This window comes from Vibrio penaeicida (assembly GCF_002933855.1).
Lineage (GTDB): Bacteria > Pseudomonadota > Gammaproteobacteria > Enterobacterales > Vibrionaceae > Vibrio > Vibrio penaeicida_A.
Genome location: NZ_BFAQ01000013.1, coordinates 1 through 57073, shown reverse-complemented (window position 1 = coordinate 57073; position 57073 = coordinate 1). Strand labels below are relative to the sequence as shown.

Below are 57073 nucleotides of genomic sequence, written 5' to 3'. Positions count from 1 at the left end.
CAAGTCCATTGGGAGAAATTGGCTCACTTTGACTTTTTAACGGGTGCGTTAAACCGTAGAGCGTTAGATTGCTACATGATAGGCAATGAAAACACCAATGCGCATGCCCCTGCAATTATTTGCTTCGATATCGATAATTTCAAACACATTAATGATAATTTCGGGCATGATGGCGGTGATAAAGTATTGATTGATATCACTAAGCGCCTACAACGGTTTTGTGGCTCTGACTCGGTATACCGTATAGGCGGTGAAGAATTTGTAATCACGCTTTCGAAAGAATTGGTCGAATACTCTGGCTCAGTTAAAACGGCGGTAGAATCCATAATGCGCTGCATTTCAGTCAACCCGATTCTACATAACCACGAGCACATATACACAACAGTAAGTGGTGGTGTTATTACATCACAAACTTATGACGCCCAAATGTGGGCGGAGCTGGATGAAAACCTTTATCTAGCAAAAAATGAAGGAAAGAGTCGTATTTATAAAGATAAATCTCTTTTTTGCCATTTTAAGTGAGGACAAAAAAAGCTGCCTATTTAGGCAGCTTTGGCGTAGTGCAATGTGACTATTGCTTTTGCTCTCTTAATCATTGAGAGCCTATATTAATAGTTAGAGCTATGCGTTTTGAAGCACACCTCGTCTGATTTGGTCTTCCTCTATCGATTCGAACAACGCTTTAAAGTTACCCTCACCAAACCCTTCATTACCTTTACGTTGAATGATTTCGAAGAACACTGGACCAATAACGGTTTGTGTGAATATTTGAAGGAGGATACCATCTTTCAACGGAGCACCATCGATAAGAACTTGTAAATCTTTAAGACGGCTCACGTCTTCCCCGTGCCCTTCTACGCGTTGATCAATTTTTTCATAATACGTATCAGGGGTAGGCATGAAATCCATGCCACGATCACGTAGAGTTTTCACAGTTTCGTAAATATCATCTGTCGTCAGAGCGATATGCTGAATACCTTCTCCGTTGTACTCTTTTAAAAACTCTTCGATTTGAGATTTATCATCTGAAGATTCATTAATAGGAATGCGAATTTTGCCACAAGGCGCTGTCATAGCACGGCTAACAAGCCCCGTTAACTTGCCTTCAATGTCAAAATAACGGATCTCTCGGAAATTTCCGATGCGCTCATAAAAACCAGACCAAACATCCATATTGCCTTGGTGGACATTGTGAGTTAGATGGTCGATAACGTTGAGCCCGACGTCTTTTACTTTTAAGCGCTCACTTGCATCTTCATAGAAGGTAAAATCAACATCATAAATTTCGTTTGTGCCATAGCGGTCTACAAAATATAAAATGCTTTCGCCAATACCATAAATACCAGGAATGCTCAGTTCCATTGGACCGATTTCAGTTACGTATTTTTCACCGCCATTTTCTAAAGCGTGAGCAAGCGCCTTTGCCGCTTCCTGAACTCTAAACGCCATACCGCAGACCGATGGTCCATGCTCGGCTGCAAACTTTTCTGCCTGGCTGTTAGGTTGGCCATTCACAATAAAGTTGATGTCACCTTGGCGATATAGCCATGCTTCTTTGGAGCGATGTTTAGCAATTTCTGCAAAACCAAGTGAAGAAAACAAAGATTTTAAATCATTAATGCCTTTTTCATTTGCTGCTGTGTATTCAACAAATTCAAATCCGTCGGTGCCAAGTGGGTTGTATGAAGTATTCACTGCCCTTTTCCTCCATGAGCTGAGTATTCGCTGAATCGCGAAGTTATTAACAACATGGATGAAAAAGTGCTAGTTGAAAATAGATGTTAATGAAATGATAAATTCAATAAATAAAACCGCAGGTGTACAACAATATTTACACTTAAAGTGGGCGGGCTAGATTTGGCTTAAAAACAAACAAATAGAACACATTTCAGGTCGTAAATTTAAGTGGTCACAACCCAACAACTTCGTTACATCTAGTTAACATTCAATAATTCACCATTTTCTGCATCTAGATAAATTTTGTGTTCTCTTTCTATTCCACCGCAATAGGTGTAATACACATCACGAGGGCGATAATCTACCGACTTTAACCATCCACCAATTTCTTTGAAATCGGTATTCGTGCATATTCCATCGTTTATAAGAAGTTGCGATACCGAAAGAAATAAATCACGGTGATTCAAGAAATTGTCGGACCCTTTAATCGCTATTTCCAAGCGACCAGAGCGAACTTCCGCTAGATTTTCTGGGACAGAAGAAGAGAGAAATTGTTCAGAAACCCATTGAGCGAATTCACCATCACCATACTTATGATATTCAGAGATGCGGGCCCAACCTTGATTCGACTCTAAAACATCGACTTTATCGCCAATATCCAGCACACGAGAAATCGACGCGTTTGTGCCCGGTTCTCGTCTAACATTAAGGCTACTCGACGAAACGTAATATTCACCAAGTTCGATTGTGGCAAGGTTCTCTTTGTTTTCTAGCTCCATAATAGCGCCATCAGGATCGGTTTCTTGCTCAACCATTTTTGTTTCTGTGTCTGTTGCCATCATGGCTTGTGGCATCATGACGAAATAGTAGTAAGCTCCACCACCACCTAGACCTAGTAAAACCAGCAACAACAACAGTTTTTTCATTTTTTTATCCTTTCACTACTTCTCTAAAGAATAGCAGCGTTTGTTTGATATTTGCTATCGAGACCAACTTTGATCTAAGGCATCCTTATAATAAAGAGATTTAATGTAATGTTCTGATTTAAACGTGACTTTGGAAGGCAATCTGTTCTTTTGCGAAAAGTAACCCGGAAGAATACACGCTCGTAATACCAAATCACTCATCCAGTTCCACTCTTATCCATTTACAGAGGTCTCATGCCACAAGTAAACCAACAAAGACTTGTCGAACATTTCATGTCATTAGTCAGAATCGACAGCGAATCTAGAAACGAAAAACAAATGGCTGAAACAATTTCGGAACAACTCGGTCAACTAGGGTTTGAAGTTAAAAGGCAGCCTGTTACCGAAGATATCTCTAACGGGTTCAATGTTTATGGAAAACTAAAGGGATCACTCGATGGCAGTGTTCTTGTGAGTTCACATTTAGATACCGTTACTCCTGGTAATGGAATTGTTCCTATTGAAGAGAATGGCGTCATACGAAGCGCTGGAGACACGATCTTAGGTGGAGATGATAAATCTGGAATCGCTGCATTATTTGAAGCGGTTCGAACACTTCAAGAAAATGCACTCCCTCATCAAACTATCGAAGTCGCTTTTACCGTTCACGAAGAAGGTGGGCTTCAAGGTTCAAGGCAGTTCGAACTTGATTGTGTCGAGTCTGAGTACGCCATCGTTTTAGATTCTGGTGGTCCCATTGGCACTATCATTACTACGGCACCTGGGCAGCAAAATTTAAAGGTAACCATTACAGGTAGACCTGCGCATGCTGGGCTAGCACCGGAGGAAGGAATTAATGCAATGGTCGTTGCTTCAGAAGCCATAGCCAGCATGACGCTGTCTCGTATTGATTTTGAAACAACTGCAAACATTGGTGTCGTGTCTGGTGGCCAAGCAACCAACATTGTGATGCCTGAAATCTATATCGAAGCAGAAGCAAGATCGCTAGATGATGTAAAGCTCGCCAAGCAAGTTAAGCACATGGAAGATACCTTTAAGCAAGCGGCAGAAAAACACGGTGCTTCAGTGAACATTGAGTCTACCCGAGCTTATAATGCATACAACATAAGCGACGATGATGAACATGTCTCTTCTATTAAATCGAGCTTCGAATCACTTGGTATTGCGGCAGCAACAAAGTCTACTGGCGGCGGCAGTGACGCTAATATTTTTAACAGTAGAGGTTTAAAAACCGTGAACCTATCGACTGGTATGGCAAAAGTTCACACTACAGAAGAATTTATTAAGGTCGTAGACATGGTTGATATCACGCGCTTTCTGGTAAAACACCTATCGTCGTAATATTCTGATTCTTATGTAATACATTCCGCGTCAAGCGATGGATATTCTACAACAGCACCTTTACAGTGCTGTTGTCTTTTAAAGGAGTGTGATTTTTTGAGATGTGTGGATAATCTGAGTGATTACCGTTAGTCCTGCCATTTGAATTTCATTTTTTTAATGGTGCTTTTGGGCACATCATGTATCGAGGTGAAGTTTCCGCCACAGACAACCACCTCAACATCCACATTGAATTGCGTAGCCATTTCCAAATAGGGGTCCATTTCCCAGAGCTCAATAAACGTATTAGAAACTACAACGTCCCGACCTTTTTTTAGCAAATGTTCCGTTTGACCTTGGCACCATCTGTGGGCGTGCCGGAGTTTTTTGGGGTTGAATTGATACGTACCGTGTTGATTTACAAAATACATATCCGCTTCCACATGGTGGATAGATAAAGATTTGGCGTAGGTTGATTTCCCAGAACCAGGTAAACCACGAACTAAAACTAATCGAGGCACAGAGATCCTAAAATAAGTTAAAAGTTGATGATGGTGCCTCTGCAAGATGGGAGACAGAGACCAATTTTGTTTCGGAGATCTTACTGCTCAAAATGTGAATTCTCAATAGATATTTCGGTCTGTTGACCCTTCCCTGTTCAATTTTATTCGAGTTCAATACGTTTTAAACACGGCGCAGATATGTTATTGAGAGTACACGCGATCACGACCCGACATCTTTCCTTTATAGAGTAAGTCATCGGCACGTAGCATGAGCGTATCTATTGAATCTTTGCTTTCAAGGGCTTCAACTAAGCCAATGGTAATCGTAATGGAAGTTTCATCCCCTTCATGGTGAATAACGGTCGAGCTTACTTTTTGCCGAATAGCCTCTGCCAATTGAACAGCACCAGCGATATTCGTTTCTGGCAAGATAACACTGAATTCTTCCCCTCCAATACGGGCTAGCACATCATTGTGACGAAGTCGGCTCTTGATAATAGATACGATCTGCCTTAGTACTTCATCCCCAAACAAATGACCAAAATTGTCGTTCACTTCTTTGAATTCATCAAAATCGATCATCATCAGGCAAAATGAGCGCCCACTCCGACAAAATCGCTCAAACTCCGCATCTAACCTCTCAATGTAGAATCGACGATTATAGGCTCCGGTTAACGGGTCAGTTATGGCTTGCTCGCGAAGCTGAAGCTCTAGGATCTTCTGATCAGTAATATCACGAATTGTCCCAATTAACGTATTGGTTCCTATCTGAAAATCGGCCATTTCATGAACCCAAATGAAGGTTCCATTGGAATGTTTAATCATGTGCTGAACGTCATACTTGCCGCTTATCTGAGCGGCTTTCTCACTTTCATTCACACGACGTTGATGTTCTTTTGCGACTAAGCTTTTAAAGAAAGTAAGGCTTGGCTGAACTTGACCCCGCTCATAACCGAGAATGGTATAAACCATGTCCGACCAATAAACGTCGCCCGTATCTAGGTTGCACTCCCAATGCCCTAACCTACCGATTTGATGCGCCGTTTTAAGCCTGTGCTGACTACTCTGTAATTTGATCTCTAGTTCTTTTTGAGAAGTGATATCAGAAATTGATCCAATATAGCCATTTGTCTTAAAAACCGGGCTTTTGAATTTTCTAATGGAGTCTAATAGCCAGATGTCATGCCCATCTTTATGCCGGAATCGATATTGCCGTTTCAGAACGTCTTCTTGGCTGAAGCTTTGCCATTTTACAAACTGCTCATTCTCTGTTTTACAAACACTCAAAGGAAGCCGTTTTCCCCAAAACCCGTCGGAATTTACGATTTCAGACTTTTTGTATCCCGTCATTTCTTCAACGTCTTTGGATATAAATTGAATTTTCATTAGTGGGTCGCCTTGGCATCGATAAATGACATTGGGGCTAACATCTATCATGGCATCAAGCTCAGTGTTCATCGATGCAAGGTTTTGAGTTATCGTTTTACTTGTAGTGATATCGATATGCGTCCCAACTACCCATTCTGGGTCTCCGTTTGCATTGCGTGTCATTAACTTTCCAAAATCCCTCACCCAAACCTCTTGACCGTTTTTGTGGGTCATACGAACTTCGCATTCATAATAAGGAAGCTCACCGGAAAAATGGCGCATAAGGACTTTCTCGGATTGAACTAAATCATCTTCATTGCAATGCGCTATCCATGTATCAATACTAATGGGCTTTAATTCTTCTAATTCATATCCAATGATCTGCGCCCATCTTTCGTTAAAAACGACCTCTCCAGTTTGTACGTTCCACTCCCATGTTCCGGCTCGAGAACCCTCAAGCATGGTTCGAAACTTGAAAACGTCAGACGACTCCTGATACAAGGATTGATCGCCTATTTGAGCAAACCTCACTTGCCACAAAGCGTCTTTCCCTACTTGAATAACTTCAATTCTACCTTCGCTTGTCCCTTCTGAACTTTCCACCATCACTCGTCCATCATGAGTGGAGCTGTCTATTGAAAGGTGAGTTGGGTGGAGTTCTTGACCAGATAGAAGCCATGTGATTTTAAGCTCAGAACCGGCAATTGACCCGAAGGTTGAGCTTAACAACCTACTTCGCTCCAATTGCTCATTTTTCCCTAAAATGTTCAGCTCGCTGTCGAAAATAACGGCGTATTCACTGTACGACATGCCCTACCTCGCAAAGGTATTTTGTTTTACATCTAGCAATATAGTTATACCAAACATTTAACATAAGATTTGTTGGAATTGGTTTATATCCGCACAATTTGCCCTTGGGAAGCTGATCTTCTATCCCATTTCATCGCTATAAAGTTTGAACAGATGGAAGGTTCTATTGCATTCCCATCCTTGGACTGAAACAGAATATAGCGCTCTACTTTTTGCATTTTGAACCATTTGAATATGGATAACCTAAATGTAGACCGTCTTTGAGGTATTCCCATTAAACTCATGGACCTAACTCAGATTTATTCAAAAACAGAGATACTAGACACAATTTATAGGGTCTGTTGACCTAATTATCGATGGAAATATATTTACAAATTTCATGAATAAAATCGGATGTGTCATATTGTTTATGCAGTTCATTGCTGTTATTTCTATGTTGTCTTGAATTAACCAAGGAATGGATACCAGTGAACGCAAACAAAAAATGGCTAGCAACTGGGTTAAGTGTATTATTTTGTTCGACTGCACAAGCAGGGAATGTGAGTGTGACTGCTGGCGGTTTTTATTCTAGCGCAGATACTTCGATGGGCGCTTACTCCCCCAATCTGAGTAAAAGTTTTGATCTCGACTTTGAGTCCGACTTACGCCTAAAAGAGCGTGAAATACTTCCTTATCTTCAAATGGAATATGCATTTAACTCTAAACACAGCGTTTATTTGGATTGGAGAAGCCTTCATCGAAATTCATCCGTTTCTGCCGCTCGCTCTTTTGCCGTTTCGATTGACGACAAGTTGTATGAAGCCGACGTCGGCGCGACGGTCCAATCTACTCTGAATATCGATTTAGCTCGGCTGGGTTATTCATATTCATTCTATGAAAGCGATAAATGGGATCTAGACGTAACAGCGGGTATCCATATTATGCAGCTGCAAATTGGTATTGGCGGAGAGCTGCACCTACAAGGCGGAGATACCAATAATGTGCTTGGTCTCGGCAATTATGCTTTTACCGATGTAACGGCACCTTTGCCGGATATTGGGCTTGAGGCCGAGTATTCATTTAATGACGATTGGAAAGCAATTTCACACGCTCAGTTTTTCTACATCGAATTTGATGGCATAAAAGGCCTTTTAGTCGATACCAGTTTAGGCCTTCAATACAGTTTCAGTGAAAACTGGAACGCCGCCGCTACTTATAGTTACTATGAAGTGAATGTCGATTATGGTGCGGATTTGGCTGATTTGAATGTCAATTTTCAATTTTACGGACCGATGTTCACATTAGAATATCAATTTTAACGGATACAATTAAAAACCCAGGCGCTAATGCCTGGGTTGTTCGCTTGACTCATGCTAACCTGCTCTAACTGGGCTAACTGTACTAACTGGCGACCGCTATACGACCCACCAACATGTCATGAATGTATTGTTCTATAAAATCATCCAACGCTTCTAGCTTTGAACCAACAACCCAAAAGCTTTCGTACTCCGCAACGAGATACTCATTCCCTTTGGCTGTTAACTGATAATCCGAGATAGAGGTACTATCAGATGCTTCCTTCTTCTCTATGATCCCTGCTTCAATCAAGTCTTCAAAGCGAATGCCAAAATCTAGGCAAAAATCAAAAAGTGGCTTACTTCCCCGTTTTAGTTGTTTGTTTTTCCACAAATCACGTTTTTCAAAAAAGCACGCTGAAATGTTCACCTGTTCGATGTCGATTGTTTCTACGTTAGATACAGACATAATATGCGTTCAAACCTGATAATGAGTTATGTCATACCCGAAGTAGAATGTGGTTACTTGATCGCAACACCTACATCGAGCTTATCCAGCCACATGAGGAAACGTTTTACGTCGTCTCCCTTGAATATGCCGCCATGCTGAGGGCAAAGCATATCAATCTCCAGCTTACTGACCTTCTCTATCCATGCTGTCTTAGCTCTATTTGAGGGCATCCACCTTTGGTGAAAATACTCCATTTTCGGTATATGAGCATCAAAATCTTGTACAAACATGGGGGCGTTTACAGCATCGAGTGCGGCACCGATGTCTCCTGACATTAATATTTTAGCTTGTGGATCGTAAACTGAGAAATTTCCAGACGAATGCATGTAATGGGCGGGTATAAATTGGATCTCCATTCCAGATATATTGAGATTGCGTCCTTCATCAGGAATTGGTGCATATTCCACTTTTTCCATACCAAAATGACGAATAAAGCCCTCCCAAAGCCATGGAGAGTGTAACTTGGCTTTAGTTAGTGCCTGATCCCATAGGCCTAAGGAGGAAATAATATCTGGGTCTTGGTGTGATGCGAATAGATGAGTAATGTTTTCTATCGGTACTTCTTTAACAACGCAGCCCAACATGGCTGAAAAGAGTTCAATCCCACCTGGGTCAAGTAGTATGGCTTCATCTCGATTAGTAATCATGTACTGATTGGTGTCCACAATGCCATCTGGTTTTTCTGGATCGCGACCGAAAACTACCCAACGATGAGAACCTTGATTAAAGAGAACTTTTGCTTGCATAAACTACCCTAGTTAGTTCAGAAAATAGATTTAAGGATTGAAGGACATGGCTTTGAATGGAATCGGCAGACTGCGACACGCTAGTCGCAATGCTGTTCAGTTGATCTTGATAAACTTCGCCAGCTTGCGATGCTTCTACACTGAGCATGGTAGAAATAATTTGCGCTGTTCTTAGCTCACTGTGCAACACTCTCAACATGTCATTCAACCCTTTGGCTTCGCGTTTAAATTCTGCCATGAGCTCATTGTGATGTGTGTGCGTTACAGAAATAGCAGGCTCCAAGCTGCAGATATATTGCGCATTCGATGCTGTTTCATAAACGTCTTCAAACTTGATTAACGCCGATGCCGCGCGCGTTTCTGCCGTTGCGATCCGGCTTAGCTTTTGCGCTTTTTTGTTGATGATTTTTGAAGATTGAAGCGTGGTTCGAACTAACTCATCGATGGAATCTGTAATAGGTCTAAACCCAGCGGCACTTACTCCAGCCCTTAGTGCTAACGCCCTAGCATTACTTGCTATCAGCAGAAGCCGTTTGGCAATAACCATGCCTTTATTGAGTTCTGCTGCTACTTCAGCGGCAATAACAAAAACGCGTTTTTCGGACATATTTTTTCTTATATAAGCCAACCTTAATATTAATATAGTTCAATATGGCTCATTACATGCAACGTTAGTGTGGTTATTAAATCTACAGCGGTCTTTTTCTTGATTTGAAACAGAATATGAGGCTCTGAATCCTGCATCCTGAGGTCACTTGGGTATACAATAGTTGAACTTTCATGAACTTCTCGATAGCAGATATGATTTCAACCAGTAAACTCGCTGAAAAATTGAACGTTAAAGCAGGTGCTTTGTTTCAAGCGCTAGAGAAATACGAGTTCGTCTTCAAAGAAGAAGAGCATTGGACGTTAACAGGAATAGGCTTGGCTCAAGGTGGGCGTTATAAAGAGTCAAAGCAATACGGGCGTTACATCGTTTGGCCTGAGGATTTATATGTTCCTTTATACGACTCAAAGGAAGACAAACTGACTGCAGCCCAGGTGGGTGAGCGACTTAAGTTAACTTCCCAACAATCCAATCAACTACTTGGTGAATTGGGGTGGATTCTGAAGTCGGATGGAGGCTGGGTAGCAAGTACATTGGGTAAAAGAATGGGGGCGGAGCAGAGGCATAACAAAGCTTCTAATATTGATTACGTTGTTTGGGATAAAAGTATCATCGTAAATACTCGGTTGCTCTCTTCTGCTGAAGAGTTACTGGGGTGCCACGTTAGCCAACGATCCACTGATAAATCTTACTCTAATTTCCGACAAAAATTTGAAGCCAAATTTCACTGCGCAGATGGTCATTACGTGCGAACAACCGAAGAAATGCATTTAGACAATTGGTTGTATCTCACTGGCATTGCACATGCTTACGCAAGAACGTTACCGATAGATATCGATATTCAGTCCTCATTCTACTTACCTAGAGTTAACCTCTATCTAGAAATACATCCGAATAAAACGGAAACAGAGTTGGAATCTGAATTTGAGCTGAAAATCCAAACCTATAAACGCTATGGTCTTGCAGTCGTCATCATCTCTGATGAAGATTTAGAGAATCTAGATAAATCCATGCCAGCACTCTTTGCCAGTCATGGGGTGACAATGTCACAAGTTAAAGGTAAAAAATAACCCGAGTTCTATTTCTATAACTCGGGTTACGTTTTTTAGCACGCTATTGCTCAGGACCAGTTAATTTCTTCAATAAAATCTTCTGTATGGCGACAATTCGGATAACGGCTACAGGCGTAGTACCGCTTTCCTTTGTGCGGACCTTGTACCCCTACTTTTACCACCATAGGAGATTGGCATTCCTTACAAAATCTAACCTCGGGTTCGATATCGATAGTGTCCACGTATTCAGCTAGTACCTTTCTTAATCTTCCAACTTGGTAAGCGTACTTTTCGTTAGCGCCGATCAAAGGAATGCCCGACGTTTTGCAAACGTGCATCAGCAACTTTTCTCTTTCCGCCTTGGTTTTGTTCAGTTCTTTACCGTTGTCAAACTCAATAATGCATAACACTTCGAGTGTACCAGGACGGCAGATCACAAAATCGAGGTGTTTTCTCGCAATGCGATTAAATGCCGCCAACCACTTTTTCTTATCTTTGTTTGGTGCCGGCATCAATACGTCTGCCATGTGCACTTTTGCAAACACTAAAGCGCGATTATCAACAGCAGTGATCAGTGCATTATAAAATGCCACCTCAGGACCGCTCATTAAGTTTCCAACCTTCTTATAAGGATAGGTGATCGGTGCATAGCGTTTCGCAAAGTATTTTTGATATACAAGAAATACGGTTACCAAGACAAAGAGCAAAATCGCAACGCTCTGCATATTCAATCCTTCTAGCTAGTCTAATTTGCCGTTATACCCAGTTGGTTTTAAATATTCTTAGTTACGCAAAAAGTCTCGTGCTTTTTAACCTGACTTTGCATTCCAACCAACACGATCTGATTATACCCGAGTCCGCACAAGTCGCTAGGATGGATTGGTTTTTTACGGTTGTTTTTGCTGTACTTTGTTGGCTAGGTGTTTATATACTCCACCGCATGAACATAGATACCATTATTCAAATAGTGCTCTTTTTAGGGCTTATAGCAACCGGCTTAGCCACGTGCATTTCGGACGCTCGTCATAGAATTATCCCTAACAAATACACCCTCATCATTGGTGCAATTTCCATTGCTTTGGCATTAATTAATGGGTTTGCCCTCGAGTCGTTACCCTATGCGGCTTTGGTTTTCATTGTAGGCTTTGTTGCCACACTTATAGGCATTTGGGGTGGTGGCGACACCAAGCTTTTAACGGCTTATGCGCTCGGTATCATGCCAGAATTTCTCACCCTCGCTGTTATTTTGATGTGCATGCTTGGAGGGATCCAAATTATCGTTATGTTAATCAGGTATAGGGGTTTTCAGGCAATTCGAGAGAAAGGCATAGCCTATGGTATTCCGATAGTATTGAGTTGTACTTTATTTTCGTTCGTAAGCTTATAGACGCTTAGAGCAAAACGTAGGATCTGTGGCTTTATCTTCTGATAGAGTTCAAACCAAAAAAGAGAAGGAAAGGATCAAAGCGCCCTTTCCTTTGATTAAATAACGGGATAACAGTCTGTGACTAGCGATTCGGTTGCTTGCTCACCCTAAAAAACACGATCAATCGGTTTCGAAATGCAACGTCATGTATGTCGCCATTATCTTGTCGACATCGATTTTCCTAAGACCGCGGTTAAAGATGTCCAACCATTTTTCACCTTGCTCACCTCGATTAAACGCAATGTACAAATGTTTGTTCACCAAGGGCTTTTTATTCATTTGCACTTTGTCTTTCACTTTCGATACATTTTCATCATGCAGCTTTAGGAACTTCAAAACATTTTCATCAATGACAGCAACATCTAATCGCGCATCAGCCACCTTGAGTACATTCTGTTTATCGGTTAGAACAGATACCGCCGATAATTGACCACTTTGTACCATGTCATCAAATTCAATGGTGTTTCGGTACCCATTTACAACGCCTATCTTATAAGGAATCAAATCGGTTAAAGCTCGCCATGTAATCGGGCTGTTTTTCTGCTCTACAAACCCAAGCATACCGCTCCCCATCGTGTCGGAGAACAGCAACTTATTGGTTCTAAAATAGTAAGCTGGGAAATAGCCTGCGTATCGGTCGTTGGTTTTTGCAAGAGATACAGCCCGATTCCAAGGGTAAAACTCAACTTCAAGCTGGTGTCCCATGGCTGCAAAAGCAGCTTTAGCAACAGCAACGCTGGCACCTTGTTCGGCTAGATTTTCTCCCGTATAGGGAGGCCAATACAACGACGTTAGCCGCACTGTATCCGCGGCTGTATAGCATGACAAAGCAGAGGCAGCACTAAATATGCAGCCCAGCCAAAGTCTTTTAAATTTTAGGTTCATTTTTCTAGCAACTAACTTTTATGGTGAGGTCAAATCAATAATCGTCCGACCTTCGGGTTTTATAGTTTTTAAGGTGTTTTTCCAATGCTTATCTATAAGCCTCTGCATTAAACCACTCTCTTTTGCGTGGTTCAATGCTCTTTCAATAAGCAATTTATGTTCTAAAGACAATTCACTCATATAGAACATCATATTACGATCATACTTTAGTATCAGGCTCTTTTCGATATCTATTTGAGGCTGAGCTTCTGCTTCAGAAACAACCTCGTGCATGCCTCTAGGAAAGTAGTTCACTCCCCCATCTATACTCAGCATTCCATACAATTGCCTCCACTCACCATCTTTTACATGGTAAGGAAGCTTATTGGCTTTCCAGACATCAATATCGTACCAATTTGCCCCCAAGCCCGCGACATAACCCAGTTTACGAAACTCTTCCAGAGTCGTTATATTGTCGTATTGATCTTGGGCTCCCTTAGGAATAAGCAATACTCGCTGCCCAATCATGCCTTCAGTTAATGGAACATCGACTAAGTGGTATTTAGCATTGCGTTCTGGGGTTTTAACCAACCAGTACATAGAGAGCTGGTTTTTATTCAACATATGTACGGCACGCTTTTGAGGTGTGTGCCTAGATGGCGTCACAATATTAAGCTGTACTCCTTGAGCTTTTAATGATTCAACTAAAAGCTCGTGAAAGTAGGATTGACCATTATCACTAAACGCAGGCAACGTCAGGGTAACTTTGTTTACAGCCATAGTATTAGTTGCAACACTGCATAAAAACAAGATGCTTACGACCCAGCGAAAACGGTTCATTCTACCTTCCTTATTCAATCCCCTATTATTTACTATATACCTTAAAAAGCTCGATGCTTACCCCACTTGAAACTTTTAGACCCTAATATTATTAAGGTTGAGTGTTTTACAGTTTTTTTGCAGGATCTTGTGGTAGAAGTGGCTCTGGCTTTCCAAGATAGAAACCTTGAAACATATCAATGTCGAGATGAGCCAGTTTGTCTAGCTGCTCTCTCGTTTCTAACCCTTCTAAAATGACTTGAGCACCGATGCTTTTTGCCAATTCAATTGAATCAACTAGGTCTAGATCATCGCGATTAATAAAGTTATCGAGCAAAGATTTATCCAGCTTGATGATGGAAGGAAGCAAAATTTTTGCCCGTGATGCATTTGAAGCACACTGCCCAAAATCATCCATCGCAACGGTAATACCGTACTCACTTAACAAGTTAGCACCATTAAGAATTTCTTGTATGTTTCCCTCATCAAATTCCATAATTTCATAAACTAGCTGAGATGGGTGTAGAGAGAACATTTCCAAAAAACTCAGTAGGATTTGAATGGACTTCGCATCATGTGATAACACCTGAAAAACAAGTGGTGACGCATTGATAAAGATTTTTTTATCGTTATTCCCAGATTGAGCAAAATTTCTAAGATGGATACTGGCACACAGAAGCGAGGCATTAATAATATCGATGAAGCTTAATGCGGGGTCCCGGAAAAAAAGGTCGGGTCTTATTGTATTCGAAGATTTATCTTTAATTCGCACCAAACCCTCATAACCAAACACATCACCTTCTGTTGTTTTAATGGGCTGAAATACACTAGAAAACGTATAATCTTGGTATTCGGCGCATAGAAATCCTTCTTCATTCCTAAACAAATGTTTCTGAAAGTCTTCGGGATTTGAGAGGTACATGCAATCAGTCCAATAGATAGGGTTTAGTATCAAAACATTATGCGTCTGCGTTTTTGCAAAATCAAATGCCCAAATCCCAATTTTGCATACGGTAACTCTTTGTTTTCCTTATTTTGAAATTAAATTAGCATTTCATCATTAATAGTAGAAGCTTGATCAAAAACAACCATGACCTCAACAGAGGAATTACTGTCAAAGTTGCGTAAACACCTTCATCCCATTTAACAACACGCTCTATTATTGTATTTATAAATAGCCAGAGTTTCTCATTACAAAAGATAAACCTTTAGGTGAACAAACCTTATTAATGAGCCTTTAAATAAATATTGTGATTCCCTCGAAGTAATAGAAACATCTTGCAATACTTTATTGCACAATTTTTGTTAACTTACTTCCATTTATTATTTACAGAAAATGTCGTTATCCCTATCCTTTCGGATTAGTTTCCCCATTTAATTTTCAATATTGAGCTTTGTCTTTATGAAAAATTCTAAGACTTCTTTTTTAGCTGTAAAAGTACTACTCGTGCTAGCCAGTTTAGTTTCAATGCCTGTATTCTCTTCAGAAAATGAAGGTAAAGAATTGATAAGTAAACCTTTTATCATTGGTGCTGTATCAGAAAAAGTTAAGTCTCGGATTAAATGGAGCCTTCCTTTAGCTGAATATCTTGCAAGTTCTTTAAAAGAATTTGGCTACACGCATGGGGAAGTTGTCGTTGTTCCAACACTAGAAGAAATGTCTCAACAGCTTAAGAGTGGGCATGTTCACCTCGTACCTGCAACGGTTTATAGCGCTCTAATTTATGAAAATAGAATTGATGCAAATATACTTGTAAGACGCTGGAAAAAAGGCAGTGCGACCTATCACTCTATAATATTTGGTCGAAATGACGGGAAAAATCTAAATTTCGATGAGCTGCATGGTAAAACTATACTTTTTGAAAAACCGAGCTCAAATAGTTCGTTTTTTATACCTGCCGTAGCACTTATTGGGCAAGGATATGAATTGCAATACCTTGAGAGCCATGCAGACATGCCTGACCCAGAAAAAATTGGGTACATGTTTATGAATCAACAACTTAAACAATCCAACGAAATAAACATATCATCTTGGGTTTATCAGCAACGTGCAGATCTTGGTGCCTTTAGTGACAGAAACTGGAAATCGACTGAGGATATTCCAAATAGAATTAAACAATCCGTCGGAATTGTATACGAATCATCCCTTTACCCTCGAGACCTCATGATATCGTCACCTTCTTTGTCCCAAGAAGTGAATTTAGCGATTAAAAATACATTAAAAACAATGCATTTAGAGCCCGATGCTAAATCGACGCTTGTACGGTTTCAAAAAACGTCACAATTCGATGAGTTGAACCAAGACATGTTGAACGTCATTGATGAAGCTCGCCAACACCTTCCTAAAATTGAAGCCTTGCAAAAATGAGTCGGCTTTCTTCGATAAGGCTTAGTACAAGATACATCATCGCGACTGCGAGTATTATCGCTGCGCTCTCTCTTAGCCACTTTGTACTTCAACAAAAATTATATACACAGCACACAGAAAGTATTATCGAAGAACTCAACAACCATACTCGCACTAGCCTAAGTCAGCAGCTTGAACTTAGGGGTAAGTCCATCGCGCACTACCTTGCTGAGCATCTGTTTGATCCACTGTATAATTTCAATTTAGAGGCTACGTACTTAGCCATTCAACCAGCAATGTCGCAGCAAGAAGTCAAGAGAGTTCATGTCATTGATCAAGATGGCAAGATCTTCCACGATGGAACGGAATCGATGCTCCTTTTTGGAGCAACACCGCCTAATGAAGGAGCAATCAAACTGTCGATGGAAAAGAATACCGCTTTCATCAAACAGACTGATTCCGAATTGATCTATATTCAGCCAATTTCGCAATCAGGTGTGTCTATGGGCGCCGTCTATTTAGAGTTGAGTTTGGACAAATTGCTCACCGACATTTCCGCGAACCAAATCGTCATTGGTGATGTATATAAGAAAAATATACACAGTTTATATCAAAGCCATTTTTGGGTTACAACGGTCAGTTTCGTTGTGAGCCTTTTCCTTGCTACTTTAATGGCTCGCTCGTTAACGCAGCCTATTAGGAAGCTCACCGCTCATATACAAGAAACAGGTCAAGGTAACTTCCGTTCGATGCCTGCGCTACGTCGTTCTGATGAGATAGGAAAACTTGTCACCGCCTATAATGACATGGGTATGCGGATCGAAAAGCATACAGAAGATATTCGCTTCATGGCCTATCACGATGCCTTAACGGGGTTACCTAATCGCTCTTGCTTTATTCAGCATGTGAACCAGCTTATTGCATCTGAATCTCATGACAATATCGACCTTTTCTTTATCGATTTGGATGAATTTAAGCAGGTCAACGATCATTTTGGTCATGCGTCTGGCGACCACTTACTCGAAATCGTTTCATCTCGATTAGCCCGAGAAGTGGGGTTCAGCTTCGTAGAAACCACATCAAATATGGTTGCCCGCCTTGGTGGCGACGAGTTCCTAATTTGTTGTACAGGCTTAGTTGGTGATCAGCGTGAGCATATGGCCAATAATATTCTGGATACTTTACAAAAAGGAATATTGATTGAAAGCGATTCTATCGTTGCTGGAGGAAGTATTGGACTCGCTTCTTTCCCTCAGCACGGGCTCGATGCAGACACATTGATAAAAAATGCCGACATTGCAATGTATCACGCTAAAGATCGGGGAAAAAATACCTACAGCTTGTTCACTCACGCAATGAACAAAAAAATTGAACAACGGATAGACATAGAACAAGAGCTAAGAAAAGCGCTGGCTGATCCAAGTCAATTTGAGCTGTGGTATCAACCCAAAATCGATATGAGTTCTGGAAAAATTATTGGTGCTGAAGCGCTGGTGCGCTGGCGCCACCCAACTCGCGGTATCATAATGCCCGATCAGTTCATCCCAATTGCAGAAAATACGGATATGATTTTGCCTCTGGGTTCACATTTAATAGACCTTGCCTGTAATCAACTGGTGCAGTGGGAAGGCAACCAAGTTACCCCCGACTTTTATCTAACAATTAACCTGTCTGCGAAACAACTTTACAGGCAAGACATTGGTGCGATTTTGGCAAAAAGCATGATGAAAGCAGGATGCAAGCCAAACCAGCTTCAGCTCGAAGTAACAGAGAGCCAGCTATTACATGATATTGACGCTGCAAGAGATATCATTCGAGGCCTAAGAGAACATGGCATTCAAGTTCTCCTCGATGACTTTGGTACGGGTTACGCTTCGCTGAGTTATTTGCAGAAACTTCAATTTGATGGCGTGAAAATCGACCGCTCATTTGTGTCAAACATGCACACTAATGCAAATAACCGATCATTAGTTAGAGCCATTGTCTCGATGGCGCGCAGCTTAGGAATGAAAACCGTAGCCGAAGGCATAGAAACTCAAGAGCAAGCAGAGTACATAAGAAAAATCAATTGCGATATTGGACAAGGGTTTTATTACTCAAAAGCCCTTCCACCATCAGAATTTACCCAAGAATGGTTACTTCCATCTGCATACTCTAATACCAATCGTAGTAAGTAATAATTCAAGTTCTATTACCTGCAAGCGGTTAAACCACCGCTTCCACTGCGAAGATTTGGCAGAATTGTAGTAATAATTTTGCCATATTGTCTTTTGATATTTTTCACAATGAGTTTTGAACGTTAACGTATTCACCTCACTTTCGTTAATCAACGCGTCTCTATGTTCAAAAGACTTTTGGTGATCTGTCTGGTTCCCTATTCAAACGTGATACTCAGCGATACAATCTCCCTTTCTGAAAATCCAAACAAACTTGCACCACCAGTGTCTGGAAAGATCTTTCTAAAAGGTAAACCGTTATCAGGAATTACGGTAATAAGGGAAGTTCAAACATTAGGAAAAATTGTCGACGTTGTAAAAACCGATGAAACGGGTGCCTTTTATTTTCGTGCTTTTCACTACGATTTTCTGATACCGACTAAAGATGAAAATACGCTTAAAGCCATTATCACAATTACAGCAGAAAAAGGTGATAGCAAAAAAGCGCTATGGTCTTCAGAACACACCGGTATCAATTATCTTCCCTTTATGAAACCAGCCATGTCCACGATGACGTGTGACTTTAGCAGCGGCGTAAGCCAGATAGAGTTTCAATCGCACTCCGAATTTGAAAATCGCACGCAAGTTAAGAGTATTTGCCAGTTCAAAAACAATCAAAGCCCTACAATGTAGGGCTTTGATCTGGATATCAGAAAGTGTCTATAGTCTACGGAATTGCTTAACCAATTGCCCTTGAGAGCTTAGATTACTCACAAGGCCTTCACATTCATCGCGTGTATCACTCGCTAATATGTTTGTCGCAGAGCACACTTCACTGATTGACTGAACACTTGAATTCATGTCTTCAGTTACTCTCGCCATTTCCTCTACTGCAGTAGCAATCTGGCTATTTCTATCCGAAATATCTGAAACCTGCCCCATTAGCGTATCAAGTTTGTTTCCAGACACTTCTGCGCTTTCAACACACTGTTTGGATAGTCCATTCCCCTCTTGCATTGCATTAACGGCACTTTGAGTACTGGTTTGAATTTGGGTAATGACAGACTGGATTTCTTCTGTTGATTCATGGCTTCGCTGAGCCAAGGTTCGTACTTCATCGGCAACGACTGCAAATCCTCGACCTTGCTCCCCCGCACGCGCCGCCTCAATCGCAGCGTTTAACGCAAGTAGGTTGGTTTGCTCTGCGATACCTTGAATAACTGTAAGCACATCTCCGATGGTTTTTCCGTGCGCTTCAAGCTCGCTAAATAACCCTGACGCTTCATCTAACTGAGCGGATAACTGATGAATTGCCCCTTTAGTTTGGCTAACAGCCTCTAGCCCTTCAGAAGCAGCAGTACTGGCATTCGTTGTTGCTTCGCTGGCACTTTGTGCGTTTTCGGCAATTTCATTTGCTGTAGCATGCATCTGGTTAACAGCGGCGGCGACTTGCTCTGTCTCAGCAGTTTGTCCTTCCAGGTTAGACGCGGTTGTATCACAGTTATTCGATGACGATTGTGCCGCTTCCCCGATTTGTTCGTTCGAATCTTGAATTCGTCCCACCATGGCATTGAGTTCTGATTGCCTCATTTTGAGGGCCAGCTGAATTTCAGAAATGTCGTCGATATGATCGTTATACACCAATTCCATTAAAGGGTTATCGAACACTTTTCTCGATTCTTCACTAAGAGTTTCTAATCGTCTTGATACTCGGTATACCGAAATAATGGCTAACAGCAGTAATGCCCATATCCCAACACCAGGCATAAATGTGTCGGCAACAGCCGAGACAACTGCAGCAGGTACGAATAACATTGCCGCTCGCTGCCACAGCCTTGTACGTGGCAACTTCAACTTAAGTGGCGTTTTTCCATTACGAATTTGTGCGTAGACTTTTTCTGCGTTGTCCACATGTTTTCTATCGGGACAAAGGCGCACTGATTGGTATTCAACAACTTGACCGTTTTCTTGGATTGGAGAAGCAAAGGCATCCACCCAGTAGTGATCGCCATTACTGCATCGATTTTTAACTATGCCCATCCACGACTTGCCGACTTTTAAATGCTCCCACATGTCTTTGAACGCTTCCGATGGCATGTCCGGATGCCTTACCATGTTATGCGGTTCACCAACCATTTCATCTAACGAATACCCTGCCACATCACAAAATTCTTTACTGGCGTACTTGATATGACTGCTTGTTGACGTCACCGATAATAAATTGTAGCTCTTGGGGTATGTTACTTCTTTCTGTGTCACGGGTTGATTTACGCGCATATAAACCTCAGTTTTAAGTCATAATTTCCAATGGGAACTTCCAATAACACTTTGTTTAGCAAAATCTAATTTCATTTATATTAATAGCTCTAGTATTTCTATAGACGCAAAATTAGGTAAACTCAAATTACCGCACGGCTATTTCTTAAAAATCCGTTCAATTTAGCTAAATTCGCCTAAATAAAAACCAATTACGCCCAATTGGTAAATGAGACAAAACTTGTTAAGGTTATATTTGTTAAGGAAAAACTAATGGATGTGCTCATTTTTTCATTCAAAGCTCAGAAGTTCTCTTTAATAAAAAGCTCTGTCGGGTTACTCAAAACACAGTGGCTAAACACAGAAAATTTCACCACTTATAAACTTTCTCTCACACTCTTACACTCACTTACAATTCAGACATGCTAACGATCAGCATAGTCAAACAAACTAAAAAGAATTATATTTTTATGATCTCAACTTAATCGACATTAATGTCCGCCAATTATATTTTATAAAAATATCAATCTAGTAAACGCCACGTTCACCGCCTAATAGAAAAACCTTTCATATTTATGACACTCATTTTATATGGATCATTTATTCGAATGCGTACAATATTACAAAAACGTTTCTAATACGTTTCGTGATAATGGCAAAAGGCGTCTAGTATGCGAGCATATGAAGCTTTCGAATTACTTCATAACCCAATTTGGATTTTTGACCTCGACAATAAACAAGTTGTTTGGGCTAACAAACCGGCTCTACTTCTTTGGGAAAGCGGATCTTTACAAGAACTCGTTAATCGAGATTTACGCGCTTCAATGTCGATGGCAGTCGAAGCAACACTAGAGCAATACCGGAAGAAATTTCAAAACAACGAAAAGATACGCACATGGTGGAGCTTCACTCCTAAGCGCAAGCTTAAGTGTGCGTTGTGCGTATTTTCCGGCATTGAAATCGAGCCTAACCGCACTGCAATGCTGGTAGAAGTTGTTGCAGAGCAAAACAGTTTAAAACGCGATATCGCCTTTTCTGGTGGCGGACGTCTATCCTTGCTTTTTGATGACAAAGGCGAACTGATCAGTGCAAATGAAGCTTTCCGGCTTACTTTTAATTCTAATTTTCACAGCTTAGGTGATTTCCTTTCTAGTCAATCTAGAGCAAAGCAATGGATTCAAACTGCACCTTCCAAGCAAGAATTAAAAGATGAAATTACGTTTAATTTGGATGGAAAACCTCATCACTTCGAAATTTCAGCGCAATGGTTATTCGATAACAATCAACTTTTACTTAATCTGACTGATATCACAGAAAAAAAACAACGTTTGGAAGAAGCCCGATTCAATGCTCATCACGACTATCTCACTGGTCTTTTTAACCGTAGAGGTATGTTGGATGTTATCTCCGAATATGTGATTCAAAAAGTCCCATTCGTTCTCGCCTTCCTTGATCTAGATGGTTTTAAGTTAGTCAACGATACCTATGGTCACGGCGTTGGTGATGAACTCTTAAAATCAGTAACGAAAAGGCTTAACGAGATTGTCGACCCGTCTTGCTCATTAGGTCGATTTGGGGGAGACGAGTTTGTTGTTCTTTTTCCAGAACAAAGCAAACACCAAGCGGATAATAAACTTCACCAGATTATACAAATGGCAAGCATCGACTACCCTATTCCCAACATAGGCGAATTCTCAATCACCGCGAGTATTGGAGCAAGTCATTTCCCCACAGACTGTCAAAATGTCGAAGAGCTGATCAAGCAAGCTGGTATGGCTATGCATTATGCTAAAAGTGAAGGTCGGAATAGATTTGAACTGTTTTCATCTGAACTTTCCTACTCTTTAAATCGAAAAGTACTCATCAGAAATCGCTTAACGAAAGCATTCGATAAACGTGCACTTAGTTTGGTCTTTCAACCAATAGTACAAACTGAAAATGCAAATATTAAAGGGGTTGAAGCACTACTCCGCTGGGACGACAATAAATTAGGTTCCGTACCTCCGGAAGAGTTCATTCCTATTGCGGAAGAAACAGGGCAAATCGTTGAAATTGCTGATTGGATATTCGACGAGGTAGGAAGAACACTCTCAGAATGGAAACCCACCCTTCCTGAAGGGTTCATTGTAAGTATCAATGTGTCGCAAATTCAGCTTAATTCTTCTTTGCATACTAGGCTCAAAGCATTGCTTCATCAATATGGGTTGTCAGGAAAGAATTTGGCGCTGGAGATAGCCGAACCCTCAATGGCGCTCAAACATGCCGATTGCGTAAAGTGGCTCGATAATATCAAAGAGTTAGGCATTAATATTTTCCTCGACAATTTTGGGACAGGTTACTCTTCTCTTGCGTCATTGGACTCACTTCCTATCAATGCGATCAAGCTCGATAAACGCTTTGTTAGCCAGATGAGTACCTTAGATCAAGATGAAGTTGCCAATAAAACCATCGTCAAAGCCACTGCTGCTTTATGCGATGCGTTAAAGTTGGATCTTATTGCTGTGGGAGTCGAAACAGATGTACAAAAACAACTTATTTCGGAATTAGGCTGTCGTTACTTCCAAGGTTACTTAGTTAGTGAACCGCTAAACAAAACCGCTATAAAGCAACAATTTTTAAATGTTATCGATGCCGACGCGTAATTGTCTTTTGCAGGTATTTGTCTTTTGCGGATATTAGCCCTTAGTCTAAGAGCAAGGGCTGCCTTTTCCGCGATAGCTCTTAAATTTAAAGAAAACCCCCTATTTCCTTAGACTTATGTCTAATAATTCGCTCAACAAGACATTGATTTAGATCATGATTCCTCACCAGCCAATTGGGATAAGGTAACTACCTGTCCCACACGATGTGTGTAGGTTTCCTAAAGCACCAGTAGGTGTTTATTTTTCAAGCTCAGGTCTATGCGGGCTCCTGAGCTTTCTTTTTTCTTCTATCTTCTATCTTCTATCTTCTATCTTCTATCTTCTATCTTCTATCTTCTATCAAGCCTAAATTTCGCGAGATAAGAAGTAAACGTCAAAGACCAGCTACTCCAGATACTTATACCCAAGTAACTTTTCTGCACCATCTGTGTTAACTTGCTTATTCTTTTCGAAATCACTTCAAACTGAAAGGACAGTAATGTTTGAACAGGTCGTCAGTATAATATTTCCGGTATTTGCACTTGTTTTAGTAGGGTTTATCGTTGCTAAATGGCAGAAGCCCGATTTCAAACCTATTAACCGTATAAACATGGATGTGTTTACACCCGCACTCGTTTTTTCATCGCTTTCTGTGATGCCTTTGGATGAGCAACAATTCCCATTAACTGGTGCGGCACTGATTGCGATCTTGGTCCCCGGTATACTCATGGTTCCAATATGCAAAATGTCGGGGTTGAATTTCAAAGCTTGGGCACCACCGCATATGTTTAGAAATAGCGGTAATCTTGCCATTCCTTTATTCACTTACACTTTTGGTGATACGGCGTTAGCACCCGCGGTTCTGCTATTTGTTATGTCGGCGTGCACGCACATCAGCGTCGGATTGGCGCTATTAAGCAATGGAAACCCGTTCAAACAAGTCATAAAGATGCCTGTCTTTCTTGCTGCGGCTATCGCAATGTTCGTGAATCTTGCCGGTATTCAGGTTTGGCAACCTTTTCACAACGCCACTACCTTACTTGGGCAGGCAGCCATTCCAGTCATGCTACTATCGCTAGGCTCTCAAATGTGCTTTATGCGTTTCTCAGGCTTAAGAGCCGGGGTAATTTGTACGATTCAATCGTTGGCAACCGGTGCCATTGCTCTTCTATTGATTTATTGGCTTGTGCCATTACCCACAATGCAACTTCAAATGATGGTGCTTTTTAGCATGCTTCCACCTGCCGTCATGAACTACCTGTTTGCAGAGCGGTTTGATGTGGAACCTAGAAACGTTGCGTCGATGGTATTGTTCGCAAACTTTTTCAGTTTGATTACTCTACCTTTGCTTCTGATGTTTGCACTGTCTATTGGTTCACCCTAAGGTGAACCATTGAGCTTGTTGTTGTTCGGTATGGTACGTCCAAGCAACAAAACGAGTAATCTTTTGCCCGTGAGTCATTTCTATAATTCTCACTTCACAAGCGCCGAGTTTCTCTAACGTTTTTCTTAACGGTCTTACGTTTTCTTTTTTGGAAACTAGCGTCGTAAACCACAGGCATTGGCGAGCGAATTTTTTACTTTCGTAAGCCATATTTTTAATAAATAGTACTTCTCCACCCGGGCACCATAGCTCAGCTTTTTGACCGCCAAAATTAAGCTTAGCGTTAACCTCTTTCTTTATAGCGCCTCGCTTTTTGCGATTCTCTGCTAAGTTTTTCAACTTCCTCTCACTGCCTTTATTCGCTTCTTCTAGCGATTTATGGAATGGAGGGTTACACATGGTAAAATCGACTCGCTCTTTGGCATCAATGATATTTTCAAAATATTTCTTAGGATCTTTCTGTAGTTGAACCGAAAGCTTTCCTTCCAAAATGGCATTATTTTTAGCGATTTTTTGAACGTTGGAAATGGAAATCGGGTCTATGTCACTGGCACGCATTGTCCAGTTATAGTCGCTTATGGCCACAATGGGGTAGACAGCATTTGCTCCAGTCCCAATATCTAACCCGTTAATTTGGTAGCCTTTCGTTTTATGAGTAAATAAATCGGCAATGTGATGCAGATAATCCGCTCTTCCAGGAAGCGGCGGACAAAGAAATCCGTCAGGTATACTCCAATTCGTGACACTGTAATGATGAGCAAGCAACGCCCTATTTAGCATAATAACGGCTTTATCATCTGAAAAATCGACGGATAAATCGTCTTTTATGTTTTTAATAACGTACGGCTGCAATTCTGGAAGGGTTTTAATAAGCGCAGAGAAGTTATATCTACCTTTGTGCGCGTTACGTTTATGCAAAGCACCAAAGCGCTTCTTTACAACCTTTGTTTCTAAGGTGCCATTTGTGTTTGATTTTTTATTTGATTTTGAAGACACAAATTAACCTTTTTGATTTGTTTGAAGTTTTTGGTGAGGCTGTTCTTGAGCAATGGGCTCTTGATGATTGAGCTTTTGATGATTGAGCTTTTGATGAGTTAGCTCTTGGTAGATGAGGTACAAACGCGCATCTAATTCTAGCTGATGATATTCCGGCTCCATATGGCAACATAACTGATAAAAAGCTTTATTGTGTTCTTTTTCTTTAATATGAGCCAACTCGTGCACCACCAGCATTCTTAAAAACGGCTCCGGTGCTTGCCGAAACATACTGGCAATTCGAATTTCATTTTTTGATTTAATTTTGCCACCGTGCACTTTAGATACATAGGTATGAAGACCGAGCGCATTGTTGACCATATGGATTTTTTTGTCATAAACCACTTTGCTCAAAGGCGAAGACTTTTTGAGATACCTATTTTTAAATTCCATTGTGTATTCAAAAAGCGCTTTGTCAGACGTAATGGAATGATTACTTGGGTAGCGCTGCTTCAACCAGACACCAAGTTTTCCTTGCTGAATGAGTTGCTCTACCTGATCGAGAATAGGCTCTGGATAACCTTGGATGTATCGAAGGTGCGTACTCATAATCTCCTTTACCATGCATAAAATTTTCGGGGAATTGTCGATGTAAATTTGAGTGCGCGACATTTTATACTTTTAGCAACGCTTACCCAAGCAAGAAGTTAACAGATGCAATGCAAATAAAAACCTCAGCAAAATGCTGAGGTTTTTATTTATATCGATATCGCACCGAATTAGATCGGATTGGGTTTAAGCCTGAAATGAAGGGCGAGAAGATATCTTATCAAACCATGACTTAATAGATGGATATTCATCAAAAACATCCAGCTCCAAACCATTCGCTGCAAAACTAATAAAGATATGTCCTGTAATGTCTACAACTGTAAAGCGGTCAGCCGCTATGTAAGCTGATTCACTGAGGCGTTTCTCAAGTTTTGGTAGGAAACTGGCGACACGGCTTTTCGACTCTGCTCCCCATGCTTCTATACACGTTTCACGATCACTATAAATCCCAGTTAGGTTTCTGAATGCTTGAAAGCCTGCGTATAGCCCTTCGAATTCAACCACTCTGTGCCACATCTCAATTTGAGCTTCTTCTAAGGCATCTTTTCCGAAAAGTGCAAACTCGTTGTCGTTAACACCATCTAAATAGCGACATATAGCAACACTTTCACTAATTAAATCGCCAGAATCCAGTTCCAATAATGGCACCTTTCCGTTTAAAGACTTGGCCAAATATTCAGGTGTGAGGTTATCACCGGCTTTAACATTAAGTTGTTGCTTTTCGACTTCAACTCCCAATTCTTTCATAAAGATAGAAACACGTCGGCTACTCGGTGTCATGGCAGTTTCATAAAGTTTCATTTTCATTCCTTTCACATGCTGAACGTTCGTTTAGTTATAAACTACAAAATAACTGAACGATCGGTCAAGTATTAATTTTTTATTTCAATGATGTTATACTCACAGAACGCAAAGTGAGAGTACCCATGCCTAGAAAGAGTAATTTTGATAAACAAGAGAAACTGATTGATGCTATGAACCTTTTTTGGCAAAAAGGTTATGCAAATACCTCAATTGCTGATTTAGTTGAAACACTTGGTATTAATCGCTTCAGCCTTTACAACACCTATGGTGATAAACAAGCACTGTACTACTCAGCTCTTGATTTTTACCTTGAAAACATTTCTTTCCCTTCAATGAAAAACCTCATTAAAGACAATGCAGACCTTGTAACTATAGAAGAGTTTTTGACGCGTTTTGCGCGAATTCAAAAAGATCAGAAAAGTGGATGCTTTATGCAAAACGCTCTGATTGAGCATGGTGGCAATGACAATACGGTGAAAAACCGAGGTGAAGGCGTTTTTGATTTACTTCTTAGTAATTTCAAACGTGCATTAGATAACGCCAAGTTGAAGCATCAAATCGCTGAGAGCTGCAACACAGAAGCCCTTGCTTCTCTTTTGCTCACACAAGTTCAGGGAGTAAGGGTGCTTGGCAAAGCAAAGGCATATGCAGAGTTAGAACAAGCTGTTGATGCATTATTTATTCTCATAAAATCGTACACACCAAAGTAAAACAGCGTACAGTGCATTTTTAAGTTCCGTTTTGTTTTTCTGGATTGGCTGCTAATTCATCGGAGAACTGTGACGCTATGTCGGCAAAACGGTCTTCTACTTGCTTAAATGCTTCTACTACCTCAGGGTCAAAATGACTGCCCGCAGACGACTCTATAATTTCAACTGCTTTACTGTGTGGAAAAGGTGGCTTATAGACTCTCGATGAAATAAGCGCATCATAAACATCTGCCACTGCCATCAGTCTTGCACTTAATGGTATTTGCTCTCCCACAAGGTGTTCTGGGTAGCCCGAACCGTCCCATTTTTCTTGATGGTAGTAAGCGATATCTTTGGCATGTTCTAAGAATGCGCAAGTAACGCCCAGCGTTTTTTCAACGGTGTCTATGGTGTCCCCTCCTAACCTTGCATGACCTTTCATGATCTCAAATTCTTCATCAGTCAATTTGCCTGGTTTCAGTAAAATATTGTCTGGAATACCCACTTTGCCGATATCGTGTAAAGGTGCAGACTTGTAAAAGGCTTCGATAGTTTCTGGCGTCAATTCTTCATTGTACTTAGGATTTTGGGCCATGGTTTCGGCAAGAATTTTTACATACTTCTGAGTTCGGCGGATGTGATTACCCGTGTCGTTATCCCGTGTTTCTGCTAATGAAGCCATAGCAAGAATAGTGGCATCCTGGAGCATTTCTAATTCTTCTGTTCTCTCTTTAACCCGCCTTTCCAACTGATCGTTGTGGTCCTTTAGGCTATCTAAAACAAATTGAAGCTTTAGATGCGTTTGAACGCGTGCCAGCAATATGGGCGGGCTGATGGGTTTTAATATGTAATCTACCGCTCCAACATCAAACCCTTTTTGTTCGTCTTCAATTTGTGACTTTGCAGTTAGGAAAATGACAGGGATAGAATTCGTCTTCGGATTTTTCTTAAGTTGGTAACAAACTTCGTATCCATCCATAACAGGCATCATAATGTCTAGCAAAACCATGTCTGGTTTAAAACGCTCACACAGTTCTAGCGCTTGCATACCACTTACAGCGGCTAACACTCGATACTCATCTTTAAGTAAGCCTGTAATCAACGTTCGGTTTTCTGCCGTATCGTCAACGATTAAGATGGTCTTTTTAACACCTTGCTGAGACACTATTAAGCTCCTTGCACTTTTCCCATATCCAGTGGATATAAGTTCACTAAGCTTCTTAAGATGGAGGCAGCTTGATCAAAATCGCAATCGTGAATAAGCTGACAACAACGAGCGAATTCTTCACCGCCCAATGCGGCTTCAAAGTCTCGATGATGCTCTTCAAGGAAATCGATAGCGCTGGCATCAAAATTCTGTAAAAGCTCATCTAAACGGTGTGCTCTTCCTAGAATATCCCCATCCACCTCTTGTTTTTGTGTCGGGAGCGCGTGACCAATCACTCCAGAAATGTCTGCAAATAAGACATGTATGTATTCTTCTATTTCATCAAGAAGAATCGACGTCTCATCATGCTTCTCACCATCTATCAGGATTTCGAGCCGGGATGCCATATCGGAAAGCCGCATCAACCCCATATTGGCTCCCGAGCCTTTTAAGGTATGTGCCGCCATTGATGCCCCTGCTTTATCCTGTTTGTCGGCCATAATGTCGATGCGCTTGCGAAAATCGAGCTCTTTATTAATCAACTGCCCAAGGAGTTTTTTATATAACGTTTCATTTCCACCGACCCTAAGCAGTGCATTTTTATAATCGATCGCATCCAAGTCGTAGAGTGTTCGATTTTCTCGTTTAACTAATGTCTCCTTTTCCGCCCTCTCTACGTTTTTTGCATTAGGCGATTCTTCTTGATTTAATGGCGTTTGATCTACCTTTTCTTGCTCTGGTTCAGGTGTAGATGACGCTACTTGTAGCGCCTTCAGTTTTTCACCTGCCCATTTGCGGATCAATTGGTACAAAGTTTCAGGATCAATCGGTTTAGATATGTGATCATTCATACCTAAGTTTAAGCATCGTTCTCGTTCCTCAACCATGGCGTGAGCGGTCATGGCTATTAAAGGTGTGTTTTCGTATCGGCTGTTTGATCGAATACGCTTGCTTGCTTCATACCCATCCATCACCGGCATTTGTAAATCCATAAAAATAATATCGAAAGGCACTTCGCCATCGCCATTAACGGATAAGTTATCAAGCGCTTCTTTACCGTTATTCGCAATAGTGACTTCCATACCTTTTCCCGACATAAGCTCAAACGCTATTTGCTGATTGATCTCGTTGTCTTCAGTTAACAGTACTCGCAACCCTTTAAATTCGTCGTTATCTTCTGCGCGAGCCGCTTCCGACAACTCCGAGAACCGATCTTCATTGGAAAATAGGTCAATCAAACAGTCATACAATGACGACTGGCTAACAGGCTTGGTGAGGTAATGAGCAATGTCTATGCTGTTTGAGGCCTTTTTAACATCATCTTTGTCGTAGGCGGTAACCATCACTACTTTGGGTTGCTTTTCACTTTCCAATTTTTCTCGCATGAGCGTCACGGCTTCTATGCCGTTCAACTGAGGCATATTCCAGTCCATCAGTACCAACGAATACGGATTATCTTGGTCGATATGCTTCTCAATCATTTCAAATGCTTCCTGACCACTGCTCGCTGTTTCCGGCTGAATAGGAAGGGTTTCAAGCATCTCAGACATAATTTCAAGTGCATGATGATTGTCATCAACAATAAGCACTCTTAACTCATCCAACATGTCTGGACGTAGAGAGGTCCATTTGTCTTTTGCGCCGCCGAGTTGCTCTGCTAGATCAAACCAGACATTAAATACGAAAGAACTCCCGACATCTGGTTCGCTGTCTACCCGGATGTTCCCCCCCATCAACTCGACAAGCCTTCGACATATCGATAACCCCAGCCCTGTACCGCCGTATTTCCTCGTGGTACTGCCATCAGCTTGCGTAAATGCGGTAAATAACCTGCCAGATTGCTCTGGCGTCATTCCGATACCAGTATCTGCAACCGTAAATTCAAGCTCTATGCGACCGCCAATTTGTTCAAGGAGATCAACTGATACCGTAATTTCACCTGAGTCGGTAAATTTGACGGAGTTGTTGACCAAGTTAATGATCACTTGACCAATTCGAAGAGGGTCACCGACAAGCTGCTGTGGAATAATTCGGGGGATGTGGAAAAGAAGCTCAAGGTTTTTCTCAAAGGCTTTCTGACCAGTTACTGTAGAAACATTTCTGAAAACATCATCAAGTGTAAACTCAATGTTTTCCATTTCCAGCTTGCCTGCTTCAATTTTAGAAAAATCAAGAATGTCATTGATAATACCAAGCAATAATGTACCGGAGCTGTGTATTTTCGACACATAGTCACGTTGTTTTGGTGACATATCCGTTTTTAACGCTAAGTGCGCCATGCCAATTATGGCATTCATTGGCGTGCGTATTTCATGGCTCATATTGGCAAGGAACATCGATTTTACTTCTACGGCTTCTTCCGCTTTTGCCATCGCCACATTGAGCTCTTGCTCTGCCAGTTTTCTTTCCGAAATATCTCGAATAAACAACGTCGCCTGACACAAGTCGCCCAGTTGGAAGATCGTCATACCTATTTCTGCAGGTATCGAGCGTTCAAATTTGTCTTTCGTGTTCACCTCAAAAAACTGCCCTGCCAAGCTTTGTTGAACTTGTAAATCCAGTTTGTGGCCCAAAACACCTTCTAAGCGCGTTTCACCTTCCATTTGTAGTAATTCTTTAATTGGATGGGTGACGGCTTCTTCTGAGGAATAGCCATAAAGCTCTTCAGCGTTTTTATTCCAACTGATGATCTTGCAATCTTTGTCCAACAGAATCACCCCAATAGGCGCGCTATCAACGATAGTTCGAGACAACTCTTCAGACTTTTGCAAGTCGACGGTTTGGCTTTCAATTTCCTTTTCTAGCCCTTCTTGATGGCGTGCTAAAGCCGAATTTTTGGCTTGCAAGTCAATCATTAACTCTTCAACCGTCTTAACGGCTAACTCGCGCTCTAAAAGGTCTAGCTCAAATAAATCAAATGGGATTTTAGCCTTAATATCCACTTCAAGCGTTTTATTGGAATAATTAAATGAAACACGAGAGTGGTTGAGGAGTCCGGTATCGATCTCTTGTTCGACTGGGACACTAGCAAATCGGATAAGGTCCGTGTCAGCGAGGATTGTGAAACTAATGGGTGAATAGTTTTTGTTAAGGACAGTTAAAAACTGGGCAAACTTAAACCCCCAATTATCAGTTTCTACACTCGTATACCCGCTACTACGTAAAACACTGATTACCTTCTTACGCGCCAGCAATAAGCTCGACTCGCTGCCATCTATGGTCAGTATTCCAATTTCATTCATTATCACACCTAACTACAATTACCGTGGCATCATCATGTCTTTTACTAAATCTCTCCATGATAATGTCCGTGGCGGTTTCGGCGGTTTCGTATTTTAATGTTGGACAATCGCTTAAGCTGAAATGCTCTTTGATCCCATCGGTTGTCAGGACAAACATATCTCCAACTTCGTAGTTATCGGAGATGGGTATTAGTGAAGGTATTCTTTCACCAACAATACCGGGCTGTGCGTTCAAACTGGTTGATGTTCGAGAAATCACCCTTACACAGTTATTACCAACACTTAAGCATTCGAATATTTTCTTCCTTCGATCAAGCGTAAATAGTGTCACGGCCGCACCAATACTTCCTTTGAACTCTTCATCTAACTTCTTAAGCAACCATTGCAAATCAAATGAGCTTTCATTGTTGATGGAGCGTTCCATTTCTCGGGATAGTTTTGCAGCGCTCTGCCCGTGACCAAGCGAATCGATAATGGCGATGAATAGCCCTTTGTCGCTTTCCAAAATGACTGAGCCATCTCCACAGACGACTTCACCGAAATATGGGCGGCTTCTCACGCCGTATGTGAACGAATTCATAGTACCCATTTTCTCGCCACTACCTGAGTACCTGCTGAAGAAGATTCAATATAAAACTCATCCATCATTCGCTTCACCCCGGGTAAACCTAAACCAAGAGTGCCAGATGTGCTTTCACTGTCCCGCAGAGCTTTCTCGATATCGTCTATCCCCTTTCCTTGATCTTCTGCACGTATCTCAAGCCCTTTTTTGGTGCTTGTTACCATCTCATGCAAAAAAACATTCCCCGACTTGGCATACTTAACAATATTCATCGCCAATTCGGATACGCTGGTTGAAATTTCGTTCACTTCAACTGCGCTAAAACCAATACCTTTAGCTAAAACAAATGCCGCCATAACAACCGTCATAACTTCGGATTCAGATGACACGTAGAACATTTCTTCTCTATGACGACTTTGATCAAGAAACCCTTCCATTAGCACGCCCCTGAGCGAGTTTTGGCTATAAGTTCAACGCCTTGCTCTAAACTCGCGACCGTTTTAAGCCCATCAATTTCCACCCCTAATTCCACAAGTGCGCAAACAATACCGGGTCGAAGCCCGACTAATACACACTGGGTTCCCATCATCCCCGCGGAATCAATGATTCTTCTTAATTGCTCAAAGTTGTCTGTATCCAATGTCCCGACACCGGAAAGGTCAAGAAGCACACCATCAACTGCCCTGCTGTGGATTTCGTCCAGCAACTGTTTCTGAAAGCCTTGCAAAATTGAGCTGGTTAAATTTACTTGAATAGACGCAATTAAGGTTGAATCTAAACTGTTGATGGTAATTGCAGATTCCATAAATCCCCTTAGCTAGCGTTTGGCATTAACGTCTAAACCCACTATGTTGAATGCCTCTTCCAGCGCGTCTCTTAGCGTGGCATTGGTTTTAACTTCGCCAACGTTAATGCCCAGCTGAACCATGGTTTGCGCGATAGCAGGAGAAACACCAGACACCAAACATTCACAGCCCATTAGCCGTGTTGCCTTAGTAATTTTGATGAAGTGATTGGCGACGGCGGTATCAACAACGGCCACACCTGAAATATCCATAATGAAGATTTTTGCCCGAGCATCTGCGATTTTTCCGAGCACTGCACTCATAATGTCTTGAGCGCGCTTGGAGTCTATGATTCCCACAATGGGCAACATTAGAATATCTTGCCAAATCATGGTGACAGGCGTCGACATCGCAAGCAGAGCTTCACTCTGTTCAGAAATGCGTCGGTTGATTAAATTGGAATAGGTCTCCACCACGATGGTTGTGTCCATATGTAAAAGCTTCGTAAACGCGGTGACTAAAGCGCTATATTCATCGCTGTACAAGCTTCCGTCGTACATCCGCTTTGTAAAGATCACCATCGACATATTCATTCCAGCGAAGTACGTTGGTAACGATAAACCGACACGTGCATGAACTTCACCAATCGCTACTCTTTCTGCTACATACTTTCCATCAATTTTCGCTTCGAAGAAGGTCTCCCAATAACGTACTTGAGAATCCTGTACTCTTCCAAGGCGATTGCTGTCTACAAAAAACTGTTTGTATTCTGGAAGAGATTCTAGCCACACGTAAAAATGGCGAACATACTCATCGAGTTTAGGAACCATCAACTTCCCAAATTTTCGAATAAGGGCCAGATCAGTTTCCGTTAGATCGTGTAATGCCATCAGCGAAGTCGGATCGCTTCCAGTACCATTGCTTGAATTCATATGCTCCTCCAGAAACACAAGTTCATAATAACCCCGTCAATATTGTTGTTTTATTTTGGTGATAGGATTCACACTACTTTTTTTTAATAGTAGTCAATGATCTTATAGATGAGAGATTTTTGTAGACATTTGATCAATTCAATCTGAGCTGAATACGTATGATGAATGGCTTTTTCAAACAAACCTTTTCCGTTAGAATACTTCCTTTTCTAAGCTCAGAGGCTGTTATGAAACGCGTTGTCCTGTACGTGAAAGACAAATGCCCACACTGCAAGTCTGCGCAGCAGTATCTTGATTCAAAAGGAATTAAATACAGATTGTGTAATGCAAAAATGCAACGTGGCAGAAAAGAACTGGATGCCATTGGTGCACGTTCTGTTCCTGTGTTAAAGGTAGGAGATCAACTTTTAATTGGTTGGAACCCAAGCAATTTCGAAAAAGTCTATAAGTCATAAGTTCGTGGGTCGAAGTGCAGCATTGTGCTCGCCGATTCGGGACTAAAAGAACGTCAGCCTATTGATGCTGACGTTTGACATAATCGATAAACGTTCGGTTTGCGAGTGAGAGGTATCCCCCTTTACGCCATGCAATAGCCAGATCAAGATGAACAGGTGTATCGAATGGCACCGCTTTCAAACCCGGCTCATTTTCCGTAACCAATTCTAGCAATGCTGTCACAGCAAATTCTTGCCGTACAATTTTTAATATCATTGTTAGCAAGTTTGTTTCGAACGAAAACGTTGCCTTCAACCCATGAGTGAGGCATGCATCGTCTATGAACTCCCTATGGAAGTACCCTTTCTTGAACATAACGAGCTCTTGCTTAAAAAAGGTTTCATAAGATATCGATGCCTTACTGGCTAAAGGGTGATGTTCTCCAACCACTGCAACCATTTGAGAACGGAAAATAGGGTCGACTTCAAGAGCATTTGGAACATTTTCGTTAAGAACCACCCCAATATCCAATTCCCCCCCGAGTAACATTTCTCTTATCGACTGCGTTCCAGCTTCGACCATCGTCAACTTCAAGTTAGGATAAGAAGCTTTAAATCCCATTAATATTTCCGGGAAATAGTACGACCCCATCATGCTGGGTACTCCAAGCCTAACTTCACCTTTTTCAAGCCCTTTGAGTTCATTCATCGCCGTTTTGGCATCGTTGAGTTGCTGAATAACGTTCTTGGCAAAAGGCAATAAAACTTTGCCTTCGTCTGTTAGCGTTAAGCGTCTTTCATCACGATGGAACAGTGAAATCTCAAGCTCCGTTTCCAGCTTTTTAATTGCGATGCTAAGTGCTGGTTGAGCAATGTTCAAAGCGACGGCGGCTTTTGTAACATTGCCCAATTCTGCAACAGTGACGAAATATCTCAGGGGCTTACTTTCCATATTTAAATTATATCAAATCCATATAGTTAATATATTTTAACTATACCCTATATATCGCTAGCCTGTTGGTAGAATTTTTAGCCTATATATCATAATGATCAGCACCGATAGCCCTTCATACCGTTCTGTCAGTTTTGCTTTAGCTTTTGGCTCCTTCATCGTTTTTGCCAATCTCTATTTATTTCAACCCATGCTGCCTCTAATGGCTTCACATTTCGACGTATCTTCCACTCAAATCAACTGGGTCTTGGCTGCTGGAACCATTGCCCTCGCACTGTCTTTGATACCTTGGGCGGTATGTTCAGAAACGGTTGGTCGACGAAAAATCATGTTAATCAGCTTATTTTTGCTCCCATTTGTTGGCTTGACTCTTTTAGCATCGGAAAGCTTGATTGGATTAATTCTTTCAAGAGCGGCTATGGGGGTTTCTTTAGCTGGATTCGCTGCTGTTGCGGTCGGTTACATGGCCGAAGAGTTTTCACCGAAAGCACTGGCTTTATCTGTTGGCACATACGTAAGTGCGAATTCTCTAGGTGGCATTGCTGGAAGGATTTATGGCGGTATGATAACACAGCATTTCAACTGGCAAATCGCCGTATTAGGTATGGCAGCATTCAGCTTATTTGGCGCAATTTTAGTCATGAGATTGCTCCCTACCCAACGCAACTTTAAGCCTCAAACCGGTCTGTTTTTTCATCACAATCGAAATGTTCTTCGGCATTTGAAAGACCCTAAGTTACGTTACGCCATGCTATTAGGTGGTGTTAACTTTGCCATTTTTGTAAACTTGTATTCTGTTGCGGCGTTCCGCTTAGTTGAACCTCCCTACGAACTCCCAGTAGGCATCGCTTCCATGATTTTCCTGTGCTATTTGGCTGGCACTATCAGTGCGAGATTAAGTGGTGTATGGAGAAAACAATATTCTGTGGTATCAGGAATGATTGCAGGAACGATTATAAGCGCGACGGGAATGGTTTTAGCTTATATAGAGTCGTTATCAGCCCTCGTTGGGGGATTACTGCTCATTGGGTTTGGGGCTTTTTTTGTCCATTCACTTGCATACGGCTGGGTAAGCCAACATGCAAAGCTCGCAAAAGCCACTGCGACTGCCCTTTATCTCGTACATTATTACATCGGAGGAAGCCTTGGAGGCTTCTTACTTATTTACTGTTGGCAATATGGTAACTGGGAAGGTGTAATGCTAGGAGGAAGTGGGCTTTATATTGCAATGTTTTTGCTTTGCTACAAGTTAAGAAAATACGAAATCCCAAAATCAGACTTTTGTTCGCATAGCTTGAGAAAACAAAAGTCCGGAACTTAATTCTATACCTATTCAAACTTAAACAGCTTGGCCGGATTGTTGGTCAAAATATCATCGAGGTAATTTCCCTCTGTCCACTCTTTCAGAAGATCCAGGCAGCCTTGATAGCTTTTTCCTTCTGAATGCTGAGTCCATGGGTAGTCGCTTCCCCATACTAAACGCTGCGGTTGGGCTCTAAGAAGCGCGCGTGTGAGTTTTTTCGCATCCGCATTGAAGCGATACGAGCCAGAAAGTTTTACCCATACTTGCCCTGTGTTTAAGTTGTCCACTATTGACTTAAATCCGACGCAATTCTCGGATTCCGGTCTGCCAAAATGATCGACAACAATATCGATATCTTTTTCTAACAACTTGGGTAAAAGACTGGCCCAGTACTCACCTAACGCTTGAATTTCCACATGACAGTGATGCTGTTTTAACAAATCAAACAGCCTCTCGTATCGAGTCATCACATCTCTAGCTTGTAGGCATGAGCCGATTAGATTCAGGCGAATTCCTACTATTCCTTGTTTCACCATTTGTTCAAAAACATCCGATGCGATATTCGCTTCGACCACTGCGACTCCTCTTAAATTCGAACGGTTAGCCGCAAGTTGATTTAAGAGATAAGTGTTATCGCTTCCAAGGAAACTTGGTTGAACCAACACTGCCCTGCCAACACCACAAGAAGCCATTTCTTCAAGCAACATTGGGCATGTGTGTGCCATTGATGGTGTGTATCTTCTCTGTTCCATAAGTGAGCAGGAGTCATCCCATGCATGGGTATGAGTATCGATAGGTAAACGCATCCTTATCATTACCTCAAGTGTCTTCACAAAATATTTGCCATAAGTCCTATATAGGAGTATACCTATAGATGTATCAATTGCAATTTAACATTTTAATAACAGTCAAGGATCGATATGGCAGCTTCTTTAGATACTCGGTTAGCACGCTATCTTCAGCTTAGTGACAGTCTTCACCAGAGAATACTGGATGGAGAGTGGAAACCCGGAGATACCATTCCTGCAGAATCCATTCTTGCTGAAGAATACGATGTGGCTTTAGGCACCATGCGTAAAGCGATAGGTCAGCTTATGTCCAACGGTCTTCTTGAACGAAGACATGGTGTAGGAACCTTCGTACGCCGAGCCGATTTCAGTAACTCTCTATTTCGCTTTTTCCGATTCACTGATGACAATGGTGAAAGAGTGATGCCTCAGGGGAGAATTTTGAATGTTCAGAAAACCAACCCTCCAACTTTGCAAGCTCACAAACTTGGTATTTCAAAGGATGACGAAGCGATTTGGATCAGCCGTCTGCGTTTGATTAAAAACGTTCCCGTCCTTATAGAAGACATTTGGCTGCCATTGCCACAATTTTCTCCCTTATTAGGGCTGTCGCCAAGTGACTACCCAGACCTTCTCTACCCTCTTTATGAAGAACTATGCGGCGCTGCTGTTGTGTCCGCTAGTGAAGAACTAATGGTTGAGAAAGTGAGCGCTGAGCACGCAAGAGTATTAGGAATAAAAACCGGTGACCCGGTCATTCTGATAGACAGGACAACAACCAACGTTAAAGGACAGCCAATTGAATGGAGACGAAGTCGCGGAGCTGCAGAGAAGTTTCGTTACCAAGTGAACATTTGCTAAACCTACAACACTAAAACAAGGATCGTTTATATGTACATTAATAAGCTTATTGCCGGATCATTGACACTGTTAGCCTCTTCCATGGTTATCGCTGCGCCGAAAGAAGTCCGAATCGCCAGCCACGTATCAACACTCTCTCCTCTTCACCAACAGAGCCAAATGTTTGTAGATGAAATAGAAAAGAGATTGCCTGGTCAGTTCACTTTTAAGTTGTATCCTTCGGGTCAACTAGGTAAAGAAAAGGCGCTGATTACTAACGTAAAAGCCGGGTCTATTGAAATGGTAAACGTAGCCTCTGGTGTTCTGAAACTGGATAAAAAGCTAGGGATTTTCGATTTACCTTGGCTTTTCGATAGCCGAGAGCACGTTCAAAGAGCAATGGCAGGGCAACTGGGAGAAGAAGTTGAAGCCCGCATCGAAAAAAAAGCTCGGGTCGAAGTACTTGGTATCTATGAAAACGGCTTTCGTCATGTCTTGAACTCATCTCGTTCAGTAAAAACCCCCAATGACCTGAAAGGTCTGAAAATTCGAGTATCTGGTGGTAAGTTCCGTCAGGATGTGTTCCAGAAGATGGGAGCGACACCTCAAAAAGTGTCTTGGAAGGAAACGTTTACCGCGCTTCAGACTGGCGTAGTTGATGGAGCAGAAGCGGCTGTATACGGTTTTTATGAACAGAAACAGTACGAAGTTGCTGGCTACCTGAGTAAAACGGGTCACGTTTATACACCAAGCTTTCTTATGGCTTCTCAGTCATTCTGGAAAAGCTTAACGGATGAACAGCGCAAAGTGTTTACCGAGGTAGGTAAAGAGATTACTGGTCCAGCCTACTCAGGAGCGGCTGCTTTAGAGAACCAATATCTTGCTGAAATGGAAAAGCTCACCAAAATTGATGAAGTCGATCTCGGTGCATTCCAGACCGCTACAGAAAAAACAAAAGAAAGCTATATCAAGCGAGAAGGCGACGATTGGCTGACACTAATACAAGAAGCTCGATAAGTAGAAGGTGTCCTAAATGTTCATGCGATTATTAGATCGAACAGTAACAATCGTTTCCGGAAGCGCATTAGTCGTTTCCACTCTTTTAATACTGATTAACGTAGCAAACCGTTATTTAGTCCAAGGGGGGTTGTTGCACTTAGCAAACCAAGAGATTTTGCCCGGCTTATATGAATTCGCCGATTTACATTTCTCCTCACTAAGTGCTGTTGCCGATGAAGTTCCGGGGTTACTGCTTTCGTGGGTTGCTTTTCTTGGTGCTTATCTCGCCCTAAGAGACGGCGGTCATATCGCTTTTGATATGGTTACAGAGAAATTACCGCCTAAATTTCGAGCTATCGTCAAGGGCGTATCTGATCTTTTAATCGCTATCTTTCTGTCCGTTTTACTGTACCAGACAATACGTATGATCTACGTCGATGGTGACACCGAGATCGAAACCGCCGAGATTGCTCAGGGTTGGTTTATGTCAGTACTGGTCGCCTTTTCTGTGCTGATGCTTATTGCGTTAGTTGAAGCGTATATCCGTCGTTTTAAGGAGGCTAAATAATGGTTTGGCTGGTTCTTATTATTCTAGGTCTCTTGATTGCTGCCGGTGTACCCATCGGGTTTACCTTAATGATTACTGCTGCGATAAGCATGCTGATCGCTGATATCGACCTGATTATGGTTCCGATTCAGATGTATTCTGGAACAAACAGTGTCGTTTTATTAGCGATTCCCCTATTCATATTTATGGGAGAATTGATGGGCGCAACTTCTATTTCAGAGCGGATAATCAACCTAGCTTCAGCGATGGTGGGATGGATGCGAGGCGGATTAGGTCACATCAACGTACTCACATCAATGTTTATGGCCGAAATGAGTGGTTCTGCTGTGGCTGATGCTGCTGTGATGAGTAAAGTATTTGTTCCTCAAATGGAGCGCAAGGGGTACCCAAAAGAATTCGCCGCCGCGGTGACTGCAACCAGTGCTACTCTTGGAATCATCATCCCTCCCTCAATCCCTATGGTGCTTTACGGTGTCACCACGAATCAATCTATAAAAGATCTGTTCGTCGCTGGGATTATCCCGGGGGTCTTACTGGGCGCTGCCTTTATGTTGGTAATTTCGATATTCGCGCGTAAAGAGAAACACCCTGTCGACGCTAAGTTCCGTTTATCGTATCTATTTACCGCTTTTGTTGCATCAGCCATTCCGCTCATGATTCCAGTGATTGTGGTAGGCGGGTTGATTGTTGGTTTGGTAACTCCCACTGAAGCCGCAGCTATTGGCGTGATTGCCGCCTTGCTCTTCGGAAGTATTTTGAAAAACGATCTAACTTGGAAAAAACTAGGCGAGATCATTTCAACAACCACCAAACAAACTTCCGTAGTTATGATGATCATTGCGGGCTCGGCAGTTCTCGGTCAATACCTGGCTAACGAGCAATTACCACAATTAATTGCGTCTTCAATCAGTTCCGTCAGTGACGAACCGTGGATACTCATGCTGATCATTAACCTGTTTTTGCTGGTTTTGGGCATGGTATTGCACGCTTCAGCTGCGATTATCGTTGTCGTCCCTATGCTTTTACCTTTGGCGCAGCAGATCGGAATCGACCCAATTCATTTTGGAGTGATTGTGTGTCTCAATTTGGGTATTGGACAGCAAACACCACCTGTTGCCTCAGTTTTGCTTACTGTGTGTTCAACCACTGGTGTAAAAGTCAACGAGGTGATGCGATATGGGAAATGGTTTATTTTGGCGATGTTTGTGACTCTGATGATTGTGTCGTTTGTTCCACAAACCGCGTTATGGTTTAGGTAGTTACGCAGCTCTACATTCCATTCCTAGCTTCCGCATCGGGCAGTTAAATCTATAAAAAGAGGTATTTCGCTGACTTTGGTGAAATACCTCTTTTTAAATTCCATGTGTTTCAGCTTTTAAAGAGCGTGAAACGGTCTTGATCATTGTGTTACTCTTCGCTCAAATTTCTATACTGAGTGAAGTAATGTCACATCCATCTGATAAAAATATCCACCAGCAGGTCACTCAATGGCTAGAGGATGTCGTTATTGGTCTCAATTTGTGTCCTTTCGCTGCCAAACCCAACAGAAATAATCAAATAAAGATTGCTATCAGCCACGCTGAAAAAGAAGAGCTTTTGCTAGAAGACATTCTTGGCGAACTCAATGAGTTAAATGAAAACGAGCCAGAAAAGCTCGAAACAACGCTGGTTGTAGTGCCAAACATGCTTAACGATTTCATGGACTATAACTTCTTTATCGATTGGGTCGAAGCGCTCATCAAACAACAAAATTGGGAAGGTATCTATCAAGTTGCTACTTTCCATCCAGATTACTGCTTTGGCGGTGCAGAGCCGGAAGATGATGAAAATCTAACAAACCGCGCTCCTTTTCCCATATTCCACTTAATTCGTGAAGAAAGTATGGAAAGAGTACTTAAACACTACCCAGATCCAGAATCGATTCCAGATACTAATATTGAAAGAGTTTCAAACCTTTCAGAAGCGGAAAGAAAGAAGCTCTTTCCTTACTTATTTGTCTAACCCTGTTTTAGGATATTCACTTGTCTCAATCATCATTTTCATCCATTGGTCTCAAGCCTGAACTTCTCACTAACCTCGATTCCATGGGTTATACAGAAATGACACCAATTCAGGCGAAAAGCCTACCTCAAGTCCTTTTAGGAAAAGACGTTGTTGGTCAAGGTAAAACCGGTTCAGGTAAAACAGCTACGTTTGGTTTAGGGTTACTGCAAAACCTAGATGTCAAAAAATTCAGAGTGCAATCTTTGGTCCTTTGCCCTACTCGCGAACTGGCTGATCAAGTCGCGAAAGAGATTCGCAAATTGGCACGTGCTATTCATAACATCAAAGTACTGACCCTGTGTGGCGGTACGCCAATGGGCCCACAGATTGGTTCGCTAGAGCATGGCGCGCATATTTTGGTTGGTACTCCCGGTCGAATCCTAGACCATTTGGAGAGAGGTCGCATCAATCTCGACCATCTAAATACCTTGGTATTAGATGAAGCTGACCGTATGTTGGATATGGGTTTCCAAGATGCGCTGGATGCGATCATTGACCAAACACCTGAAAACAGACAAACCCTGTTGTTCAGTGCCACTTTCCCTGAGTCTATTGAAGTTATTTCTAAACGAATTCTTCGCAGCCCAACCATTGTTAAAGTAGAGTCGACTCACGACACCGTAAGCATTAGGCAGCATTTTTACTCGGTAGACAGCTTTGAAGACAGGCTGGAAGCGACACGCTTGCTGCTTATGAGTGAGCAACCCGAATCGACTGTGATTTTCTGTAACACTAAACGAGATGTAGATGAAGTCGCAGATGAACTTCGTTACCGTGGATTTAGTGTAATTGCGTTACACGGCGATATGGAACAAAGACAGCGAGACCAAGCGCTGGTTCAGTTTGGGAACAAGAGTGTTTCTATACTTGTTGCAACAGACGTCGCCGCTAGAGGATTAGATGTCGACAACCTAGACGCGGTGATCAACTTCCATTTGGCTCGCGATCCAGAAGTGCATGTTCACCGAATTGGTCGAACAGGTCGAGCAGGTGCGAAAGGCTGCGCGCATTCTTTTATTAGCGAAAAAGAATCGTATAAAATTGCGCAAATCGAAGAGTATTTTGATTTTGAGATTTCGCCTAAAGCGCTACCAAGCAGTGATGTACTTGATGCCCCTACTTTTTACGCCAAAATGGTTACACTGCAAATTGATGGCGGGAAAAAGCAAAAAGTAAGACCGGGCGATATCTTAGGTGCACTCACTGGCGATAAAGGCATTTCTAGTGATCATGTAGGTAAAATCAACGTATTTCCGATGAGCGCTTATGTTGCTGTGAATACACTGAGCGCAAAAAAAGCATTTAAGAAACTCGAAAGTGGAAAGCTAAAAGGTAAGCAATTCCGAGTGCGGTATGTCAAAAACTGACTTGGTAAGACCGAATTTTTCCTGCATCGATGATACTTAATCAACATCGAAAGAGTTAAATACGACCCTATTTCTCCCATTTTCTTTGGCTTCATATAACGCTGTATCAGCGGAATAAATAAAGTCATCCAACAGAGATTTAGGGTCTTCTATATACGATGTGTTGAATTTAAAGTGACAGACACCAATCGACACCGTAACAGGTTCGTCATCTACCATAGTTTGAGAAACACCAGACATAATTCGATCGCATATCTTTGCTATGTCAGACCGATTGGTTCTCGGTAACCAAATAACAAACTCCTCTCCGCCAAATCTAGCAATGAGATCGACATCTCTTATTGCGTCTGCGATGCCCGCCGCTGTTTCGGCAAGAATTTTATCGCCGAACAGGTGACCATGGTTATCATTCACCTTCTTGAAATGGTCAATATCGATTAACGCCACTGCTCCTTCAGCTCTGTCGTAGGTAAGCCTACCAATCGAGCGAGGTATCACACTCAGCATAGAGTGGCGGTTAGGCAGCTTGGTTAAAGGATCAAACAATGCCAGCTTCTCAAGTTTGCAGTTTAATTCTTTCAGTTCTTGCTCTTGCTTGTTGCGAACAAGTTCCACAGAAATCCAAGACGCCATCAACTGAAGCGCATCAATGTCTGCCTGATTGAATTGACGTTCATGAGGTTTAGGGCTTGAGAAATTGAGTGTGCCAAACAGTTTATTTCCTAAATGTACTGGTATACCAATATAGGATTCGAGAGCAAAGGCTTCATAGGCAGGGTGAACAGAAAACTCATCGTGCTTTCCGACGTGCTCTATCGCTACAGGCTTATTAGAAAAGCACGTTACTTCACAATATGTGTTCAGAAACGGAAAGGAATCGTTAGGGCTTAGTTCGACATTGTCTGGACAGCAAACGTTAACAATGGTGTAATTTTCACCCCGAATTCTGGACAAAATGCCGATATCCAATTGAAAGCGTTCACAACCTAATTGGAGTAACTCTTGGATTTGGACATCTATCCCTTTCGAAAAACTATTCGTAATTTGGTAAAGACGACGTATAACCTTTTCACTTGAGCTCTGGTCATTCATATTTCTGCCTTAGATTCCCTCTCACAGCCTGCAGTAACATTTTTATTTTTAAGGAACTATTTTCTCTGACCTAGCAGATTAAGTTTAGCTATAAAGCTCACGAATTAAAGCAAATGAAGAAAATTAGTTTTTCTGGTAACATTTCGAAAAATTCAAACGAGAAGCATAAAATGCAACTGACAAAGCTGACTCAAGACCTATACGATCACCTATATCAAGACATTACTGAATTCCGCTCTACTTTTGACTTACCTGTCGCGCAGCCAGATTCACTGGATGAAAAAGCCGACCAGCTTCATTCTTCTTTAGCCATTGAAGAGCTCACAGAGCTCGCAGAAGCCGACTGCAAGACTGAACAAGCCGATGCTATTGTAGATACGGTATACGTCCTTATGGGTCGTTTAGTGCACCTTGGGCACAGTAAAATGGAAGACAACATTGCAATCAGTTACCTGATTGACCTGCTTCTTCACGTTGCTGCAAACCGCGAGATTGATTTTGTGCCATGTTGGGATGAAGTGCATTCCAGCAATATGAGCAAAGTGTGCCGCAACGAAAATGAATACAACGAAACCGAAGCGCATTACGCAAAACAAGGCGTGAAGCTTGTAGCGGTCACTAAAGGCGAATACATCATTGCTAAGTGTGCAGAAGATGTAACACTTGAAGGCAAAACCATTCGCCAAGGAAAGGTTCTTAAGTCGGTTTACTACCGCCCTGCTGATCTGGCAAAACTAACGGCTTAAGCCGACGTTTACTAGTGGCAAGCCCGAGTTTCAATACTCGGGCTTTTTGTTTGGACGATTTTGAATTGCATTACTCTAAACGGCGAGCATTTTATACCGCCTTTTGTGTAGACGTACCCAGCTGATCAATACCCAGAGTGACAACGTCACCCTTATTTAGGTATCTTGGAGGGTTAAACCCTAGCCCCACGCCGAAAGGTGTCCCGGTAGAAATAACATCTCCCGGTAACAGGGTCATATAGTGGCTGATATGGCTTATCTGCTCTGCCACGGTAAAAATCATATCGGACGTGTTGCTGTCTTGATATGTTTCGCCATTTACTTTTAGCCATAACCTTAAAGACTGAGGGTCGCCAACTTCATCCGGCGTAACCAAGTAAGGGCCTAATGGAGCAAAAGTATCGCAACTCTTTCCTTTTACCCATTGCCCGCCTCTTTCGAGTTGAAATTCACGTTCAGAATAATCATTGTGAAGAACATAACCCGCTACGTATTCAAGAGCAGATTCGACGGAAACAGAACGTACTTCTTTCCCAATGACAACGCCCAACTCCACTTCCCAATCAGTTTTACTGCTGCCTTCGGGGATTTTAACCGAATCGTTTGGTCCACAAATCGCAGTGGTGGCTTTGAAAAATAAAACGGGCTCTTCAGGAACATCCATCCCCGACTCTATAGCGTGAGCACGGTAGTTTAACCCCACACAGACAATTTTTGATGGTCTTCCGATCGGGCAGCCATATCGTTCACTTTTAGCAAACTCAGGAAGAGAAGCCTCGTTATCAACCAACCAACGTTTGAAGCGTTCAATACCACCAGAGCCAAAAAACGCCTCATCAAAATCTTCCCCAAAGTTACTTGCGTCTAATCTTCGACCATCGTCTGTCTCAATTCCTTGTTTTTCAAATCCGAGACTTCCTACTCTAATTAGTTTCACCATGCCCTCACTTAGTCTTTAAATGTCATGTGTTGAACGCAGTACTTCTCCACTGTTTTGTGCTGAACGTCGATACCCAAACCGGGTCGATCTGAAGCCGATACCCAACCCGCTTGCTGCACGACGGGCTCTGCAACTAAATCAAACTGAGCTGGACCCGGAATCGGTTTCAGCTCAAATACAATGGAATTGTTACTAGCGTGAGAACAGTGCAAGCTGGCAGCCGTAGTGATGGCTGTACTCCAAGCATGGGCGTTAATAAATCGCTGTTTCGCGGAAATATGGTACTGAATCTTCATGTACCCAGTGATGCCTTCCACACGCCCCGGATCAACACCAAACACGTCCACAGTGTCGGTTTCTAACAAGGCTTGATAACCTTCAACGTTCCATTCTCGCTCGCCGCTAGCAATGGAAACGCCGACTTTAGATCTCAATTCTTTGTATCCTAAAGTGTCGGTCGGATATAAAGGTTCTTCCATCCATCGAATGTTTGATTCCATCATTCTTTGCGTAGTTCTCACGGCGGTGGGGATATCCCATTTCACGCCATTTCCAGCGTCTACCATAATGTCTGGTTTATCTCCTAGCGCAGCGCGTAAATCGGCCACAAACTTAACATCAATATCCGGCGATACTTTTCCTATAGGTGAAGGTCCATTTTTGGCAAATCCTAATTTACACGATTGATAGCCTTGATCATGGATGTAGCTCGCAAGCGCATCAATGGTTTCTTCAGGCGTTGCATGGTTGACATGAATGCAGGCGTTTGCAGGCAACTTCTCGGTCACTTTCCCACCAAGCAGCTTATACAACGGGCAACCCAAAACTTTACCCTTGATATCCCAAAGCGCGATGTCTATCGCACTCACCGCAAAGTTTGAAATACCACTGCGACCATACCACCAAGTGTGATCGCGCATCTTATGCCAGATACGTTCAATCTCTAGTGGGTTTTCGTCTTTGATGACGTTAAACAACCCCTCAACAATGGGGACTGCTGCTTTGGTCGCTTCCGGGAATTGAGCAATACCTTCGCCCCAACCCTCTACTCCATCCGTCGTGGTTACACGAACAAGCAATGCACACCTCTGTGACGAATAATCGTTAGGCTCTGGGTAAAACAGGACATACGTATCGATTGATGCAATTTTCACTTGGGATCTCCTTAACCTTGCTGGATCTGCCTAATCGGACATCGTAAAGATTGCCCCGTTAAACCACGCACTATTTCTTCGGCCGCGAGTCTTTGTAAGCGTTGCATGGACTGAGTGGAATACCACGCTGAATGCGGTGTTAAGACTAAATTCGGGGCTTTTAAAAGCGGTGATGAAAAACTCATGGGTTCTTTTCCAAATACGTCCAATGCCGCGCCACCAATGGAGCGCGTTTGTAGAGCTTCCGCCAGTGCCGCTTCATCCACCAGCTCTCCTCTGGCAGTATTGACAACAATCGCACCAGATTGCATTTTGGCTAGCGTCTGTTTACTGATGATATTGGTCGTTTGTTCTGTTGCGGGTGCGTGAAGCGTATAGGCATCCGCGGCTACCCAAAAATCATCGGCACACATTAGTTTTGCGCCAAGTACGTGAGCTTCTTGCTCTACCATTAACGGGTCGCAAATAACAAACTGAAACCCAAATGGCGCTAGCCTATCGAGCACCGCCTTGCCTATTCGCCCAAAGCCATAAAAACCAATAGTGGTTTCTTCAAACGGCTTTAGTTCTCCGCCAACCTCGACAGCTCGCCAGTACCCTTCTCTAATTGATTGATCAAAGGCGACGTTTTTACGTAAGCACATCAGTAACAAACTGACAGTATGATCTGCCACTTCATTGGTACAATAATCGGGAACGTAGGCAAGTTTTAAACCGCGCTCATAACCCGAGGCGATATCGATATTGTCGTAGCCAACACCATATCGAACAATGGTTGCACCCACGTTTACGGCGTTAATGGCTTGCTTCCCAAAAGGGGCAAACTGCACCAAGACGGCATCGGCACCTTGAACCACTGAACAGACTTCTTGCTCAGATCGGCATTGATACGCTTCTAGCTCGTAACCCTGTTTAGCCAACACTGCTTTTTCAATGTCGAGGTTGGTAAAGGTGTAATCTGTACACACGACTCGTTTTTTCTCACTCATAACCCCTCATCCTCGTTTTCAAAATCCCCTACCAAAGGAGGGTGCCTAACATCAAGCTCCTGCCCGTTGTATTGATTTTCTTCATCGCGAATAAGACGCGTAATGCCTTTTGCTGCATGAATCGCAGGCATGAGGTTTTCTTTAGGGATATTGGCGTGTGGAATATCATTGATTTTGGCTTCGCGAATTTCATCCTGCATGCGAGAATCGACGCCACCGGGTCTTAAGCTGTATACACGAATACCATAGGCATTCACTTCTTGATGTAGGACTGCAGAGAATATTTTGAGCGCGGCTTTACCACAGTTGTAACCACTCCAACCATCTAAAGGAACTTCAGACGCACCAGAACTGATGTTAATAATGCTCGAATCAGATTGTTTTTTAAGGTGTGGGATAACCGCTTTAACGCAATGAAAGCTGCCGAATATGTGTGTAGATACGCACTGCTTCCAAGCCTCTGGGTCTGCGTCTTCTATCATAGCGAGTGGCTGGATAACCCCAGCGTTGTTCACCAAATCCGTAATTTTTCCAAATTTTTCTACCGTTTGAGCAACCACATTTTGCACTGCGTCGCCATCTTTGACGTCGCAAGTCATGGCCAGGCAGCGTCCGCCATTGTCCAAAATGGCACTTTCGACTTTTCCGAGCTTGGTTGGTTCGTTAGAAATAATGGTGACAGCAGCCCCTTTCTTGGCGAGTAACTTTGCGGTGGCTTCCCCTAACCCTCTGCTTGCTCCAGTAACCAACACGACTCTGTTTGAAAAATTCATTGCACCTCTCCTTATGCCTTAAATGAAAACTGATTGGGTAATAGAAACGGAAAACCCGTTTGAGTATCGACGTCAATTTTCATAATTGGCGTCATGTATTCGCCCCACTTAGCATTGATGTCGCTTGCGCTTAAGTAGTGAATTGTTTGCTGAAGATCGTCTGTTTCGAAGTAGCCAAACAACGTTAGACCATGACGGAATATCTGGTAGTTTGTGATGCCCGACCTCGCGAGCTCTTCACTCATTTCTGGCCAAATTTCGTCGTGTCGTTTTTTGTATTCCTCTTCATATCCGGGTCTGACTTCTAATACCCACGCGTAACTTTTCATCATTCATTCCTTAAATTTAGGGTGCAAAAACCCATCTTCACTCACATGTACAAGTGAAGCCCTTTAACTTATTTAAATTACTGGTTTAGGTAGTCGTGAATGATCTCGCCTTCAACGAGATCAAAATCCCCTTTCCAATAGAACCCTTGGAGCATTTCGACCACAGGTAAACGAAACAACGGGGCTTGTGCATTGGGTCTAAGTTCTACCGTGCATGGCCCCGACCAACACTCTGTCACCTTTACATTGGCTAGCTTTCGCGAGGTGAGCTGCCGAATTGCGGGCTTTCCATCTATATGGTTCACCGCTTTCAGGTTTATGTTGGTAGCAAAATCCATGTACTCTTTCAGCGATTCAAGCGAGTCCTTTTGCTGTTTGTACGCGAGCGTGCCAGTAAAGATATCGATACCATTTCGTGAAATGGTGCCTACCATCAAGTCGCCACGAAACTGAATGTCGGGGGCACCGAGTTTTTTCGGCTGACCATGCACTTCACGTCCATGGCATACGCCAACTTCAGAATTCAAGAAGAGATAGGGAGAATACGCCCCTTGATGATTCGTATCAGGTAATTTGGCACCCACCATCACATTCGACTCTCGGTAATCTCCAATAAAATCCGTATCATTCATACGATAAACGTGCACCATCACCACATCCCCCGTTACCGATAACGGGGGTGGCAACAACTGAGCAATGGCTTCTTCTGTTGTTCGATACGTGAATGTGAGTACTTCGACATTGCGAAATGAGAACGGAAAAGGCGGAATAGTCGGCGCATCCCATGGCGTCGAAAACTGGTCGGCTAAGATATCCGCTTCGCTCAGCGATTCAGAAAATGTCTTTCTATTAACCATGAGTAGCCTCTTTCCAACTGTTAAACACATCTCTTAATTTAATCGTTTCGGAAAGGACGTCTTCGTAAAGTGTTCCCATGTAATCTTGGTGTACGTACTCCAGCGCGAGATAGCCTTGGTAATTCAGTGCGTTAAGTTGGGCAAAGACATCCAAGTAATTAATGGTGCCTTGTTCCAATCGCGTTTGTAGGTAACCCACTTTTGTTTGACGAAGATGGATGTGCGCAGCGTGTTCAAGCAAAGGATCAATTTCTTCTTGGCGATACCCTAAGCACACATAGTGCGCGTGATCCAACACCAGTTTTAACCCTTGGACTTCATCGAGTAATACCATGGTTTGTGCAGGCGATTCGATACAAGAATGAACATGAGGTTCAATCGCAACTTGCACGCCTGTCCCACTCGACATCTCCACCAGCTCATTTAAGTTTTCTGCACTTTGCTTGATGGCATCTTGGCGTGTTTGCCCCAGATTAATGACACCAGGTAATATGAATGCCGTTCCGATGCCAGCAAGCTGACAACATTCCAATACTTTGCGGAAATCTTCTTTATTTTGTTTAAGCGACGATCCCAATGCTAAGTTTCTATTTTCTAGCGAATCACCAAATAGGTGGTACAAGCATGGAACGTTAACAGGCAGTGCGCGGATAGTGTCAGCGCATGTACTAGGGGAAGAAAGGAGCGCGGCTTTATCTACAGCAGAGCGATAAAAATAGCCAATATCTAAACTGCCAATGCCAATGGCATTGCTGATCGCACAGGCTTCTTCAAGGCTACATTGTGGGAGCGACCAAGATGTGAGTGACAAATGCATATCAAACCTCCTCTGTTTTTCCGCTGGAGAATGAGCGATACATGGCATCCAGTACCGCGACAGATTTCATTCCGATAACTCCAGACGCATGTACCTGATCAGATTGCCCTGAACATAAATCGACAAAATGATGTATGGGTTTCATGCCATCGTAATCGGTTGCGCCAGCATCAAGATCCAGCTCTTCATCAAGCCCATCATGGCGAATGAGGGAAACACGTGGGCGTTCAATATCGACACTGAGCACACCTTCGGTTCCAAACATTCGGATATCCAGCATAAAGCCTTTGTGTTTAGGCATGGTCGACGCCCCAGAAAGGCTGACTAGCGCGCCTTCATTTGTAGAAACAATGGCCGCGTCATAATAATCCACACCGACCTTGGATTTAGTTTGTTTGCCGATGACATCTTTCGGTGAAAGACCTGAAATTTCAAACAAAAGACCCAACGCATGGGTTAACTGACCCCAGCCATATCCACCCGCATTATTGGGATCGGACCATGTAGATGTAGGAGGGCGGAATAAATGAGATTCGGTATCGACCATCTCTTCACCATTAAACAAATCCGCAAGAGGAGAAGCCATTTGGCAGACAACATGAGAAACCTTGCCGATTTTCCCGTCATCCACCATAGCTTTAGCGGCGTGTGTAAATTCCGCGAAATTCCAGCCATGTGGCATGGTAATAAAGGTATTGTTGGCTTCTGCAATAGAAACCAGCTCACGGGCTTGGGAAATATCCGCTGTGAGTGGTTTTTCAATGATGCAAGGAATACCCATTTCAAGGCAAGGTTTGGCGCAGGCATAATGCGAGGTATGAGGTGTGCTGATCACAGCGCCATCAATGCTCTCATTCGCCAACATGCTGGCTACGCTTGAATAAGTAGCGTCAATCTGAAACTTATCGGCAACGGTTTCCAGATGTTCACTGCTTGTATCAACAGCGATGATCCGATTCACGGATGAATTTTGCTCCAATGCTGGGAGGTGGTTGAAAGCCGCCCACCACCCCGTGCCGATTACGGCGATCGTTTTTCCGTTTGCGCTCGTTTTTCCTTCCTTGGACATCTTACACTCCTGTTTCCTTTCTATTCGTTTTCGACGGATTCTCGCGTTGAAATACGGACATGTTCCATATGCAGCCTCATTGCCGATTTCGCCATTTCCGTATTACGCAAAGTTAGTGCTTCGACAATCAGTTTGTGGTCTTCAATGCTGCGCTGAATAAGGTGTGGCGTTTCGCTCGCCATTTTCCGGTAACCCATACCGAGCACATTTAAACTTTCTGACATTCTCTGCATAAAAGGATTACTCGATGCATTGGCAATCACTCGATGAAATTCAGTATCCAGCTTTCTAAATAGCGAAGGATCATCCGTCGCGTCATGTTGCTTCTGTATCAATACGTTTAAATGCTCCAAATCCGAATCCTGAATGAGCACACTGGCAGATTCCACAATGCCGCACTCTATAACGACACGAGCATCGTAAAGCTGATCAACACTGAGCTTTTCAAGAGTCATGTAAAACTGGAGCGGGCTAAGTAATTCAAAAGCATCAAGGGAGGAGACATACGCACCTCCACCTTGCTTACTTTGTACAACACCCAATATTGCTAGCCCGCGTAATGCTTCTCGGACACTAGGGCGAGACACCTCCAATGCGTTGGAAATTTCCCGCTCTGTAGGCAACCGCTCCCCAGCAACAAAATGACCCGTTTGAATCTGCTCCAATATGTACTTAGCCACCGCTTCTGATACGGAAGACGCTTCTATAGATTTGTAAGACTCAATATGCATTCCATTCTCTTTTATCATTACGCCAACGCTTTTCTACGAACGGCATCCACACCCACCGCTAACAACAATACGGCACCTCGGGTGATGTCTTGCCAAAAGCTCGATACATTCATGAGCGTTAAGCCATTATTTAGTGTGCCTAACAGTAACACAGCGATCAGGGTTCCCCACACGCTACCTACACCACCTTTAAGACTGGTACCCCCTAATATAATGGCCGCAACAACTGTAAGTAAGCTTTGCCCCGCAGCATCTGGGGCACTTGCTCCAAGCATCGAAGCCAGCACAATTCCAGCCAACGCGCCAGCCAATCCAGATAAGATGTACCAAAGCATCTGAGTACCAACAACGGGCACCCCGGCCAAATAGCTGGCTTCTTGATTGCCACCGCATGCATACACGTAGCGGCCATATCGCGTTTTGGCCAACACAAACCAAATCATCGCGACGACTAGTACCAGTAAAATAAATGGAACCGGCACACTCGCAACCTGCCCATTTCCGATAAACTGAAACGCATCATCCAGCAATGGTTTAGACAACCCCCCAGTCATCACTAACGCCGTTCCAGTAAAAATACTCATGGTACCCAATGTGACAATAAGCGGGTTGAGTTGGAGGCGAGTAGCAAAAAAACCATTCACATACCCACACGCTGCCCCCAGTACTAACCCGACTCCACAACCTAACCAAATATTCCCATAGCTTTCGTAAACTATTGAAACCGTTACGCCAGACAAACCGGCTACAGCCGCAACAGAAAGATCCAGCCCACCCGCTATCATCAGCGGAGTCCCTGCCGCCGCCATGAGCCCGACCACTGCCATATTGGTTCCGATACTCATTAAGTTGTCGTAGCTAAGAAACCATGGAGAAAGCGTTGAAAATGTGACTAAAATGAATGCGTAGAAAAACGCCAGCACGATCAAACTAGCCCACTGCCCTACAAGTAATGAGCGCAACCAAGAATCTCCATTTGAGTGATTTGAGTTGGGCTGACTTTTTTTCATTAATTCCATGTCTTACTCCAATTAATGCAACGCATTGTGGTGCGTAGCAGCGGCGTGCATCAGCTCATGCACGGTTATGTCATTTTGGGTATCGAGCACTACATCTCCGTGTGCTAGAACCATTTTTCTGTCTGCGATGCCTGATATTTCTTCTGCATCGGTTGATGTGACGATGATGGCAACGCCTTCCCGAGATAACTCGCGCAAACAGCGGTATATATCCTTCTTAGCGCCAATATCTACACCTCGCGTTGGCTCTTCCAAAATCAAGACTTTAATGCCCGAAACCAACCAGCGAGCGAGGCATACTTTTTGTTGGTTCCCTCCAGAAAGAAACCGTATTTCCTGCTCAAGATCAGCAAGCTTAATTCCTAAGTTATCCACCCAACGTGTCACGAGTGTCTTTTCCTTTTCTCGGTCGACAATGGACGAGTTTTCCGTGAACTTTTGAATATGGGCTAAGGTCATATTTCGGGAGACAGACATATCGGGGATGATGCCGTCGCGCTTTCTCTCCGCAGAGACGAGACCAATGCCTTCGCTTATCGCGGTTTGCGGATCTTGGGTCTGTATTTTCTTTCCCCTCACCTCAAGATCCATCGTGCCATTCAGCGCTTTTGCATCAAAAATTGCCTGACCAAAATACTCTAACCCCGACCCAATCAACCCAAACAAGCCCACAATTTCCCCCTCTCGCAATTGGAAAGAGAGATCGTTAATGTGCTCAGGAACTCGCATATTGGATAATGAAAAAATCGGTTCACCCCTTGATTCATCAGATTCTGGAAACAATGGTCCAGTCGTGCTGCCTAACATTGCATTTAACACTTCATCTATATTGGTGGCTTCTTTCGCAAAGCTGCCGATCATTTCTCCGTCACGTAATACCGCAATGCGATCAGAAATCTCAAAAACCTCATCAAGATAATGAGAAATAAAAACAATGCTCACGCCTCGATGGCTTAACTCTCGAATTGACTCAAACAAGGCTTCTGACTCATTCTGATTGAGCGATGCGGTGGGTTCATCCAATACGATGACTTTCGCCTCGCCATCCAATGCACGAGCCAACTCTACAATGCGTTTTTGTTGCGTCGTCAGCCCTGACACCAAGCTGTTTGGCGATATGTTGGTGACACCAAGCTGTTCAAGCAATTTGAGCGTCTTTTGGTTCATTACGCCGTAATCGACCATTTTGATAAAACCGGATCGCTCGGGTAAGTCTCCTAAACAGATATTTTCTGCCACCGTCATATCTGGCATTACCGAAATCTCTTGTGGCAATAACTTAATGCCTTGCGCGATGGCGTCTTGCGGTGTTGTAAAGTTAACGGAGGCGCCTTCAATTTCAATGTCACCGGAATCTTTAGTGTAAACACCCGTGAGAATTTTCATTAAAGTCGACTTTCCTGCCCCGTTGGCACCAAGCAGGGAGACGATCTCCCCCCGCTTAAGGTCAAAGTTCACATCGCTAAGAACTCGGACTCCATTAAAGGCTTTGTTTATATTTTTCAAATTAAAGACAACGTCTTTCATCAAACAAACCTCAATAGTACTTAGGGCTGTGCCGGAACGAGGCTTTCAAAGCCTTTAAGATTAGGGTCGCTACGCAATGAATCTAGGTGAGCAGACAGTTGAGTGTTATCAAGCTCTAACTGCATACCTTTGCCATCGCGGCATTTATGCTCGTAGTAAAATTCACAAATATTGTTCTTAGTCACCATGACGTGCTTAACCAAAACAGACTCAGGAATATCGAGCTCTGCCAACGACATAAGAGCAATCGGGACTAAGTAATTGCCATATCGCTCTGGAAAATAACCAACTGAAGCAATAAAGCGTTCTTCACTTGCAAGTGGTTCAAGTTCATCAGCCCCCATGCCTACGAATAAACTCTTGTCTTCGCGTTGAGCTTGTTGAACTGCTCGCAACATTCCCAATGCCGATTGATCGTTAATCGCAATGCCCATTACAACCGCGTCTTTAGGGATCCTGCCCAACACATTTTTCATCTGATTAAACGATTCTTGTAACGTGTTCTTGGTATCAATAGTGATGATGTTGTCTTGCTTGAAATTTGGAAGCTTGGATTTAAAACCAGCAATCTGCCCACCCGTTCGCATGCCAACAACCGCACCAGACTGAGCCAAACCGCCTACAACTAAGTAACCTTGATTGACCTTGTCTTCACCCCATTCTTTAATCGCAGCCTGTGCGAGGAAAGTCCCTCCCATAAACCCAGACTTCGGATTGTTTGCTCCGAAAAATGTCGCCCCTTTCATTGGAATGTCGATTGCGGTTACCCCAATGCTTTTTTGGTTAAAAGGCTTCATAACGGCGGGACCGAAATTAATGTCGGTTTGAAACTCGATGGCGTAATCGACGTTTCTACGTGCAAACGACTGAGCATTTTTTAATGCAGTGGGACCATCTAGGCGATTGTCTGCAATCACTAGTGCGACTCCCGCTTTATTCGCATTTTTCTCCACACCCTGTTCAACCTTCACGCCAAACGCAATGTTTCGTTGAAGGTTGGCAAACCCAAACACATATTGCTTGCCGTTTTTAGGGGGATTTTTTTCTTTCGCGAGAGCGACTAAATCCGCGTACTCACTATCACTCAGCAATTGTCCTTTTAAAAAATCTGTCGATGCATTTGTATTAATACTCGATAACGACAGCGCAACGCCGAACACAAAGCTAGGCGCAAAACTCAATATTCCTTTCATGGTTTTCGTCCTTGATGTTGCCTTAGTAAACAAATTTGCCTTACCAATTACGCTAATAAATTTTCCAATCTCGCGCAACAACTAATTAACAAATAAATCACAAAATCAAAATATAACCTTTAATTACAGCA

General features: G+C 42.6%; 55 protein-coding genes and 1 pseudogene (1 of these 56 cut by a window edge). 20 read left to right on the top strand and 36 right to left on the bottom strand.

Going from position 1 to position 57073, the window contains the following annotated elements; translation table 11 throughout:
* Positions 1 to 522 carry the 3' portion of a GGDEF domain-containing protein gene (locus VPNCDNU1_RS06940; RefSeq protein ID WP_104399706.1) on the top strand. The gene continues 492 nt to the left of window position 1, outside the view, so only the last 522 of its 1014 coding nucleotides appear in the window; its start codon lies off the left edge, out of view; its stop codon occupies positions 520 to 522.
* 99 nt (positions 523 to 621) lie between these two features.
* Here VPNCDNU1_RS06940 and hppD read toward each other — a convergent pair whose 3' ends face one another.
* Both hppD and VPNCDNU1_RS06930 read right to left on the bottom strand, forming a co-directional pair.
* Positions 622 to 1695: a 4-hydroxyphenylpyruvate dioxygenase gene (gene hppD, locus VPNCDNU1_RS06935; RefSeq protein WP_104399705.1), complete on the bottom strand. Its 1074-nt coding sequence runs from the start codon at positions 1693 to 1695 to the stop codon at positions 622 to 624.
* Positions 1696 to 1934: 239 nt separating this feature from the next.
* Positions 1935 to 2603 (bottom strand): SH3 domain-containing protein, encoded by a 669-nt coding sequence (locus VPNCDNU1_RS06930; protein ID WP_104399704.1) that lies wholly within the window; start codon positions 2601 to 2603, stop codon positions 1935 to 1937.
* A 234-nt stretch (positions 2604 to 2837) separates the two neighbouring features.
* Here VPNCDNU1_RS06930 and VPNCDNU1_RS06925 point away from each other — a divergent pair, with 234 nt between their 5' ends.
* Positions 2838 to 3944 (top strand): M20/M25/M40 family metallo-hydrolase, encoded by a 1107-nt coding sequence (locus tag VPNCDNU1_RS06925; RefSeq protein WP_104399703.1) that lies wholly within the window; start codon positions 2838 to 2840, stop codon positions 3942 to 3944.
* Positions 3945 to 4072: 128 nt separating this feature from the next.
* Here VPNCDNU1_RS06925 and VPNCDNU1_RS06920 read toward each other — a convergent pair whose 3' ends face one another.
* On the bottom strand, positions 4073 to 4450 hold the full coding sequence (locus tag VPNCDNU1_RS06920; RefSeq protein ID WP_104399857.1) for an ATP-binding protein: 378 nt from the start codon (positions 4448 to 4450) through the stop codon (positions 4073 to 4075).
* A gap of 177 nt (positions 4451 to 4627) precedes the next feature.
* Positions 4628 to 6604, bottom strand: coding sequence for a diguanylate cyclase (locus VPNCDNU1_RS06915; RefSeq protein WP_104399702.1), 1977 nt, complete (start codon positions 6602 to 6604; stop codon positions 4628 to 4630).
* A 467-nt stretch (positions 6605 to 7071) separates the two neighbouring features.
* Between VPNCDNU1_RS06915 and VPNCDNU1_RS06910 the strand changes: the two genes are divergently transcribed.
* Positions 7072 to 7902, top strand: coding sequence for a DUF481 domain-containing protein (locus tag VPNCDNU1_RS06910; protein WP_104399701.1), 831 nt, complete (start codon positions 7072 to 7074; stop codon positions 7900 to 7902).
* Between the two features lie 82 nt (positions 7903 to 7984).
* On the opposite strand, the gene VPNCDNU1_RS06905 is transcribed toward VPNCDNU1_RS06910, so the two are convergent.
* The 3 genes from VPNCDNU1_RS06905 to VPNCDNU1_RS06895 are packed head-to-tail and all read right to left on the bottom strand — an operon-like array spanning position 7985 to position 9742.
* Positions 7985 to 8347 (bottom strand): hypothetical protein, encoded by a 363-nt coding sequence (locus tag VPNCDNU1_RS06905; protein ID WP_104399700.1) that lies wholly within the window; start codon positions 8345 to 8347, stop codon positions 7985 to 7987.
* Between the two features lie 53 nt (positions 8348 to 8400).
* Positions 8401 to 9135 (bottom strand): MBL fold metallo-hydrolase, encoded by a 735-nt coding sequence (locus VPNCDNU1_RS06900; protein ID WP_104399699.1) that lies wholly within the window; start codon positions 9133 to 9135, stop codon positions 8401 to 8403.
* Complete coding sequence (locus tag VPNCDNU1_RS06895; RefSeq protein WP_104399698.1) at positions 9113 to 9742, bottom strand: chemotaxis protein; 630 nt, start codon at positions 9740 to 9742, stop codon at positions 9113 to 9115. The genes VPNCDNU1_RS06900 and VPNCDNU1_RS06895 overlap by 23 nt, the downstream gene beginning before the upstream one ends.
* Positions 9743 to 9915: 173 nt before the next feature.
* Here VPNCDNU1_RS06895 and VPNCDNU1_RS06890 point away from each other — a divergent pair, with 173 nt between their 5' ends.
* A complete protein-coding gene (locus tag VPNCDNU1_RS06890; protein WP_104399697.1) occupies positions 9916 to 10812 on the top strand; it encodes a glycerol kinase in 897 nt (298 codons plus the stop codon).
* A 50-nt stretch (positions 10813 to 10862) separates the two neighbouring features.
* Here VPNCDNU1_RS06890 and VPNCDNU1_RS06885 read toward each other — a convergent pair whose 3' ends face one another.
* Complete coding sequence (locus tag VPNCDNU1_RS06885; protein ID WP_104399696.1) at positions 10863 to 11519, bottom strand: DUF2726 domain-containing protein; 657 nt, start codon at positions 11517 to 11519, stop codon at positions 10863 to 10865.
* A gap of 149 nt (positions 11520 to 11668) precedes the next feature.
* Here VPNCDNU1_RS06885 and VPNCDNU1_RS06880 point away from each other — a divergent pair, with 149 nt between their 5' ends.
* Positions 11669 to 12181 carry an A24 family peptidase gene (locus tag VPNCDNU1_RS06880; protein WP_104399695.1) on the top strand — a complete coding sequence of 171 codons (513 nt, stop codon included), beginning with the start codon at positions 11669 to 11671 and terminating at the stop codon, positions 12179 to 12181.
* Between the two features lie 159 nt (positions 12182 to 12340).
* Here VPNCDNU1_RS06880 and VPNCDNU1_RS06875 read toward each other — a convergent pair whose 3' ends face one another.
* The 3 genes from VPNCDNU1_RS06875 to VPNCDNU1_RS06865 form a co-directional block, all read right to left on the bottom strand.
* Positions 12341 to 13105, bottom strand: a complete 765-nt coding sequence (locus tag VPNCDNU1_RS06875) for a substrate-binding periplasmic protein (RefSeq protein ID WP_104399694.1) — start codon at positions 13103 to 13105, stop codon at positions 12341 to 12343.
* A gap of 18 nt (positions 13106 to 13123) precedes the next feature.
* Entirely contained in the window at positions 13124 to 13924 is an 801-nt protein-coding gene (locus VPNCDNU1_RS06870; RefSeq protein ID WP_104399693.1) for a hypothetical protein, read from the bottom strand.
* 106 nt (positions 13925 to 14030) lie between these two features.
* Positions 14031 to 14825 (bottom strand): EAL domain-containing protein, encoded by a 795-nt coding sequence (locus VPNCDNU1_RS06865; protein ID WP_104399692.1) that lies wholly within the window; start codon positions 14823 to 14825, stop codon positions 14031 to 14033.
* A gap of 480 nt (positions 14826 to 15305) precedes the next feature.
* Here VPNCDNU1_RS06865 and VPNCDNU1_RS06860 point away from each other — a divergent pair, with 480 nt between their 5' ends.
* From VPNCDNU1_RS06860 to VPNCDNU1_RS06850, 3 genes are all read left to right on the top strand, one after another.
* Positions 15306 to 16271, top strand: coding sequence for a phosphate/phosphite/phosphonate ABC transporter substrate-binding protein (locus VPNCDNU1_RS06860; protein WP_104399691.1), 966 nt, complete (start codon positions 15306 to 15308; stop codon positions 16269 to 16271).
* The gene (locus tag VPNCDNU1_RS06855) at positions 16268 to 18427 is read left to right on the top strand and encodes a bifunctional diguanylate cyclase/phosphodiesterase (protein WP_104399690.1); all 2160 of its coding nucleotides are present in this window, start codon (positions 16268 to 16270) and stop codon (positions 18425 to 18427) included. Before VPNCDNU1_RS06860 ends, VPNCDNU1_RS06855 begins: the two co-directional genes overlap by 4 nt.
* Before the next feature lie 162 nt (positions 18428 to 18589).
* Positions 18590 to 19099 carry a DUF6795 domain-containing protein gene (locus VPNCDNU1_RS06850; RefSeq protein ID WP_104399689.1) on the top strand — a complete coding sequence of 170 codons (510 nt, stop codon included), beginning with the start codon at positions 18590 to 18592 and terminating at the stop codon, positions 19097 to 19099.
* A 27-nt stretch (positions 19100 to 19126) separates the two neighbouring features.
* On the opposite strand, the gene VPNCDNU1_RS06845 is transcribed toward VPNCDNU1_RS06850, so the two are convergent.
* Entirely contained in the window at positions 19127 to 20683 is a 1557-nt protein-coding gene (locus VPNCDNU1_RS06845; protein ID WP_104399688.1) for a methyl-accepting chemotaxis protein, read from the bottom strand.
* Positions 20684 to 21333: 650 nt separating this feature from the next.
* Between VPNCDNU1_RS06845 and VPNCDNU1_RS06840 the strand changes: the two genes are divergently transcribed.
* Both VPNCDNU1_RS06840 and VPNCDNU1_RS06835 read left to right on the top strand, forming a co-directional pair.
* Positions 21334 to 23304: a sensor domain-containing protein gene (locus VPNCDNU1_RS06840; RefSeq protein ID WP_104399687.1), complete on the top strand. Its 1971-nt coding sequence runs from the start codon at positions 21334 to 21336 to the stop codon at positions 23302 to 23304.
* Positions 23305 to 23782: 478 nt separating this feature from the next.
* Positions 23783 to 24667 (top strand): AEC family transporter, encoded by an 885-nt coding sequence (locus tag VPNCDNU1_RS06835; protein ID WP_104399686.1) that lies wholly within the window; start codon positions 23783 to 23785, stop codon positions 24665 to 24667.
* Here VPNCDNU1_RS06835 and rlmF read toward each other — a convergent pair.
* The 3 genes and pseudogenes from rlmF to VPNCDNU1_RS06820 all read right to left on the bottom strand — a co-directional run bounded on the left by rlmF (position 24659) and on the right by VPNCDNU1_RS06820 (position 27052).
* Positions 24659 to 25663 carry a 23S rRNA (adenine(1618)-N(6))-methyltransferase RlmF gene (rlmF, locus tag VPNCDNU1_RS06830; protein ID WP_104399685.1) on the bottom strand — a complete coding sequence of 335 codons (1005 nt, stop codon included), beginning with the start codon at positions 25661 to 25663 and terminating at the stop codon, positions 24659 to 24661. The two genes, VPNCDNU1_RS06835 and rlmF, sit on opposite strands and share 9 nt — an antisense overlap.
* A gap of 87 nt (positions 25664 to 25750) precedes the next feature.
* A pseudogene (locus VPNCDNU1_RS06825) lies at positions 25751 to 26251 on the bottom strand (M48 metallopeptidase family protein); the annotation flags it as partial.
* Positions 26252 to 26437: 186 nt separating this feature from the next.
* Positions 26438 to 27052: a glutathione S-transferase gene (locus VPNCDNU1_RS06820; protein WP_104399683.1), complete on the bottom strand. Its 615-nt coding sequence runs from the start codon at positions 27050 to 27052 to the stop codon at positions 26438 to 26440.
* A 125-nt stretch (positions 27053 to 27177) separates the two neighbouring features.
* On the opposite strand from VPNCDNU1_RS06820, the gene VPNCDNU1_RS06815 reads away from it, so the two are divergent.
* Positions 27178 to 27765, top strand: a complete 588-nt coding sequence (locus VPNCDNU1_RS06815) for a TetR/AcrR family transcriptional regulator (protein ID WP_104399682.1) — start codon at positions 27178 to 27180, stop codon at positions 27763 to 27765.
* Between the two features lie 19 nt (positions 27766 to 27784).
* Here the strand turns inward: VPNCDNU1_RS06815 and VPNCDNU1_RS06810 are convergent, their stop codons facing one another.
* The 6 genes from VPNCDNU1_RS06810 to VPNCDNU1_RS06785 are packed head-to-tail and all read right to left on the bottom strand — an operon-like array spanning position 27785 to position 34412.
* Positions 27785 to 28912, bottom strand: a complete 1128-nt coding sequence (locus tag VPNCDNU1_RS06810; protein ID WP_104399681.1) for a response regulator — start codon at positions 28910 to 28912, stop codon at positions 27785 to 27787.
* A complete protein-coding gene (locus VPNCDNU1_RS06805) occupies positions 28912 to 32133 on the bottom strand; it encodes a response regulator (protein WP_104399680.1) in 3222 nt (1073 codons plus the stop codon). The genes VPNCDNU1_RS06810 and VPNCDNU1_RS06805 overlap by 1 nt, the downstream gene beginning before the upstream one ends.
* Entirely contained in the window at positions 32126 to 32722 is a 597-nt protein-coding gene (locus tag VPNCDNU1_RS06800) for a SpoIIE family protein phosphatase (protein WP_104399679.1), read from the bottom strand. Before VPNCDNU1_RS06800 ends, VPNCDNU1_RS06805 begins: the two co-directional genes overlap by 8 nt.
* On the bottom strand, positions 32710 to 33132 hold the full coding sequence (locus VPNCDNU1_RS06795) for an anti-sigma regulatory factor (RefSeq protein WP_104399678.1): 423 nt from the start codon (positions 33130 to 33132) through the stop codon (positions 32710 to 32712). Before VPNCDNU1_RS06795 ends, VPNCDNU1_RS06800 begins: the two co-directional genes overlap by 13 nt.
* Complete coding sequence (locus VPNCDNU1_RS06790; RefSeq protein WP_104399677.1) at positions 33132 to 33500, bottom strand: STAS domain-containing protein; 369 nt, start codon at positions 33498 to 33500, stop codon at positions 33132 to 33134. The genes VPNCDNU1_RS06795 and VPNCDNU1_RS06790 overlap by 1 nt, the downstream gene beginning before the upstream one ends.
* A gap of 12 nt (positions 33501 to 33512) precedes the next feature.
* Positions 33513 to 34412 carry a protoglobin domain-containing protein gene (locus tag VPNCDNU1_RS06785; protein ID WP_104399676.1) on the bottom strand — a complete coding sequence of 300 codons (900 nt, stop codon included), beginning with the start codon at positions 34410 to 34412 and terminating at the stop codon, positions 33513 to 33515.
* 227 nt (positions 34413 to 34639) lie between these two features.
* Between VPNCDNU1_RS06785 and VPNCDNU1_RS06780 the strand changes: the two genes are divergently transcribed.
* Positions 34640 to 34867: a glutaredoxin family protein gene (locus tag VPNCDNU1_RS06780; protein ID WP_101115609.1), complete on the top strand. Its 228-nt coding sequence runs from the start codon at positions 34640 to 34642 to the stop codon at positions 34865 to 34867.
* Positions 34868 to 34925: 58 nt separating this feature from the next.
* Here the strand turns inward: VPNCDNU1_RS06780 and VPNCDNU1_RS06775 are convergent, their stop codons facing one another.
* Positions 34926 to 35798 (bottom strand): LysR family transcriptional regulator, encoded by an 873-nt coding sequence (locus VPNCDNU1_RS06775; protein WP_104399675.1) that lies wholly within the window; start codon positions 35796 to 35798, stop codon positions 34926 to 34928.
* Between the two features lie 94 nt (positions 35799 to 35892).
* Between VPNCDNU1_RS06775 and VPNCDNU1_RS06770 the strand changes: the two genes are divergently transcribed.
* Positions 35893 to 37119 (top strand): MFS transporter, encoded by a 1227-nt coding sequence (locus tag VPNCDNU1_RS06770; RefSeq protein WP_104399674.1) that lies wholly within the window; start codon positions 35893 to 35895, stop codon positions 37117 to 37119.
* An 8-nt stretch (positions 37120 to 37127) separates the two neighbouring features.
* Here the strand turns inward: VPNCDNU1_RS06770 and VPNCDNU1_RS06765 are convergent, their stop codons facing one another.
* Positions 37128 to 37907, bottom strand: coding sequence for an amidohydrolase family protein (locus tag VPNCDNU1_RS06765; RefSeq protein ID WP_167404743.1), 780 nt, complete (start codon positions 37905 to 37907; stop codon positions 37128 to 37130).
* A gap of 114 nt (positions 37908 to 38021) precedes the next feature.
* Between VPNCDNU1_RS06765 and VPNCDNU1_RS06760 the strand changes: the two genes are divergently transcribed.
* The 6 genes from VPNCDNU1_RS06760 (at position 38022) to dbpA (ending at position 43706) form a co-directional block, all read left to right on the top strand.
* On the top strand, positions 38022 to 38750 hold the full coding sequence (locus VPNCDNU1_RS06760) for a GntR family transcriptional regulator (RefSeq protein WP_104399672.1): 729 nt from the start codon (positions 38022 to 38024) through the stop codon (positions 38748 to 38750).
* A gap of 30 nt (positions 38751 to 38780) precedes the next feature.
* Entirely contained in the window at positions 38781 to 39746 is a 966-nt protein-coding gene (locus VPNCDNU1_RS06755; protein WP_104399671.1) for a TRAP transporter substrate-binding protein, read from the top strand.
* A 16-nt stretch (positions 39747 to 39762) separates the two neighbouring features.
* Entirely contained in the window at positions 39763 to 40296 is a 534-nt protein-coding gene (locus VPNCDNU1_RS06750) for a TRAP transporter small permease (RefSeq protein WP_104399670.1), read from the top strand.
* Positions 40296 to 41555: a TRAP transporter large permease gene (locus VPNCDNU1_RS06745; protein ID WP_104399669.1), complete on the top strand. Its 1260-nt coding sequence runs from the start codon at positions 40296 to 40298 to the stop codon at positions 41553 to 41555. Before VPNCDNU1_RS06750 ends, VPNCDNU1_RS06745 begins: the two co-directional genes overlap by 1 nt.
* A 184-nt stretch (positions 41556 to 41739) precedes the next feature.
* Positions 41740 to 42297: a DUF1415 domain-containing protein gene (locus VPNCDNU1_RS06740; RefSeq protein WP_104399668.1), complete on the top strand. Its 558-nt coding sequence runs from the start codon at positions 41740 to 41742 to the stop codon at positions 42295 to 42297.
* Positions 42298 to 42317: 20 nt separating this feature from the next.
* Positions 42318 to 43706 carry an ATP-dependent RNA helicase DbpA gene (gene dbpA / locus VPNCDNU1_RS06735; protein ID WP_104399667.1) on the top strand — a complete coding sequence of 463 codons (1389 nt, stop codon included), beginning with the start codon at positions 42318 to 42320 and terminating at the stop codon, positions 43704 to 43706.
* 36 nt (positions 43707 to 43742) lie between these two features.
* Here the strand turns inward: dbpA and VPNCDNU1_RS06730 are convergent, their stop codons facing one another.
* Positions 43743 to 44798, bottom strand: coding sequence for a sensor domain-containing diguanylate cyclase (locus tag VPNCDNU1_RS06730; RefSeq protein ID WP_104399666.1), 1056 nt, complete (start codon positions 44796 to 44798; stop codon positions 43743 to 43745).
* Positions 44799 to 44968: 170 nt separating this feature from the next.
* Between VPNCDNU1_RS06730 and VPNCDNU1_RS06725 the strand changes: the two genes are divergently transcribed.
* Positions 44969 to 45544 carry a nucleoside triphosphate pyrophosphohydrolase family protein gene (locus VPNCDNU1_RS06725; RefSeq protein ID WP_104399856.1) on the top strand — a complete coding sequence of 192 codons (576 nt, stop codon included), beginning with the start codon at positions 44969 to 44971 and terminating at the stop codon, positions 45542 to 45544.
* 91 nt (positions 45545 to 45635) lie between these two features.
* Here the strand turns inward: VPNCDNU1_RS06725 and VPNCDNU1_RS06720 are convergent, their stop codons facing one another.
* The 12 genes from VPNCDNU1_RS06720 to VPNCDNU1_RS06665 form a co-directional block, all read right to left on the bottom strand.
* The gene (locus VPNCDNU1_RS06720; protein ID WP_237324100.1) at positions 45636 to 46484 is read right to left on the bottom strand and encodes a fumarylacetoacetate hydrolase family protein; all 849 of its coding nucleotides are present in this window, start codon (positions 46482 to 46484) and stop codon (positions 45636 to 45638) included.
* 8 nt (positions 46485 to 46492) lie between these two features.
* Positions 46493 to 47638 carry a mandelate racemase/muconate lactonizing enzyme family protein gene (locus VPNCDNU1_RS06715; protein ID WP_104399665.1) on the bottom strand — a complete coding sequence of 382 codons (1146 nt, stop codon included), beginning with the start codon at positions 47636 to 47638 and terminating at the stop codon, positions 46493 to 46495.
* An 11-nt stretch (positions 47639 to 47649) separates the two neighbouring features.
* Entirely contained in the window at positions 47650 to 48627 is a 978-nt protein-coding gene (locus VPNCDNU1_RS06710; protein WP_104399664.1) for a C-terminal binding protein, read from the bottom strand.
* Positions 48624 to 49400, bottom strand: coding sequence for an SDR family oxidoreductase (locus VPNCDNU1_RS06705; protein ID WP_104399663.1), 777 nt, complete (start codon positions 49398 to 49400; stop codon positions 48624 to 48626). The genes VPNCDNU1_RS06710 and VPNCDNU1_RS06705 overlap by 4 nt, the downstream gene beginning before the upstream one ends.
* Positions 49401 to 49411: 11 nt before the next feature.
* Positions 49412 to 49732, bottom strand: a complete 321-nt coding sequence (locus VPNCDNU1_RS06700) for an L-rhamnose mutarotase (RefSeq protein ID WP_237324099.1) — start codon at positions 49730 to 49732, stop codon at positions 49412 to 49414.
* A gap of 74 nt (positions 49733 to 49806) precedes the next feature.
* Complete coding sequence (locus VPNCDNU1_RS06695; RefSeq protein WP_104399661.1) at positions 49807 to 50586, bottom strand: acetoacetate decarboxylase; 780 nt, start codon at positions 50584 to 50586, stop codon at positions 49807 to 49809.
* Positions 50579 to 51403 (bottom strand): sugar phosphate isomerase/epimerase family protein, encoded by an 825-nt coding sequence (locus VPNCDNU1_RS06690; protein ID WP_104399660.1) that lies wholly within the window; start codon positions 51401 to 51403, stop codon positions 50579 to 50581. Before VPNCDNU1_RS06690 ends, VPNCDNU1_RS06695 begins: the two co-directional genes overlap by 8 nt.
* Position 51404: 1 nt before the next feature.
* Positions 51405 to 52472, bottom strand: a complete 1068-nt coding sequence (locus VPNCDNU1_RS06685; protein ID WP_104399659.1) for a Gfo/Idh/MocA family protein — start codon at positions 52470 to 52472, stop codon at positions 51405 to 51407.
* A 20-nt stretch (positions 52473 to 52492) separates the two neighbouring features.
* Positions 52493 to 53203 carry a FadR/GntR family transcriptional regulator gene (locus VPNCDNU1_RS06680; protein WP_167404742.1) on the bottom strand — a complete coding sequence of 237 codons (711 nt, stop codon included), beginning with the start codon at positions 53201 to 53203 and terminating at the stop codon, positions 52493 to 52495.
* Positions 53204 to 53220: 17 nt separating this feature from the next.
* Positions 53221 to 54222 (bottom strand): ABC transporter permease, encoded by a 1002-nt coding sequence (locus VPNCDNU1_RS06675; RefSeq protein WP_104399657.1) that lies wholly within the window; start codon positions 54220 to 54222, stop codon positions 53221 to 53223.
* 12 nt (positions 54223 to 54234) lie between these two features.
* Entirely contained in the window at positions 54235 to 55749 is a 1515-nt protein-coding gene (locus tag VPNCDNU1_RS06670; RefSeq protein WP_104399656.1) for a sugar ABC transporter ATP-binding protein, read from the bottom strand.
* Positions 55750 to 55769: 20 nt separating this feature from the next.
* A complete protein-coding gene (locus tag VPNCDNU1_RS06665) occupies positions 55770 to 56942 on the bottom strand; it encodes a sugar ABC transporter substrate-binding protein (protein WP_104399655.1) in 1173 nt (390 codons plus the stop codon).
* Positions 56943 to 57073 lie beyond the last annotated feature (131 nt).

Bases quoted from the DNA above. Each gene is read 5' to 3' on its own strand.
- VPNCDNU1_RS06930 (WP_104399704.1), bottom strand. From the start codon at position 2,603: ATGAAAAAACTGTTGTTGTTGCTGGTTTTACTAGGTCTAGGTGGTGGT.
- VPNCDNU1_RS06925 (WP_104399703.1), top strand. From the start codon at position 2,838: ATGCCACAAGTAAACCAACAAAGACTTGTCGAACATTTCATGTCATTA.
- VPNCDNU1_RS06915 (WP_104399702.1), bottom strand. From the start codon at position 6,604: ATGTCGTACAGTGAATACGCCGTTATTTTCGACAGCGAGCTGAACATT.
- VPNCDNU1_RS06905 (WP_104399700.1), bottom strand. From the start codon at position 8,347: ATGTCTGTATCTAACGTAGAAACAATCGACATCGAACAGGTGAACATT.
- VPNCDNU1_RS06900 (WP_104399699.1), bottom strand. From the start codon at position 9,135: ATGCAAGCAAAAGTTCTCTTTAATCAAGGTTCTCATCGTTGGGTAGTT.
- VPNCDNU1_RS06895 (WP_104399698.1), bottom strand. From the start codon at position 9,742: ATGTCCGAAAAACGCGTTTTTGTTATTGCCGCTGAAGTAGCAGCAGAA.
- VPNCDNU1_RS06890 (WP_104399697.1), top strand. From the start codon at position 9,916: ATGAACTTCTCGATAGCAGATATGATTTCAACCAGTAAACTCGCTGAA.
- VPNCDNU1_RS06885 (WP_104399696.1), bottom strand. From the start codon at position 11,519: ATGCAGAGCGTTGCGATTTTGCTCTTTGTCTTGGTAACCGTATTTCTT.
- VPNCDNU1_RS06880 (WP_104399695.1), top strand. From the start codon at position 11,669: ATGGATTGGTTTTTTACGGTTGTTTTTGCTGTACTTTGTTGGCTAGGT.
- VPNCDNU1_RS06875 (WP_104399694.1), bottom strand. From the start codon at position 13,105: ATGAACCTAAAATTTAAAAGACTTTGGCTGGGCTGCATATTTAGTGCT.
- VPNCDNU1_RS06870 (WP_104399693.1), bottom strand. From the start codon at position 13,924: ATGAACCGTTTTCGCTGGGTCGTAAGCATCTTGTTTTTATGCAGTGTT.
- VPNCDNU1_RS06865 (WP_104399692.1), bottom strand. From the start codon at position 14,825: ATGTACCTCTCAAATCCCGAAGACTTTCAGAAACATTTGTTTAGGAAT.
- VPNCDNU1_RS06860 (WP_104399691.1), top strand. From the start codon at position 15,306: ATGAAAAATTCTAAGACTTCTTTTTTAGCTGTAAAAGTACTACTCGTG.
- VPNCDNU1_RS06855 (WP_104399690.1), top strand. From the start codon at position 16,268: ATGAGTCGGCTTTCTTCGATAAGGCTTAGTACAAGATACATCATCGCG.
- VPNCDNU1_RS06850 (WP_104399689.1), top strand. From the start codon at position 18,590: ATGTTCAAAAGACTTTTGGTGATCTGTCTGGTTCCCTATTCAAACGTG.
- VPNCDNU1_RS06845 (WP_104399688.1), bottom strand. From the start codon at position 20,683: ATGCGCGTAAATCAACCCGTGACACAGAAAGAAGTAACATACCCCAAG.
- VPNCDNU1_RS06840 (WP_104399687.1), top strand. From the start codon at position 21,334: ATGCGAGCATATGAAGCTTTCGAATTACTTCATAACCCAATTTGGATT.
- VPNCDNU1_RS06835 (WP_104399686.1), top strand. From the start codon at position 23,783: ATGTTTGAACAGGTCGTCAGTATAATATTTCCGGTATTTGCACTTGTT.
- VPNCDNU1_RS06820 (WP_104399683.1), bottom strand. From the start codon at position 27,052: ATGAAACTTTATGAAACTGCCATGACACCGAGTAGCCGACGTGTTTCT.
- VPNCDNU1_RS06815 (WP_104399682.1), top strand. From the start codon at position 27,178: ATGCCTAGAAAGAGTAATTTTGATAAACAAGAGAAACTGATTGATGCT.
- VPNCDNU1_RS06805 (WP_104399680.1), bottom strand. From the start codon at position 32,133: ATGAATGAAATTGGAATACTGACCATAGATGGCAGCGAGTCGAGCTTA.
- VPNCDNU1_RS06800 (WP_104399679.1), bottom strand. From the start codon at position 32,722: ATGGGTACTATGAATTCGTTCACATACGGCGTGAGAAGCCGCCCATAT.
- VPNCDNU1_RS06795 (WP_104399678.1), bottom strand. From the start codon at position 33,132: ATGGAAGGGTTTCTTGATCAAAGTCGTCATAGAGAAGAAATGTTCTAC.
- VPNCDNU1_RS06790 (WP_104399677.1), bottom strand. From the start codon at position 33,500: ATGGAATCTGCAATTACCATCAACAGTTTAGATTCAACCTTAATTGCG.
- VPNCDNU1_RS06785 (WP_104399676.1), bottom strand. From the start codon at position 34,412: ATGAATTCAAGCAATGGTACTGGAAGCGATCCGACTTCGCTGATGGCA.
- VPNCDNU1_RS06780 (WP_101115609.1), top strand. From the start codon at position 34,640: ATGAAACGCGTTGTCCTGTACGTGAAAGACAAATGCCCACACTGCAAG.
- VPNCDNU1_RS06775 (WP_104399675.1), bottom strand. From the start codon at position 35,798: ATGGAAAGTAAGCCCCTGAGATATTTCGTCACTGTTGCAGAATTGGGC.
- VPNCDNU1_RS06770 (WP_104399674.1), top strand. From the start codon at position 35,893: ATGATCAGCACCGATAGCCCTTCATACCGTTCTGTCAGTTTTGCTTTA.
- VPNCDNU1_RS06765 (WP_167404743.1), bottom strand. From the start codon at position 37,907: ATGCGTTTACCTATCGATACTCATACCCATGCATGGGATGACTCCTGC.
- VPNCDNU1_RS06760 (WP_104399672.1), top strand. From the start codon at position 38,022: ATGGCAGCTTCTTTAGATACTCGGTTAGCACGCTATCTTCAGCTTAGT.
- VPNCDNU1_RS06755 (WP_104399671.1), top strand. From the start codon at position 38,781: ATGTACATTAATAAGCTTATTGCCGGATCATTGACACTGTTAGCCTCT.
- VPNCDNU1_RS06750 (WP_104399670.1), top strand. From the start codon at position 39,763: ATGTTCATGCGATTATTAGATCGAACAGTAACAATCGTTTCCGGAAGC.
- VPNCDNU1_RS06745 (WP_104399669.1), top strand. From the start codon at position 40,296: ATGGTTTGGCTGGTTCTTATTATTCTAGGTCTCTTGATTGCTGCCGGT.
- VPNCDNU1_RS06740 (WP_104399668.1), top strand. From the start codon at position 41,740: ATGTCACATCCATCTGATAAAAATATCCACCAGCAGGTCACTCAATGG.
- VPNCDNU1_RS06730 (WP_104399666.1), bottom strand. From the start codon at position 44,798: ATGAATGACCAGAGCTCAAGTGAAAAGGTTATACGTCGTCTTTACCAA.
- VPNCDNU1_RS06725 (WP_104399856.1), top strand. From the start codon at position 44,969: ATGCAACTGACAAAGCTGACTCAAGACCTATACGATCACCTATATCAA.
- VPNCDNU1_RS06720 (WP_237324100.1), bottom strand. From the start codon at position 46,484: ATGGTGAAACTAATTAGAGTAGGAAGTCTCGGATTTGAAAAACAAGGA.
- VPNCDNU1_RS06710 (WP_104399664.1), bottom strand. From the start codon at position 48,627: ATGAGTGAGAAAAAACGAGTCGTGTGTACAGATTACACCTTTACCAAC.
- VPNCDNU1_RS06705 (WP_104399663.1), bottom strand. From the start codon at position 49,400: ATGAATTTTTCAAACAGAGTCGTGTTGGTTACTGGAGCAAGCAGAGGG.
- VPNCDNU1_RS06700 (WP_237324099.1), bottom strand. From the start codon at position 49,732: ATGATGAAAAGTTACGCGTGGGTATTAGAAGTCAGACCCGGATATGAA.
- VPNCDNU1_RS06695 (WP_104399661.1), bottom strand. From the start codon at position 50,586: ATGGTTAATAGAAAGACATTTTCTGAATCGCTGAGCGAAGCGGATATC.
- VPNCDNU1_RS06690 (WP_104399660.1), bottom strand. From the start codon at position 51,403: ATGCATTTGTCACTCACATCTTGGTCGCTCCCACAATGTAGCCTTGAA.
- VPNCDNU1_RS06685 (WP_104399659.1), bottom strand. From the start codon at position 52,472: ATGTCCAAGGAAGGAAAAACGAGCGCAAACGGAAAAACGATCGCCGTA.
- VPNCDNU1_RS06680 (WP_167404742.1), bottom strand. From the start codon at position 53,203: ATGCATATTGAGTCTTACAAATCTATAGAAGCGTCTTCCGTATCAGAA.
- VPNCDNU1_RS06675 (WP_104399657.1), bottom strand. From the start codon at position 54,222: ATGGAATTAATGAAAAAAAGTCAGCCCAACTCAAATCACTCAAATGGA.
- VPNCDNU1_RS06670 (WP_104399656.1), bottom strand. From the start codon at position 55,749: ATGAAAGACGTTGTCTTTAATTTGAAAAATATAAACAAAGCCTTTAAT.
- VPNCDNU1_RS06665 (WP_104399655.1), bottom strand. From the start codon at position 56,942: ATGAAAGGAATATTGAGTTTTGCGCCTAGCTTTGTGTTCGGCGTTGCG.